The organism is Fonticella tunisiensis, from assembly GCF_004364155.1.
GTDB classification, from domain to species: Bacteria; Bacillota; Clostridia; order Clostridiales; family Caloramatoraceae; genus Fonticella; species Fonticella tunisiensis.
The window spans coordinates 115343-173013 of the sequence record NZ_SOAZ01000004.1 but is presented as its reverse complement, the minus strand read 5'-3'; the positions used below and the strand labels follow the sequence as shown (position 1 = coordinate 173013).

Below are 57671 nucleotides of genomic sequence, written 5' to 3'. Positions count from 1 at the left end.
CCGAAAGGAGGCCCACAAGAAATTCCTTTTCTTTCCTTAGGGCATAGATATGGGCTCTTATAACCTCCCCCATTGAGTTAAAGGACTGTGTAAGCTTGGATAAATCCCCCTCCTTTTTCCCACTTAACTTCAAATTATAGTCTCCCTCTACTATTCTTTTAGCGGCTGAACTGAAATTTCTCATATTATCATAAAAATAACCGTACTGCAGATAGTTTAGTAAAAAAAGAAGTCCTGTTAAAACGATGCCTAGAAACAGTATATTAAATATGCTGTTTCTAAAGCTATCCTTTATATAAGGAAATAGGCTTACCCCAAGGCCTTCACTTAAACCATACTGTCTTAAAATTTCTCTGCCCTTTAACTCTTCCTCCCTGGTTAGTTCCCTTGTCATAAGAGGCACTATCTCTCCCTCAAGCTGAGGGCTCTTTTCAATCACCCTGGCCGTAATGCCCCCCAGAACCCTTATATAATCCCTTCTTAGGTTTTCATTATTAACTTTTATAACTATGTAGTTACATATTAGAAACACTGCCATGATGATGAACAAGACAGCAGAGCTTTTCTTAATTTCCGGATTATTAAAATACCCCTTCATACTGCTACTCCTTTGTAACTTCCCTATTCCATTTATAGCCTAAACCCCTCTGGGTTATTATATATTGAGGTTCCTTTGGGTTGTCTTCTATCTTTTCTCTAATTCTCTTTATATACACGGAAAGGGTGTTTTCATCAAAAAAGGCCTCGGCACCTTCCAAGAGTTCCCTGAGTATCTCATCCCTCTTCATTACAACCTTAGGCTTTGACATAAATATTAAAAGAAGCCTGTATTCCTGTGCAGTAAGAGCTACCTCCCTGCCCTTTTTCTTAACAAGGGCCATAGATGTGTCCACTGTTATATCACCACTGATAAGCCTGTTGCCAGGGGCAGCTGCTTTAGAATTTCTTCTTAAAATCGCCTTAATTCTTGATATGAGTTCCTTTACCCTGAAGGGCTTTGTTATATAGTCGTCTCCCCCTATTTCAAATCCAAGCACCACATTTACCTCTTCATCAAGGGCAGTCAAAAATATTATTGGAACATCACTTTTTGTTCGAATATATTTGCAAAGCTCATATCCGCTCCCATCGGGAAGGTTTACATCCAGTATTACAAGATCAAAGCTTTCGTTTTCAAACATCCTTTTCCCTTCATCGAAAGTGGCGGCTCTTAACACCTGATAGCCTTCATCTATTAAAGTAAATTCTATACCTAAGGCTAGAGCTTCATCGTCCTCAACCAATAATAATCTGCCCATTTTTATCCCTCTCTTTCCTGATTATTTAACCCGTTGTGCCAGTTTTTTATATATAAAATTCACATTTAGCAAGCAATTGGAGGCTCTTATGGAACTTCCATGTGCAAGCGTATTGGTAAATTAAATATATTTTTTATCGCAGCATCTTTTAGTCTTAAGAATAATTATATCTTAATAGATCAAGTATTTCATGGGTTTTATGCAGCCTTCTTCAGCCACTCAGTCATTGCAAAATTTGAGAGAGCTTATAGTTCTCCAAGCTCAAAAATAAAATTATCTTAATTCATAACTTAATGAATTATACAGGTTACTATACTTTACTTTTAATTTTATAATTGGAAACCTATGTATGAACAGATATAATAGATATTGGAATGTAATGTTAGCCTCCGGTAAAATTTAATCGGTACGTAACGATATAATATATCAAAGGAGGTATAAGCAGTGAAAAGAATTATTATGATCATTATATTCTTATTAAGCCCATTATTAATTATAGCCGCTTGTAGTACAGAAAAAATTAAAAAAGAACCTGAAATTAGTTTGAAATTTAATGTGTCTAATTTGACAGACATAGAATTTCAATCTGTAGGGACCGGGCAGCTAGAAAATGCTTCAAAGAATGACTTCAAAAACATGGAATTTACTTTGGATGTAAAGCACTCAAACAAAATATCAAACAGAAAAATTATAATACCTGACATTAAAAAGATTGCTAATTCATACGACAGAGAACGATATTGGTTTGGACAATCATACAGCCAGGACAATTCAGAAGAAAAATTCGCTAAATATAGCAATAAATTTGTATTCTACTCCAAGGGGTTAAATGAACAAGCCATTAGGAATATTTTTAATACAGCAGAGGTAAGAGTTTCTTGGACAACAGATAGTGGTAGCAATGAAGAAAAGATATTTAAATTAGGTGAAGTAATTCAATTTAAATGATAGTTCACGATATTTGTAAGGGGGCATGAATTAAAGTTTAAATTTACTCTATAAAAGGCAATGAAAGAATTTTCTATTCGTAAGCAACTGTAAAACGTCCCAATGTTCCTGCGCCCCCACACAATAAATTTACCCCCTATATTACACTCGTATCGTTGCTTGCAAGTATTTCAAGCAAGTTATCGTTTGGCCTCTCCTCAGTAATAACACTGTTTACATCCTGAAGGTGGGCAAACTTGTAGGTGCCGTCTATATAGAACTTCTTATTTTCCATAACCAGAAACACCTTCCTGCTGGATTGCATAATGGCCTTCTTTGTATTGCCGTCCTCGACATCGAAGGTTGTTATGCTCCCATCATATATATCTATACCGCAGCTCCCTATAAAGGCCTTGCTGACCTTGTATTTAGATATGCTCTCTATGGCTGCAGCCCCTATAAACCCGTCCAGTTCCTTGTTGAATACTCCACCGGTGCATATTACCTTACAGGTATTATTGTTTGAAAATGACTTCACTATATCCAGCATATTTGTGATAACGGTAAGCCTTTTGCTGCTTTTTGCGATTATCTCAGAAAGAAGTATATTTATCGTTGATATATCAAGGAAAATAGTCTCGTTTTCCTCGATGAGCCCAAAGGCCTTCTCTGCAATAATCCTTTTAGCTTCAAGGTCCCTTTCTTTTCTATTTTCTATTTTCTCCTCCCTGGCAGTGCTTCTCAGGAGCACTGCTCCCCCATAGGTCCTTTTGATAAGCTTTTGATTTTCAAGGTTTTTTAAGTCCTTCCTTATGCAGTCTTCAGTTACATTGAAAAGTTGGCTCAGCTCCTTTACAACTACCTTCCCTTCCCTGTTAAGTATTTTAACTATTTCCTCGAGTCTCTCCGATGCAAACACAAAACCACCACCCGTTTAATTTTATTTAATAACAATAATATCAACATTAGTAAGATAATATTATTTTATCTTATTTACTATTATTTAATCAAATAAATTGTTAAATACATTCTAAAAATATATTGAACTCCCTCTAAAAAAGTAATAAAATAATATTAAACAATAATAAATAATAAAAAACAATTTTAAAGATGTTATAGGGGAGAAAATCAATGTTAAAGGATCGTATTGACTTGTTGAAAAAGCAATTATTTGAAAACAAGAGGGAGATATCCCTTGAGAGGGCATTATTGTACACTGAAAGCTACAAGCAGACAGAGGGGGAACCTGTTATTATAAGAAGAGCGAAGGCAACCGCCAATATACTCGATAAGGTCGCTATTTCGATAAGGGAAGGTGAATTAATCGCAGGTAACAGAACGATAAAGCCAAGAAGTGGTATAATCTCTCCTGAGATGGATCCCTACTGGATACTAAAGGAGCTCGATACAATTCACGCAAGGCCCCAGGACCCTTTCTATATATCAGAAGAGGATAAGAAAATCTACAGGGAAGAGCTTTACCCCTATTGGGCCGGCAGATCCCTAAAGGATTCCATTAACGGAAAGCTGAGAGATGAAATAAAGGAAGCGATTTCTCTGAACATCTTCAAGCTTAACCAAACCGACAAGGGACAGGGCCATATCATAATGGACCTCAGCAGTGCATTAAACAATGGCCTTGGATATGTAGTTGAAAGGGTAAAGAGATTGTCAAAATCCCATCCAGAAAACGATTTTTACAGAGCAGCACTAATCGTTCTTGAGGCTTCCCAAAGGCACATACTAAGATATGCAAAACTTGCGGAGCAGTACGCAGCCAGGGAAGAAAATGAAACAAGAAGGAGTGAACTCCTGGAAATAGCCAGAATATCAAGTAAGGTTTCAAGGGAAAAGCCCGATAGCTTCCATGAGGCCTGCCAGCTGTTTTGGTATTTAAACGTAATTGCACAGTACGAGTCAAACGCAAGCTCCATATCAACTGGAAGATTTGACCAGTTCATGTACAGCTTTTACAAGAAGGACATAGAAAAGGGTGTCCCCCTTGAATATATAAAGGAAGTGCTTGAGTGCCTTTGGATAAAGATGAACGATGTTGTTTTAATTAGAAGTGAAGAGAGCGCAAGATACTTTGCAGGCTTCCCAACGGGATATACAGTGGCCCTTGGAGGCCTGACCCCAAGCGGGCGCTCAGCGGTAAATGAACTGTCCTATCTGTGCCTCGAAACCTACCAGGACGTTCTCCTTCCACAGCCAAACCTTGCTGTAAGGTTAAATGAATTTATTGAAAGGCCCTTCCTTAACAAGACCGTTGAAACTATAAGGTTTGGTACCGGTATACCACAGATATTCAACGATGAGGTTATCGTTCCAGGCTTTTTAAACAGAGGGGTTTCCCTTGAAGATGCAAGGGACTACGCGATAGTTGGTTGTGTGGAGCTTTCCATCCCTGGAAAAACCTACGGACTTCATGATATTGCCCTCTTTAACCTTCTAAAGGTAATGGAGCTTACCCTAAAGGAGTTTAAATACTCCAGGGACGTTACCTATGAAAAGATCATAACCAGAATAAAGGAAAAGATAGACCACTATGTAAGCCTTATGGCTGAGGGCTCAAACATCGTAGATATTGGCCATAGGGACTATGCCCCAATCCCCTTCCTTTCATGCTTTGTAGATGACTGCCTATCTAAAGGTATGGACGTTACCTCTGGTGGAGCAAAATACAACTTCTCAGGGGTTCAGGGAATAGGTATAGCAAATCTCAGCGACTCCCTATACGCCCTTAAAAAGATAGTTTTCGAGGAGAAGCGAATATCCTTTGAGGAGCTTATAAACGCCCTGGATTCAAACTTTGAGGGAGAGGAATACGAAAAGCTTAGAATAAGGCTTATAAACAAATACGATAAATACGGAAACGATAACGACGAGGTTGACGATATAGGCTCAGACATACTCCGCCACTACAACCTGCAGGTTGAAAAGTACACCAATCCTCGTGGAGGGATATTTACTCCTGGTTCCTACACCGTTTCAGCCCACGTTCCCCTTGGAGCTGCAGTTGGAGCAACTCCTGACGGAAGAAAGGCCAGGGAACAGCTGGCAGATGGAGGACTTTCTCCTATGGTCGGAAGGGATAGGCTTGGTCCAACGGCAGTATTAAAGTCCGTAAGCAAGCTTGATAACTACCTTACTTCAAATGGAAGCCTCCTGAACGTTAAGTTCTCTCCAAAGACCCTTGAGGGACAGGAGGGAATCAATAAGATGGCAAACTACCTCCTGGCCTTTATGAAGCTTAAGATACAGCATATACAGTTCAATGTAATATCAGCAGATACACTGAGGGATGCTATGCTCCATCCTGAAAACTACAAGGGCCTTGTGGTAAGGGTTGCCGGATACAGCGCCTTCTTCATTGAATTAAGCAGGGAAATTCAGAAGGACATCATTGCGAGAACAGAACACTGTCTATAGGATGTGATTATATGAAGGCATTAATATTCAACATTCAAAGATATTGTATTCATGATGGGGAGGGCATAAGGACAGTTGTCTTCTTCAAGGGCTGTCCTCTCCACTGCCCCTGGTGCAGCAACCCCGAATCACAGAGCTACAAGCCTGAAAAGGTTCGTGTAAACAGCAGATGTATTCACTGCAGCTTCTGTTCCATGGACCCCGATGAGTGCCCCTCAGGCGCCATAGAGATATTCGGAAAGTATTACACTATAGAAGATATAATAAAAGAGGTTATGAAGGACTCCATATTTTACAACACCTCAGGAGGAGGGGTAACCCTCTCCGGTGGAGAGGTTTTATCCCAGGCCCCCTTTGCTGCTGAGCTTCTAAGGGAGTTAAAGAGACTGGGAATAGACACAGCCATTGAAACCAGTGGACAGGGAAGCACCGAGGGACTTAAGGCAATGGCAGAAAACCTTGACACCATACTCTTTGACCTTAAAATAATGGATGCTGATAGGGCCGCTGCAGTCCTTGGTGCGGACGTCAGGCTTATTGAATCCAATTTGAGGATGCTCGTTGAAAGTGGAAAACACGTTATACCAAGAATCCCTTTGATACCCGGATATAATATGGATGAGGAAAACCTTAAGGCAATAGCCCGTCTTGTTAAGGAACTGGGGCTTAAGGAGATTCACCTTCTCCCCTTCCACCAGTATGGAAAGGGCAAATATGAATTTCTAAACAGAAAGTACCAGCTTAAGGATGTTAAGCCCCCTTCAGAAGGTGAAGTAGAAAGGGTTAGGAATCTTATGGAAGGATATGGATTTAAAGCAGTAGTTGGCGGACTGTAGAAGTAAAAAAACAGGTACCAGCAACCTCTGCGCCGGTACCTGCTTTTATATCGCTTACTTCTTGTTGTTTAAGTATGCTATTATTTTGTCGATTATCTGGTCTGCCTTTTTAATAGCGTCGCCAACTCCTACGTTGACTATTGGCTTACCGTTAAATCTTTCCCTTTCCTTTATGCCCATGTCCTTTGTAAGGATAACCGCATCAGCATTTTTAACATCCTCCATAGTTATTCTGTTTTCAATTCCTATGGAGCCCTGGGTTTCGACCTTTATCTCGATTCCCTTTGCCTTTGCAGCTCTCTCGAGTGCTTCTGCCGCCATATAGGTGTGGGCAACTCCTGATGGACATGCTGTAACTGCTAAAAGTTTCATAAGATTCATCCTCCAACTGATGTTTTATGATATATAGTTTACAAATTATATTGCTAACAATGACTAAAACTTACTCGAAGGATATATCTATTTCATCACTTGAAGCAACAGTACTGCTCTCCTTCTTCTCTGAAACTGGCTTCTTTATGAGATTAACCATAACTGCTGTTACTGCAACGCCTACTAAAGTAGCTATAATGTAGCCAAACTTCCCTGAAGCTACTGGAAGTACTATCCAGCCGCCCCATGGTGCTGGGTTTCCTGCTCCGAATATCATTGAAGTAACTGCGCCGGCAGCTGAACCTACAATGATTGAAGGTATAACTCTAATTGGGTCAGCTGCAGCAAAAGGAATAGCTCCCTCTGTAATGCCGATTAATCCCATTAGTATGCCGGCCTTTCCTGCTTCCTTTTCTTCCATGCTGTACTTCTTAGGAGCCAGCAATGTTGCAACTCCCATTCCTATTGGAGGCGTACATATGGCAACCCCGATTGCAGCCATAATTTTAAGAGCTATTGGACTTGCCATTCCAGTTGATGGATCAATTGTTCCAACCATGGCTGCTCCAAATCCGTATGCAACCTTGTTTACCGGACCACCCATGTCAAAGGCTATCATGGCACCAAGTATAATTCCAAGTATTACCAGGTTACCGGTTCCAAGCCCCTCAAGCCATGCCTTCATTGCAGACATAATTCCTGCTATTGGAGATCCAACAACCCAAACCATTAATCCTCCAACTATAACTGTTCCAACCAGTGGAATAACAAATATGGGCATTACGGATCTCATTATTGTTGGAACCTTGATCTTCTTCAAGTAGAATACAACTAAACCTGCAAGCAAACCCGCTACGATTCCACCAAGGAAGCCTGCTCCAATTTTGTTGGCAAGGTAACCACCGATAGCTCCTGGAGCAATACCAGGCCTATCTGCCATTGAAAAAGCTATAAATCCTGCGAGTATTGGAACCATTAGTCCAAGTCCTGCTGCACCGATGTTGAAGAGGTCATTTAGTGCAGTTCCCTCTGGTGGTACCGCTGCCGATCCGTAAAGCAATACCGAAAGTGCCAGGAGTACTCCTCCCGCTACTACAAAGGGTATCATATAGGAAACCCCTGTCATAAGGTGCTGTCTTGTGTTTTTGAAGAGCTCCTTTAAATCATTCATTTTTTCTCCCCCTTTTTATTTATATTTATAATCCCTCTCCACAATTCCTGTAAAATGTTGCTTTTCCCCATTGCAGAGAGGAATTATTATCGTTAATAAAGATTATTGGTTAATTTGCCCTTTCCATATACCCCTTCCCAATCGCTTATAAATCGGTCAACGCTCCAATCTGTAAGTGGGTGGGCAAGAAGCCGATCCATTATCTCGGGGCTTACTGTTATGGACTGTGCTCCACTCAGGAGAACCCTGTGCACCTGCTCCACGTTCTTGAAGGATGCTGCAAGAACCTTGCTGTCTAAGCCATGTACTTCAAAGAGCCTGACTATTTCCTCAACAACCCGAGCCCCGTTGCCGCTGATATTATCTATTCTATTTACATAGGGAGCCGTAAATTCAGCACCTGCATTGACTGCCATAAAGGCCTGCTCAGCTGTGAAAATAGCTGTTGCGGTTGTTTTGATCCCTCTTTTCTTTAACATCTTTATTGCCTTGATTCCTTCAGGAATTACAGGTATCTTTATATATAGGTTTCCACCTATTGACTCATTTAAAAATTCTGCTTCCCTGATGATTTCATCCGCAGTCTTTGAAAGAGCCTGTACATGAAGCATGGTGTCCTTTCCGATTATGCTTCTAATATCCCTTAGAATGCTTAGAAAATCTCTCTTTTCCTTTGTAATTATTGTAGGATTTGTCGTTACCCCGCTCATTGGGTACAGATCAAATGCTCTTTCTATCGCCTTTAAATCTGCCGTGTCTAACATATATAACATAAATTTTCCCCCTTACATTTCAAGAACGCTTGCTATTTCATCTATTCCCTGTGAGTTTTCCAGCCTTTCTCTAAACTCTTCTCTCATTATCTTTCTAGACAGCTGAGCAAGTATCTGAAGGTGTGTGTTTCCTGCTTCCTTCTCCGGAACTGCAAGAAGGAATACATATCTGACCTTCTCATCTGCACTCCACTGCACCGGATTTTTAAGTCTTGCAAAGGCAACTGCTGCATCCCTGACAGCTTCACACTTTCCGTGGGGTATGCTCACACCAAAGCCAACTGAGGTTGGAAATTCCTCCTCCCTCCTATGAACCTGTGCAAGATATTCATCTAAATCTATTAATCTTCCCTGTTTTTCAATTATTCTTGCAAGCTTCTCTATTACCTCGTCCTTTGAGCTTGCCTCCATATCAAGTACTATCATATCCCTGTTTATTAGCTTATCCATTTTGACTGCCTCCATTTTTTAGAATCTCAACAATTTCTCTTGTACATGCTGCGCTTAAGACTCTATTTATTGCTTCAGCGTTATCCAGTACATTATAGAACTTTTTAAAGAAGGTTCTTGTTGCAGCAACATCTTTAAATTTCAAGGCCAGAATGATAATCAGCCTTATTTCATGGTTTCTCCAACTTATAGGATTTTTAAGCAAAATAATGCATACCTTTGGCTTTATTACAAACTCCTCCGTAGAGTGTGGTATGGAAATTCCCCTGCCTATATAAGTTGAAGATTTTATTTCCCTCTCAAGTATATTTCTTGAAAAGCCCTCCTTAACGAAGCCCCTTTTCTCCATAATGCTTCCATAATAATTTATTATCTCGGTAAAATCTTTTCTTTCCTTGTCAATGAAGCAAAGCTCCCCGTCAATTATGTCCTCATAGTCTTCCGAGGTTGTTTCGGTTATTTCAGCTTGTCCATTACTCGATGCCTTAATCCTGGCTATTGCCTTTTTTATATTCAAAATATCCATTTCATCTACCAGAGTACTAATATAAACTGAGTTGATTCCCGGCTTTTGAATAGGAACTGTCGTTATAATCAGATCAGTTTGTCCTATTATCTTTGCATCAAGCTTCTTGGAGGGTAGAATCGCAACTACTTCAAGCTCCTCGACCTTCTTTGAAAGCCTTGCCGCAACCATCTGGGAGGTTCCTACTCCGCTGGAACATATAACTGCTGCCCTGATTTTGCTGCTAACTCTCTCCATTGCAACCGCAAAGTGAAGTGTGATGTACCCTATTTCATCCTCATTTATGGTAACTCCCATATTCTTTTCAAATATGCTGCTGCAGGCCCAAACCGCTCCGAAGATGCTCGTATATTCATTTTTTATCCTCTCAAGCATAGGATTTCTAAGCTTGAGCCCATATTTTAGCTTTACTATTGTGGGCCTTAGATGGAGTGCAAGTGCCAGCTGCAGAAGTTTGTCCTTAGTTAAGTCAACCTTCAGTATATGGCTAACCAGGGCTATCATTTCCTTTGCCATCTCCTGATAAGCATCCTCCTGTGAGTTTAGAAGGGCATCGCAATCCTCAAGATTTACCTGTTCCTGTATCTTCGCCCCCAATATATGAAGGGTAATATAGATTATTTCCTCCCTGGGGATGTTTATCTTAAATTCCTCGCTTAATCTTTTTACTATCCATTCGGCTATTCTATATTCGTTTTCATTATTTTCGATTATATCTTCAAAATTCTTCTCAATGCTTATGCTCCTGTTATTCTTTATTCTTTCAATGGCTATTGCAATATGAACAATAAGATTCACAAAAGCCTGATCTGTAAAGGAATATCTCAGCCTGTCCTCAGCCTGCAGTATTATTTGCTGTATTTTCAATATGTCTATCCTGGGAAACATTTGTCTTATCTTTTTGTAGTTTGTAAGGTCAAGCCTGTCATCCAGGTTTTCGAATTCACTTTCGCATAACCCTTCGCTGTTGGTTTTATCCTTCTTCTCAAAGAACAAATCAGCCATGGCCCTTCTGAAGTCATCTTCGTTTCCTTCCACCCAAAGCCCCTGATTTTGCCTTCGCCTTAAGCAAAGGCCCCTGTCCTCAAGCCATTCTTCAACGTACACCAGATCGTTGATTATGGTGCTTTTGCTGCAGTAGAGCTCTTCGGACAAAAGCTGAATCGTATAGGTACCCCTGTTTTTGAGAAGTATTCCGAGTATATACTCTCTCCTGGCCTCAGGTGAGTATTCCCCTACCATGGGATTCTCATTTTGTATTGACCTTAATAATTCTGCCCTTTTTTCTTCATCAATATCCAGGTAAACACCGACACCGGGCTTTTTAATCAGGGCAATTCCATTTGCCTCAAGCTCTTCACCTATATCCTTCAAATAGTTTCGAACCGTCCTTTCGGATAGATCGAACTCCTCGGCCAGCTTTACAGTTGTAACAGGTTCTTTCGCATCCAACAACGCTGCGATTATCTGTCTATGAATCCCAGTCTTAAAGTTCATTTGTTTTCACATCCAGTAAAGATTTAATATTAAATCTGATTTTATATTAACACGTTTTATTCCATGACTCTATATGCCAATGTTCAGTTTTGTTTCCGCATTATTGCGGTAAATTATGATTGAGGCTTCTTTTGTATGCAGATCAATATAGAAGCGAGAGGGTGATACTTGTTATGGACTTTCCCCCTGAGGAGATACTGGAATTTGTATCAAAATGCGCAGGGATAGACAAGAGGCTTCTGCATGCCAAAAACAGAATGGAGACAACGGAGATGAGGGCCCTTTGCGTACTTTTGATGAGGCATTTGTGCAACTTCACCCATAGGGATATATGCAGGGTATTAGGATATGCAAGGGCATCCAGGATATCAAGGCTTGGGACAATGGGGCCTAGTATGGTCTATGAGAAGAAATGGCTAAAAGAGTTTGCTTTTTTAAAAACAAGAATTAAACGATGAGGCTAAAAACTCTTAAAGCAAGAGCCTTTTTGGTAATGGCAAAACATGGACAAGCAGTGTCTTTTTTTGTTTTTTTGGGTAGGTCGGGTATGAATCGAAGTTTAAATTTACTCCATAAAAGGCCTGGAGGTAAAAAACGAAAGAATTTTCTATTCGTAAGTAATTGTGGGTAATTGTGAACCGTTCCTATGTTCTCAAACTATCTCTACTGGTTTAAATGGCTATAGTTCTTTAAAGAGGATAAGGAAATCACTAAAATCAAGAACTTTTTAGTGCATAGCAATTCTAATTTCGTAAAGGTGAATATAGCCGATTTGAAATCAAAAGCGCCGATACCGGTATAATAAAAATTTGACTTCCACTACTATAATTAAATAAACTGAAATAAGCAAGGCGTTATATATCTAATTATAACAATAGAATTCTAATAAATTTTATAGGAGGTAGTAAAAATGAAATTAATCGTTCTGTCAATCATTTATTCCTTAATTATAGTTGTGTTTCGCTACTTGAAATATAAAAAAAAACTATTACTTATTAACAATACCTATATTCTTATCAGCATTATTCTTTAATACTCCATTGTCTCTCAAATTAAACAAATCAATAGATAATATTTTGGTTGTTATATTAGTTATTCTTACTGGTATTATTTTTTACTTATTTTATAAAGATAATAAGACAAATGATAAATAGGTATGAAGTTAAAGCTGATGAAATTAAAGAGGCAAATTATAGCCCTTTATTCAAATTATATTAAAAAAATTCTCTCCCTAATGTATAAAATCCAAAATCCTGTCAATAATCTAAAATGAAATAGCTTCCCATGGCTAATATCCCGGAAAAGGCACAGAGGGCTTTGCCCTCTGTGCCTTTTCTCATTCTATTGAACTCTAAATCCTGCGTTCTTTACAGCGTCAACAATCTTTATATAGTTATCGGTTCTAAGCCTTATAACTATTTCCTTAACCTCTGTTTTTGTTTTCGGGTCCATAACAACAAGGCTTATTATATCTCCGCCGTATCTGTTTATTATTTCCGTAAGCTTTGCGATCTGACCCGGTATATCATAGGCGATCACCGAAAGCCTCTTTCCCTTATGAATTCCTATAACCTCGGCAAACTCTTTAAATATAACCTTGTGAGTTATGATGCCTTCAAATTCTCCATCGCTATTTATTACAGCAATGAAGGGGACTCCGGATAAATTCAACGTATAGGCTGCCTTTTCTATTTCATCTATGGGTTCAAGCACTGGTATATCACTTCTTAGCAAATCCTTAACCTTTGTATTGTCAAGGTATTCTTCCTTGTCTCCCCCTTTTTCAAAGTATTCTGCATAGATCCTTTCCTTTGAAATGACTCCCACAAACCTCTTACCCTCCGCAACGGGAATTGAAAGAAAGTTTTTCTGGTTTATTCTCTCAAGAGCAGTCCTTATGCTGTCATCTGGCTTAACCGTTACAAGTTCCCCTGCTGGAAGCATCAAAGCCCTTATTAACATTACATCACCCCACTTGGAATATTAGATTTTTTAAAATTATATTATAAATATGGTCTAATATCCAGTATTTTTAAAGCACAACTCCATAATATGCGCAAGCTTACAAATTGTACTTCCACATGATAATTGCATCTTCCCCGGTATCCTGATAATATCCTTTTCTAATGGCAATCTCGGCAAATCCATATTTTTTATAAAGGCCTATGGCATGTGTATTGCTAACCCTAACCTCAAGGGTCATAGCATGGACACCGTTTTCCCTTGCAACGCTTATCATATCCTCCATCAGCATGCTTCCAAGGCCAATACCCCTAAACTCGGGATGGACAGCTATGTTGGTTATATGTGCTTCGTCAAGCATTATCCACATGCCTCCATAGGCTATAACCCTTCCGTCCTTTAATATTATTCTGTATCTTGCGCATTTATTCCTGGTGAGCTCCGATATAAAGGCTTCTTTTGTCCATGGTGTTGTAAAGGATAGCCTTTCTATAAGAACAACATCATCCACGTGGCTTAAATCCATATCCGCCATATAAAAATCATTCAACCCTAACACCCTGCTTTCTTTCATATTCCCTTTCAGCCTGTGACTTCCTTATATATATGGGGCCATATGTAAATATGCTGTCCTCCTCTCCCTTTTTAAGCCTTAAGAGTGCAAGCTCTGCAAGGGATGAAGCCCTTGGCATATTTGTCGAAAGGGGTGCAAAGGCTGCCCTGTCCTTTAAGGCTTCAATAAGCCTGTCCCTGTGAAGTTTTACTCCATCTCCGCAGAACATAACCCTTTCGCTTCTTTCCATAAGCCTGCTTATAAGGTCATCAATGTGAAGGGCATCGTAATCATGTACCTTAAACAGTTCATCATTTTGCCAGCTATATAGGGAGGTATATACATTATCCCTCAGTGCATCCATAATAGGGCATATTATGCCGTCAAATCCAACCTGCTGAAAGGCCATGGCATCAAGGCTTGAAATGCCTATGAACTTCATATTTCCTCCCTGGGCAATCCCCTTGGCAGCGGCAACACCTATTCTAAGACCTGTAAAGGAACCCGGGCCTCCCGATACAGCAACGGCATCTATGTCATTTATATTAAGTTCGAGCATTTTAAGAAGGTCCTCAATCATTGGAAAAAGTATCGTGGAGTGTTGAAGCTTATGATTTAAAAAAACTTCAGCCTCAAGCTTCTCGTCACTTAAAACCGCAGCAGTTGCTGCACTTCCCGATGTGTCTATAGCGAGTATTCTCATGTTTTTTCTCCCTTCAACTCAATGTGTATAATGTTAATCCTCAGCTAAGTTCTATCTCCCGTCGGGTTTTAACTCCCGCCCGAAAGTTAACCTATCTCCACCCTTTATATCTATCCTTCTGGTTACCTCGTCTACCTTGCTTATGTATATGTCAATCACATCATAGGGCAAAAGCTCCCTCACCATATCCCCCCACTCTATAACGCACACGCCATTTCCAAAAAGGTACTCCTCAAAGCCTATTTCATTCATCTCATATATATCCTCTATTCTATAAACGTCAAAATGATAAAGGGGCAGCCTACCCTCGTACTCGTTCACTATTGTAAATGTAGGGCTTGTTATGTAATCGGCTACCCCAAGTCCCTCTGCAATTCCCTTTGTAAGCTGGGTTTTGCCTGCCCCAAGGTCGCCGTTTAAAACTATAATATCCCCCGGCATCAGCTGCTCCCCTAACCTCACTCCAAGGTTATAGGTCTCCTCCGGGCTTTTAGTAATAATCTCCATATCATGCACCAACCTTTTATCATTATATTATATATTCTAACCATATAGAGAGGGATATAAAATACCTTCTAATATTAAAAGGAGGGGATTAACCCTCCTTTTAATATAATATATGTCAAATTACATTGCAATTTATTAAAAACAGAGTGCCAACAGTTGTCTGTCCACATTCTGAAGATTTTATCATAACTCATTTATTTAATCTTTCATGAATAGCCTTAGCAGCCTTTTTACCCGCTCCCATGGCTAAAATTACCGTTGCGGCTCCTGTTACAACATCTCCACCTGCATATACGTTTTCTTTGCTGGTCTCCATTGTTTCTTCCTTTACTATAATACCGCCCCAGCTATGGGTATCTAATCCTTCTGTAGTTTGCCTGATTAGGGGGTTTGGAGTTTGTCCAATTGCAATGATAACCGTTTCAACTGGAAGTATAAACTCGCTTCCAGCCTTTGGTACAGGCCTTCGCCTTCCTGAAGCGTCCGGCTCCCCAAGCTCCATTTCAATGCACTCCATTCCTGTTACCCAACCTTCTTTTCCAAGGATTCTTACTGGATTTGTAAGGAGCTTCATTTGTATTCCTTCTTCCTTTGCATGGTGAATTTCTTCAAGCCTTGCCGGCATCTCTTCTTCAGAACGGCGGTATACAATATAAACGTTTTCAGCTCCAAGCCTTTTTGCTGTACGTGCAGCATCCATGGCAACATTTCCCCCGCCAATAACAGCTACGTTCTTTCCTACTTTAATTGGCGTTGGACTATTTGGAAAATCATAGGCCTTCATTAAATTGCTTCGCGTTAAGAATTCATTAGCTGCATATACACCGTTTAGGTTTTCTCCCTCAATTCCCATAAACTTTGGAAGTCCTGCCCCGCTTCCTATAAACACCGCCTGATATCCTTCTTCAAACAGTTCATCGATCGTTATGGACCTTCCTACTAATACATTTGTTTCAATCTTTACTCCAAGCTTTCTTATATTTTCTATTTCCCTCTCAACCAGTGCCTTTGGCAGACGAAACTCTGGAATGCCATACATAAGCACTCCACCCGGTGTGTGCAGCGCTTCAAAAATAGTAACTTCATAGCCCATCTTTGCAAGTTCCCCTGCACAGGTTAAGCCTGCAGGGCCTGCACCTACCACGGCCACCCTTTTACCATTCTTTTCAACTTCCTTTACATCATTTTTTACATTCTTCATATAATAGTCTGCAGCAAATCGTTCAAGCCTTCCTATTCCTACTGGTTCTCCCTTTATACCTCTTACACAATTTCCCTCACACTGGCTTTCTTGTGGACATACACGGCCGCAGATTGCCGGTAATCTATTCTCCCTTACTATGATTTCATAGGCTTTTTTAAATTCTCCAGCTGCTATTTCTTTAATAAACTCAGGGATTGGTACATTTACAGGACATCCCTTCACACAGGGTTTATGCTTACACTGTAAACACCTTAAAGCTTCTTCAACAGCCTGTTCTTCCGTATATCCAAGGGCTACTTCGCTAAAATTTTTAGTACGTATTTTCGAATCCTGCTCTGGCATTGGCACTTTTTTTAAACTCATGTTTGGCACTTTTTATCCCTCCAATCCTATGAGACATACATGCTCTTCTTCTTTGTACATTCTCTGTCTTCTCATGCACTCTTCAAAATCAACCAGATGTCCATCAAAGTCAGGGCCATCTACACAGGCAAATTTAATCTTTCCACCAACAGTTACGCGGCATCCTCCACACATACCTGTACCATCAATCATAATGGGATTTAATGATACAGATGTAGGGATATGATACTCCCTGGTAATAGCGCAAACAGCCTTCATCATTACAAGGGGACCAATTGCAATTACCTCATCATACTCCTTTCCTTCTTCAATTAACTTTGTTAAAACATCCGTTACAAGTCCCCTATGGCCTCTACTTCCATCGTCCGTTGCTATATAGACGTTTTGGCAAATCTCTCTAAACTTATCTTCTAAAATTACATATTCTTTTGTTCTTCCTCCAAGGATAACATCTACATTTACTCCCATTTCACTTAATTTTTTAATTTGAGGGTATAAAGGCGCTGCTCCAACTCCTCCGCCAATTCCAAGTACGCGTTTATGTTTTTTTAGTTCAGACGGTTTTCCCAGGGGCCCTGCAATATCCTGTATTGTATCTCCAGCTTCTTTTTGCGATAGTTTTTTAGTGGAGTATCCAACAATCTGATAAATAATCGTTACAGTTTTCCTTTCCCTGTCATAATCTGCAATTGTTAAGGGTATTCTTTCACCATTTTCGTCAACTCTTAAAATAACAAACTGCCCCGGCTCACATCGTCTTGCTATATAGGGCGCCTCTATTTCCATTAATTGTACTGTTTCGTTTAATATTTTTTTAGACAGTATCCTATACATTTTTCCCACCCCTTAAATCATAAGTAGATTTTGCAAAATTTTCATATCATTTATATTATATCGAAATATCAATAAAAGTGGCATACACCCGGCCACTTTTATTGATATTATTTTTAGAATGTTCTAGAAAGTCACTGGATTTCCATAGAATGCACATTCTAAAATCTTAATTAAATCCTCTTTCTTAGCTTCCCTTGGATTTGAAGCTGTGCATGGATCCAGCACAGCGTTTTCAGCAACAAAATCAACCGTTTCCCTAAACTGCTCTTCTGTTACCCCATTGTCCTTTAATGTATTTACAATTCCTACCCTTTCCGACAGTTCTACTATAGCCTTGATTAGCTCGTCCACTAATTGTTTATCAGTTGCCCCAGGCAGCCCCAATCTTCTTGCAATATTTGCATATCTATCCATACAAACCTTTGAATTATATTTGATTACATATGGAAGCAATATTGCATTACACCTTCCATGGGGAATATGATATTGTGCACCAATCTTATGTGCAAGGCTGTGTACAATTCCCAAAAGTGCATTTGAGAATGACATTCCGGCAAGGCACTGGGCCATATGCATATTTCCCCTTGCTTTTTCCTCACCATTGTAGGAATCTACAAGATTTTCAAAAACCATAGTGATGGCCTCTAAAGCTAATGGATCTGAAAATGGAGAACGATTTGATGCGACATAGGCTTCCAATGCGTGGGTTAAAGCGTCCATTCCTGTATCGGCTGTTAAACTCTTTGGCATAGTGTTTGGAATGTCGCTGTCTAATATTGCAATATCAGGCGTTATTTCAAAATCAGCAAGTGGATATTTGATCTTAGTTGAGTAGTCTGTGATTACTGAAAAGGCTGTTACTTCCGTTGCTGTACCGCTGGTAGATGGGATTGCTACGAAGATTGCTTTATTTCTAAGCCTTGGTATTGAAAATGGATCTTTAATATCATCAAAGGTTAATTCCGGATGTTCATAAAATACCCACATGGCCTTTGCTGCGTCGATAGGAGAACCTCCACCGATAGCAACGATTACATCAGGCTGAAACTCCTGCATTACCTTTGCACCCTTCATAACTGTTTCCACAGATGGGTCAGGCTCTACTCCCTCAAACAGTTTAACCTCAAGCCCAGTTTCCCTTAAAATATTCTCTAACTTTCCCAAGAATCCAAAACGCTGCATTGAAGAACCGCCTGTAACGATTATTGCTTTCCTATAGCCTTTTAATGCCGTCCTCAGGTCCTCCATTGCCCCTTTTCCAAAATACAAATCTCTAGGTAAAGTAAAACGTGCCATGTTTCCCCCTCCTATATAACATCTCACTACACCTCTAGTTTATTAATTTTTTAACAAAGTGTCAACCTGAATATTTAAAGTTTTTTGGCTATTTAAATTGTAATATTAGATTTATAGAGCTGTATCCTGGTGAAAACCGCATTTTTCTTTAAAGACTTCTTTTTATTTGCTAGTTTCAGCCGATTAATGACATAAAAATTTTTTTGCCCATATAAACATTAAAAAATCGTATAAATAATAAAAATTCCCCCGGTGTAAACCTGGAGAATTTTATTAAAATACTATTAATTTATCGTTAAAATATCTACAGGAGGGCGCTGCGATAAAAAATATATTTCATTCACCAGTACGCTTGGCAAAGAAATTCTAAGGCTTGGGATTTTTGTTTCAAATTGAGTTTAACACCCACCGCTAAAGAGAAGGCGACATAAAGCATCAACTAAATTCTATATATACTGATTTCCTCTTTAAACTGTTCTGTAAGCTTTTTAAATTGAGAAATGCTGTTTGTAAGGTTTTTGATTTCCTCCGTATATCTTGTTACACTTGCTGAAACCTCGCTGGATGATGCTGAGTTCTCCTCGGCAATTGCTGCAAGGGATTCCAGCTTCCCATATACTGACGCTATCGACTGCGTCTCCGACTGAAGCCTTTCAGAGGCTTCTATCATCTTTTCCGCCACCTGTTTTATCTTATCCTTTGCTTCGCTTGTATATGCAATGGCATTGCTTAATCTTACATTTTCATTCTGAAGCACCTCAAACTGGGTTCCAACGTTATTAACCACCTCCTCAATCTCACCTATAAAGCTTGTAAGGCTTCTGTTTATATCGTCAACGGCACTTTGGGACTGCTCTGCAAGCTTTCTAACCTCGTCTGCCACAACCGCAAAGCCCCTTCCAGCCTCTCCTGCCCTCGCAGCTTCAATGGATGCATTTAGCGCCAGAAGGTTTGTTTGTGCCGCTATGTTTGACACAAGGGATACTATGTTTGTTATCCCCCTGGCTCTTTCCTGGAGCTCTATACTGCTGTTTTTAACCATCTCGAAGGTGTTAAGTATATCATTTAGCTTATCGGCAGTATCTCTGACGTTATCAAAGCTTGTATCAATCTTTATTACAGCATTTTCCAGTTTAGCTTTATTGTTCTGCTCGATTTTAGCCACGGCCTTTATAGATTCTATATTTTTATTTAAAAGGGCCACAGAGCCTTCAGTCTCCTCTGCCTGCATCATCGCTGCTGCTGCCACCTGTTCAACAATCCCCGAAATCTCCCCTGATGTACTGTCCATCTTTTCAGCAATGGCGTTCAAGGTGTTGCTGAAGGTGTTCATCTCGTCCGTTAATCCCTTAAAGCCTACAAAGTCACTTCTAACTTCCTTTTTATATTCCTTTAGCATATTGTATATATTTTCGAAGTTGTCCCCCGTTACTATTTCCCCATCCTCGGCATAATTGCGTTCATTTATCTTTTTAAATTCATCTACTATAAACCCCAGAGGCCTGTTTATAACCCTTGAGGATATTAGGGCTGATAAAAACGCAGTTAAAGGGGATATATAGGCCGTGTAATCCTTAAAGAAAAATATGGATGCAAAGTTTAGCACTCCAAATACAATGAATGTCATAAGGGCTATTTTAATATCTACACTCTTTATAAATCCAAAGGACATAAGCTTATTTATTCTATACCTCTTTTTGAAGTAAATATCCTTTTCAAAGGTAAGTTTAAGTTCCATACCGTCGCTGTTCTTTGATATTTCCTCCACTTCAAGCCTTTCGTTATAATATTTGCTGGCACCTTCGAGAAGCCCCCTTAAATAGTCAAACATGCCCCTTTTAGATCTATATGTAAATATCGCTTCCCTCTTTGAAATTGGCCTTAATCCAACAATTGGCGGCTTTGCTCCCGGAATTCTTTTTACAATGGCAACGTGTACATCATACATGGATTTTAAAAAGCCGTAGAGACTGTCATGTTTAAAGAAGGCAGGATAATCCTTTGAGAATGTCATTATATTTCCTACTCCCACCTGATTCCACAGCTTTGATAAAGGAATATTTTTCTCATTGGCTATGAACGATATTATTTTGTCTACTTTGTCGTCATCGATATCTTCAATTGGAGAAAATGTCTTATCCCTTCTAAAACCAACGCTTTCAAGGGCTCTATTCACAACATCATCTCCATGAAGTTCCCTTGATGTTTTGATCCAGGTTGAAACAACGGTTCCCTTCATATAAAGCACCTCCTATAAAAAATAATAATGTACAATATAGTAACACAATTTGTTGGAAAACGATGATTTCCCGGGCAATTACTGTCGTATGCGGCAAAATGCTGTTTAATAAAGTTATCGGTGCTTTATATGCTTTATTTATACATAATAAAAATTATTTAATAATATTTATTTTTTGTTAACTGTTTATCAACATTAAAAAAAAGCACCCGAAGGTGCATTAAAATTATCTATGAAGAATTGGTGAAACTCTCTTATATACCACAAAGGTTACAAGTCCAACTATTACTCCCTTTAAAATATTAAAGGGGAATATGCTGTATGCAACAAGCGTTCCAAGCCCCGTTATGCTGCTGTTGATTTTTGTTCCCATTTGAACGAAGGCCTCTATAGGCGCATGAAATGCCTTTGCGTAAAGAGGAATTAAGAAGGTGTAGTTGGCAATGGATGCTATAACCGCCATTGCAAGCGTTCCTGCCACAAGGCCTATAACAGCCCCTTTTCTGTTCTTTTGATTCTTATAGATGGTTCCTGCTGTGAAAACAAACACTGCTCCAACTATGAAGTTTGCAAGTTCTCCTACTCCCGCTGTCTTAGTTCCACGAATTACAAGGTTTAACAGGTTTTTAACAAGTTCAATAAGTACTCCCGCTACAGGTCCCATTGCAAAGGATCCTAAAAGAGCTGGTAAATCGCTTAAATCGATTTTGAGAAAGTCAGGGAATATTGGTAGTGGAAAATCGAATAACATAAGTATTAGTGCCATTGCAGATAATACTGCGATTTTGATAAGAGCTGATAGATTTTTGTTTTTCATAAAAAAACCCTCCTTAAATTTTACAGGGCAGGAAGGAAAAAATAAAGGGCCGCTGAAAATCTTCAGCGGCCAAAATATTCCGTTCCATCTTCTTTCATCCAGACTTTAACTGTCGGCCCCGGAGTTTCACCGGATCGTGCCTTTCGGCTCGCGGGCTATACCGCCGGTAGGGACTTTCACCCTGCCCTGAAGATTCTAAATATATTCTATTATTTTTTTAACAAAGAATCAATACCTTTTTGTAAATATTTAAATCTACGCAATAAACCTTGCAATGTCAATTATCTTTATAAATCTTCTCTTAGTCTCTATAATTCCATCCCTCTTCATTTCCGACACTATCCTCGAGAGGGTTTCTCTTGTCATGTTAAGGATTGACGCTATTTCTGCAAGGGTTACATCAAGCAGTACCACAATGTCGCCGTTTTCATCGATGCTGCCAAAGTTATACATATGCTCCAGTACAAAGTTGACAAAGGAAGACCTGCAGCCCCCAAGTATTAAATTTCCCTGCCTTGACGAAACGTTTCTCATTATATTTATAAGCATTTCATTAAAGTGATTTTTAAGTTCATAATCCTCATTCAATTTATTCTTAACGCTTTCGGTATCTATGACATGCAAACTGCAGTTCGTCAGTGCTTTATAGTTAAATTCCTCCGGCATATCAATAAGGGAAGAAAAGCCAAAAAACTCCCCTGGGAGAAAATATCCGCTGCTGTATTCCTTTCCGTATACATCCTTTCTTGTGAGTACTACCTTACCCCTGTCAACAAAATATATGCTTGAATCCTTATGTTTTTCTTTAATTATGTACTCGCCTTTAAGGTACAGTATTTTTTTGCACTCTCCAGAAAATAGGGTTTCAACTTTTTTCCTGTAAAAATCAATTTCTGTTTTTTTTGGTTTATTCTTTAAAGTCGCAACTATATCGTCATACAAATTACTGTTATACACCTGAATCCCTGCCTTTTAATAAATTATATACTCACATTAATTATCGTACTAAATTTCAAATATTTTATACTTTTAGGGTCAGGGATTTACAATATAGCTTGTTGTGCTTCTTAGAAAAGCCCATTTCAATAAAAGGGCGGATTCCATTCCGCCCTCTTATTATTTTCTTGAAACTATCTCTCCATCAATTAAAACATACCTTGCATTGGCCTGAACGTCAAGTGGATGCTTATCAAATATTACTATGTCTGCATCCTTGCCCTTCTCAATGGAGCCTACCCTGTCCGCAATTCCAAGTATTTCAGCAGGGTTTATGGTTATTGCCTTAAGGGCTGTTTCCTCATCAAGGCCTGCCTTAACGGCAAGGGCCGCACAAAGAGGAAGGTAGTGAACAGGAATTACAGGATGGTCAGTCATAAGGGCTATCTTAACCCCTGCCTCGGCAAGCTTTTTGGGAGCTTCAAAGGTAAGTTCCTTAAGTTCAATCTTTGACCTTGTTGTAAGGGTTGGACCAACCACTGCAGGATATCCCTCCCTGGCTAGTTCCTCTGCTATAAGGTGTCCTTCTGTACAGTGCTCAAGGGTTAGCTTTACTCCAAACTCCTTTGCAATCCTTATGGCAGTAAATATATCGTCTGCCCTGTGGGCATGGGCCTTAAGGGGCATTTCTCCCTTTAAAACTGGAAAAAGGCTCTCAAGCTTAAGATCAAAGTCCGGCATCTTGTCCGGATCCTTTTCTGCCTTTTCCTTCTTTGCAAGGTAGCTCTTTGCCTTATAAAGGGTTTCCCTGAGAAGTGCTGCAGTTCCCATTCTTGTTGAGGGCATTCTGTTCTTTGAATTGTATACCCTCTTTGGATTTTCCCCAAAGGCTATCTTCATGGCGGCAGGCTCCTTTACCACCATGTCGTCTATTCTTTTCCCTCTGGTTTTAATTATTGTAAAGGTCCCTCCAATTACGTTTGCGCTTCCGGGGCCTGTACATACACAGGTTACCCCGTTTTCATATGCTTCCTTAAAGGAAAAGTCTGCAGGGTTTATGGCATCTATTGCCCTTAGCTGCGGGGTTACAGGGTCAGTTGCCTCGTTTCCGTCTGCCCCCTCAAAACCCATTCCATCTTCCCACATTCCTATATGGCAGTGGGCATCTATTATTCCTGGCATAACGTACCCGCCTTCGGCATCGATTACCTGGCAGTCAAGGGGTGCAACTATTTCCTCCCCAACATCAACTATTTTGCCATTGTCGATTAGAACTTCCCCATTTTCTATGGTTTTCCCTGCCATAGTCAGGATTTTTCCGTTTTTAATTAGTATCACTTTTATCCCTCCTATATACATTTCTCCATTTACAATGACCACTTCGGTTCGAAGTTCTTCCCGGCCATAGTTATAACTTTGCCACTTTTAATTTAAAGCATTTTAATCCCCCCATTCCCATAAGTGCTCCTTTGAAAAGTCCATTGGAATAAAGGTGGATAATATTTACAGGTAGACGCTGCGATAAAAAATATATTTCATTCACCAGTACGCTTAGCAAAAGGGGCGTTAAACCCCCTTTATAGTTAACGAAATCCTTTTTCTGTTCACATCCACATCCAAAACCTTAACGGTTACTATATCCCCTACCTTTACAACCTCAAGGGGATGCTTTATGTATCTGTCTGAAAGCTCGGATATGTGCACAAGCCCATCCTGATGAACCCCGATGTCTACAAAGGCTCCAAAGTCTGCAACATTCCTTACGGTTCCCTGGAGCACCATTCCGGGTTTTAAATGCTCAAGTTCCATAACTCCCGACATGAATATTGGCTTTGGAAGTTCCTCCCTTGGATCCCTTCCTGGCTTTTTAAGCTCTGATATTATATCCCTTAAGGTTGGAATCCCTATATTTGCTTCCTCGGAGAGCTTTTCTATTCCATATTCCTGAACCCTTCCATCTATATCGCCTATTTTTCTATTTTTGACGTCCTCGAGGCTGTAGCCAAGCTTTCCTAAAACCGCTACGGCAGCATCATAGGACTCGGGGTGAACTGCTGTATTATCAAGTACATTTTCGCTTTCAGGTATTCTAAGGAAGCCTGCACACTGTTCAAAGGCCCTTTCACCAAGCCTTTTAACCTTTAAAAGCTCCTTTCTGCTCTTAAACTTGCCGTTGCTTTCCCTGTACTCTACTATATTTTTGGCAATTGCAGCGTTTATTCCCGATATATATGAAAGAAGGGATGGCGATGCGGTATTTAAATCAACTCCAACTGAGTTTACGCAGTCCTCAACAACTCCCTTTAAGGTTTCATCAAGCCTTTTCTGGGATACATCGTGCTGATACTGGCCAACTCCTATGGATTTGGGATCTATCTTAACAAGCTCTGCAAGGGGATCCTGCAGCCTCCTTGCTATCGACACAGCACCCCTCAGGGATACATTTATATCCGGAAACTCCTTTGCAGCAAGCTCCGATGCTGAGTAAACCGACGCACCTGCTTCGGATACCACAACATAGTAGAGCTTCTTTCCCATCTCCTTCTCAACTTCTGCTATAAGCTCTGAAAGGAATATTTCGGATTCCCTTGAGGCCGTACCATTTCCCAGGGATATGATATCTACATCGTGTTTTTTTATAAGTTCCTTAAGCTTCTTCTTGCTTCCCTCAATATCGTTTTGGGGGGCCGTCGAATATACTGTTGCTGTGTCCAGGAGCTTTCCGGTCTCGTCAACTACTGCAACCTTGCAGCCCGTTCTAAAACCAGGGTCAAATCCAAGGACAACCTTTCCCTTTACAGGTGAAGTCATAAGGAGACTCTTAAGGTTTGCTGCAAACACCTTAATAGCCTGCTCCTCAGCCTTTTCCGTAAGCTCATTTCTAATTTCCCTTTCAATGGATGGAGCGATAAGCCTTGTGTAGCTGTCCTTAACGGCAGCTTTTATGTACTCCGTTTCCTCTCCCTGCCTTTTTATGATTTTCTCTTCAAGATAGGAGATTATCATGTCAACAGGGGCTTCAATCTTAACCGACAGGAACTCTTCCCTCTCACCCCTGTTTATTGCAAGTATTCTATGGGGAACGATCCTTTTGACAGCCTCGCTATAGTCATAATACATTTCATAGGGTGATGTTTCATCTTTAGTTCCCTTAGATACTATTAAACCTTCTCTAAAGGTCATCTCCCTTATTCTCTTTCTAAATTCTGCGTTATCCGATATGTCCTCTGCGATTATATCAATTGCACCTGATATTGCATCTTCCTCCGTTTTAACTCCAAGCTCCTCGTTTATGTACCTGGATGCCTCATCCCTAAGGGATGTGGTAAAATCCTGTCCAAGAATAAATAAAGCCAGGGGCTCAAGTCCCTTTTCTTTTGCAATTGTAGCCCTCGTCCTTTTCTTCGGTCTGAAGGGCCTGTATATGTCGTCAACTTCCGTTACAGTGATTGCGCTGTCTATTTTAGCCGCAAGCTCCTCGGTCAACTTTCCCTGCTCACCAATCAGCCTTTTAACCTCTTCTTTTCTGCTCTCTAAATTTCTAAGATATGTAAGCCTTTCAAACAGGTTTCTCAGGGTTGTATCATCAAGCTCTCCTGTAGCCTCTTTTCTATACCTTGCAATAAAGGGTATTGTATTTCCAGCATCTATTAAATCCACAGTGTTTTTTATCTGCCATTCCTTCACGTTAAATTCGCAGGAGAGCATCTTAATTATATCTGCCAAGTTTAATACCTCCTCTTAAATATAATATCTATTGTAAAATAACTGCCAATGACTTAAAAAAATATGCAAAAAAATTGCCCGTGGCTATGCATCGAGCATTTCTTCAATATTTTTCTCCATAACAAAAACCATGATGTACTCGCCGGTTTTGGTGCTTATATCGCAGTGAAGGCTTACAACCTTAACCCCTACAATATCCTCAACCAGCTTCTCCATTTTGGTTCTGAGCACATCTTCAAGCATATATCTAAATTCCTTTATGGTTCTTCTCCCCTCCTGTGTAAGGGCAAGGGTTTTTTCAGCAGGGGTCAGGACCTTTTTAAGCCTTATAATGATCATGTCTTTAAAAATGTGGGCCATCGCTTCCTCTGCTCCACGTCCTACCTCTTCCTTTTCAAATTTAATCATTGCGTTGCTTAGGATCATCTCCATGTTGCCCTTTAAAGACATATGACTACCTCCACCATTAATTATTTTGTATGTTACTTTTAATATTTTAACATTTATGTTTTTTCATGCAAGTTATTTTGTTAAAATGAATTTTACAATGCAACAGGCTTCCCTAATCAGAGGCAGCTGCTCTTTCTGCTTTTCTCGCTTTCTTTTCACTGTACATGTTGGCATCTGCACGGCTTACCAGCCGGTCAAGACTAAAGCCCTTCTCATAGGTATAAATTCCTGCGCTGAAGGATGCATCGGCTCCTTTAACGGGGCAGTCCTTCAACCGCTCCCTCATACATTCTATCCTTTCCTTAATCCTATCTATATCATCTTCATAAACGACCATTATAAACTCGTCACCCGCATACCTTGCAACGATATCGTTTTCTCCTTTACTCTCATCAAGAACCTTTGCAAAGAACTTTAGAACCTCATCCCCTGCCTTATGCCCATAGGTGTCGTTTATGAGTTTAAAGTCATCCATATCTATCATAACCAGAGAGAACTTTCTGCCAGTCGTTTCAGCTGTCTTTATTACTTCTTCCATTATCTCCTCAAAATATCTCCTGTTATATATGCCCGTAAGCTTGTCTATTCTAAGTGCAATCCACAGTTCATTCATGAGAAGAACGTTCTTAATTGCTATTTCAAGATGCCTTGAAATATATTGAATGAGTCTTATGTCATTTTTGCTGAAGGCATTTTCATTTTCTTTATTATCAACGTTTATAATTCCATAGAATTCACCATTTACATAAAGCGGGGCACTCATGGTAGATTTAATATCAAGGGCCTTTGTTGAGATTAGCATATCGAAATTCTCCTCTGTGAGATTTTCACTGTCGAATATGATTGGGTTTTTAATTATATCAGGTGATTTGAGCTTTGTTGTTTTATACAGGAACAGCTCCTCTTTTTTAAGACGCACCTTTTTAAGCTCATTAAAGTCAAACCCTTCGGATGCCTTATACTCCATTATATCCTTAGCAGGGTTATATATTAGTATGCTTCCTGTCTGGGCACCTTCTATAAGGCTTATTGTATCCCTGAGAAGTTCCTTGTAGAGGGCATCTATATCACGGAAATCGTTTAAATCTTCAGACACCTTTATGAGTATGTTGTTGACGTCCTTTACCCTTTCGTATAAAAACTTATAATGGGAATACTCCCTAATTTTATAAAAATGAAACACAGCTAAAACTATTATAAGAACTATATAAAATAATGCCAAGCTAGCATCTCCTTCAAATTTAATAGGGTTCCAATATAATTATATCACTATTCAAATTTTAGTTAAACCAAATAATTTATTCCATTGATAATTGTTGAGCTCCTATGGTGAATAAATAGCTGTATGATTTAGGAGGCTGCCTAAAAAAGACAGCCACCTTCATCAAAACATATTCTTTTTGGCCAGTATATAAGCAACAACTGCGGATATTATACCAGTAATTCCAATAATAATGGGAAATCCATAGGGGTTTTTGCTAAGGGGCATAGCATCTATGTTCATTCCAAAAAAGCTTGCAATCATGGTTGGAATGGACATAACTATCGTTATTGATGCAAGAAACTTCATTACTATGTTTAAGTTGTTCGATATAATGGATGCAAAGGCATCCATTGTGCCGCTCAATATATTGCTGTATATATTAGCCATCTCAATTGCCTGCTTGTTCTCTATTATAACGTCCTCCAGGACATCCCTGTCCTCTTCATACTTCTGCATAAGTTCAAGCTTAAGCATCTTCTCAAGGGTTATCTCGTTTGCCTTAAGGGATGTTGAGAAATATACAAGGCTCTTCTCAAGGGATAGAAGCTGTATAAGCTCCTTGTTTTTCATAGATCTGTGAAGCCTTGCCTCTATAACATGGCTTGTTTTGTCTATCTGCTTAAGGTAGCAAAGATAATATGAAGCAATCTTGTAAAGTATTTGAAGTATAAACCTTGACTTTTTAAAGGTATAGAAGCCTTTAACCTTCTGAGCAGCAAAATCATCTATCACCCTATTATCCTGAAGGCATACGGTTACGATTACGCTGTCATTAAGCACTATACCAAGCGGTATTGTATAGTACTCAACGGATTTATTTTGAACATCCATTACGGGAATGTCCACAATAACGGAAATCTGGTCCTCATCCACTTCAATTCTTGAGCTCTCCTCTTCATCAAGGGGGGCCCTTAAAAACTCAAGAAATAGTCCTGTCCTTTGGGAAACGTATTCAAGCTCTGTCTCTGTTGGATTTTTAAGGTTAATCCAGCAGCCGTGTTCAATGCTGTCGATTTCAGATGTTTTCCCCTCGGGGCTTGTCTTAAATATCTGTATCATGCTGCATCTCCTTTCCGTATCCCGTTTCAGGATACAGAAACGCCCCTGAAACAGGATCTATTTATTTGTCTCACCAGGTCCATCTTCCATAACATAACACCTCATAAAAGATAATTCTCATAATATAAATTTAACTCAAAAATGAACAAATTACAACAAGAAAGGCAGCCTACAGAGTATATATTTTAAAATGTAAACTGCCTATTTTTTTGGTGGGTTTAATACTATAACAGGTTGGGGTGGAACAACTATTGGTTCCCTTCCATTTATTTCTATAGGAGTAACGGTTGGCCTCTCGCATATTCCTGTGACTCCAACGATGAAGGTCCTCTGGCTTATGAGATCCTCATATTCCTTTATCTTCCTGTTTAAAAGTTCAAGGGTTGTTCTTATAACCTTCTCATACTTTCTTATTGTATCCCTTATATGTCTGAAATCTCCCCTTTCATCATGTTTTCCACCATCGAGTCCATTTAAAATCTTTAAAAGATCCGTTAAGCTTCCTATTTTGTTGAAGGAGGTTATATTATAGTTTGCGGCAGGAATTGGAGTTATTAAAATCTCCTGGAGTATGCACTTTATAAGGTACCTTATCTCGCTTTCAATAACTGCAATTTTATACTCAAGCTCAAGCTCTATAATCTTTACAATCCTAAAGAGGCTCTCCTTTATCCTGTCCCTAAGTACAATTATTATATAATATTTAAGCATATTCACAATTTCATGCTCAGTGAGGTTTCTTTTATAGTAGTAGTTAAAATAGCAGTAGTTTATATCAAAAAGTATCTGTATAATAAGTTTTTTGTTTATTCTTCCAAACTCCTGCTCTATGAAGGACATATATCCCCTTGCAAGGAGTAATGACTCAGCCTGCTTTCTCCACTCCGGGTCGTCTATAACGTCTGTTATTTCCTTGATGCTTATTCTAAGCAGAAGATACCTGAATACCTTCTCAACTATTTTATCATCTATCCTGTCTATTACAAGTGCAAGCTTGTAATCCCTTGCATCCTTATCCACATATGGAGGTATGTATTCCCTTCTGCATTCCCTGTTGTACTGTTCCGTTATTATCTGCTTTCTTTTACAGGTATCACATGGAAAATAGGGAGCCTTCTTACCGTCCTTTAGGCCGTAGGAAAGTGAACTTGTTATAAACTCATCAAAGAAATCCTCTATATCATCAAAATCGTTTTTTGATTGGTTTTCTTTTACTTTATCTATTACCTTTCTTAAAAAATCATCTATCTCATTATCAAGTTCCCTGTTTGCTTCATCCGCCATTGAATCACCTGCCTAAAAGCGTTTCATTTTATTATATTCCCTTCCTCATACTTTAATGATATTTTAGTTTTCCAGGGAGCTTATCCACTTTTCCACAAATTTATCCACATTTTATCAACAAAGAAAAGTTATCCAGCCTCAACCCACAGCATTATCAACAAAGTTATCCACCAATTTTATGGATAACTCGTATATATTGTTGTGAAATATTAAAGCTGTACGGCATATAAATTAACGAGGTGATTTTATGAGGCGAAGAAAATTTATTATAATTTTCACATTGATGTTTATTTTTTCCTTCTTCAATTTACATACCTATGCTGGTACCTCCTTTGAGCCAATTAATGTTTATAACATAGTAAATGAACTGTCTTCAAAGGAGTATAAAGGAAGGCTTGTTGGGGAGGATGGAAATTTAAAGGCACAAAAATACATCGAAGAATATTTTAAAAGCATAGGCCTTGATCCTGGAGGAGATAATGGAACATACCTTCAAAGCTTTGAAATAATAACGCCTCTGCTTGATGGAAGCTGCTATTTTAAAATATACGACCTTAAAGGAAAGAAAGTTAAAGAATACGCCTACGGAACTGAATTTAAAGAAATGCCCTATGGGGCCTCCGCACCTGGAACGGTTCTCGGCAGAGCAAAGACAGAGCTTTCTTCTAAAGGAAACATCCTTCTTTCATCAGGCGGCAAAATAAGTGAAATGGCCTCAGATTATGAAAATGACCTTGCGCTTAAAACTAAAGGCATTTCAGCTGTGGTATATTCCTCGAATATGAACTACAGGTTTAGAAGCCCATATAAGCTTCAGTCAGACTATGCCCGGGGAATAGTCAAGGTTATGGTAACGGATAAGGTGTTTAAGGAGCTTTTAGATTTTTCTAACAAGGGATATACCTTTGAAATAAAAAGCTCCCTCGATATTAAAAAGGTAACTGCAAGCAATGTAATTGGAATGATTAAAGGCAAAAAACCTAATTTACCTCCCATAATCCTCTCCGCACACTTTGATCACGTGGGCTTTGACGCAGATGGGGTTATATATCCTGGTGCCTTTGACAACGCATCGGGTACTGCCTTTCTCTTGGAACTTGCAAGGGTTTTAAAAAGCTCCGGCAAAAACGACAGAACCATAATATTTGCTGCCTTCAACGGTGAAGAGGTTGGGCTTGTAGGCTCTGAATATTTTGTAAACCATCCTCCCGTTGATATTAATAATGGAGAATGCATAAATTTCGATATGGTGGGAGCTGTAAAGAATATACCCCTTTCAATACTTACCTATGGGGCCGACGAAAGCTTTTCTAGGGAGATCGAAGATATTGCAAGGAAGCTTCAGATAAACACCAATTTGCTTAATGAAAACAACAGCGACCACGGACCCTTCTGCATTAAGGGAATAAATGCTGTAACCCTCATACATGATGACACAACTAAAATACATACTCCAGAGGACACTATAAAAAACTTCAACATGGAAAAAACTGAGGAGGTATTTGCAGTTGTTTCCTCATACCTTAAAACTAAGGATGTTAAGGTTGCCTTCTCATATAAAGTTCAAAACAGCAGTAATATGAGAAATTTTATTATCCTGTCAATGTGTTTTTTACTCCTCTTTGTTTTGATTTATTATTCAAAGCGGGAAAGCATTGAGAAACGGTGATATCATGGCTCATATAGCGACTGAACTTGATTTTAGAAGAATAATTAAGCATAATCCAGGCAATGTTTTAGATAGAAATTACATTCATAGGGTGTATAAGTCAGGTTATATGATAGTAAGCGACATAAACCTCCTTTCCTTCTGCTATCCTGTGGAATATTTTGACGGCATACTTATAAGATGCTTTTCATCAACCATAGAAGAAACCATCGATATGGTGAGCTTTATAACACCTATGCTTAAAGGGCGTATATTTTTATCCCATATTACCGATGACTTCATAGAGCCCTTCAGACATATTGGATTTAAAAATCACTACAAAGTATCGGGGTTTTATAAAATGGACTATAACCTTTCACTTAAAAGCTATCCATGTGAAATAATAGACTTCAGCATGGAGTACCTTATGCAGCTTGAATATATGGACAGAAGCCTCTTTTCAAACACCTGGAGGCTTTCATTTGACGATATTTCAACCCTTTCAAGGGACAGAAACATAAAAATCAGGTTGTGCCTGAGCAAGGAAAGCCTAATTGGCTTTAGCATTTTAAGGCTTAACAGGGGCTTTGGCTATGGATATATCATAAAAATTGCAGTTGATGGAGCTCTCCACCGCAGGGGAATAGGAACCGTTATTTTAAACGACGCCATACAGATATTTAAAAGCAGCAGCATACTTCCTATTTTTACTGACACCATATCGGAAGGGTCGGCTGAGTTTTTTAAATCCAACGGGTTCAGGGAGTACTCAAAGTCCTGTTTACTCGTGAAGGAGTAGAAAAGGGACAGACACTATTTGGCCTGTCCCTTTAAATATGCATTTATAAACTCATCTATTTCCCCATCCATTACAGCCTGGATGTTTCCTATTTCAACGCCCGTTCTGTGGTCCTTTACCATTGTATAGGGCTGGAATACGTATGACCTTATCTGACTTCCCCAGCCTATTTCCTTAAGGTCCCCCGTAAGGTCCTCTATCTTTTCCTTGTGGGCACGCTCCTTAAGCTCTATGAGTTTAGACTTTAGCATTTTCATAGCCTTATCCCTGTTTGCATGCTGGGATCGCTCGTTCTGGCACTGAACTATTATACCCGTTGGCAGGTGAGTAATTCTAATCGCAGATTCGGTTTTGTTTACGTACTGGCCTCCTGCACCACCCGAACGATAGGTATCAATTTTAAGATCCTCGGGCCTTATCTCTATGTCCTGATCATCCGTAATCTCAGGCAGAACTTCAACGGATGCAAAGGATGTATGCCTCTTTCCTGCCGCGTCGAAGGGGGATATTCTAACTAGCCTGTGGACACCCTTTTCGGCCTTTAAATATCCATAGGCATATTCTCCCTTAATTTCAAGGGTTACGCTTTTAACTCCGGCTTCATCCCCTGGGAGAAAGTCGGTGATTTCAACCCTGTAACCCTTTTCCTCAGCCCATCTTGTATACATCCTAAGAAGCATTGACGCCCAGTCGCAGGCCTCTGTCCCACCTGCACCTGCATGTATTGTCAGTATTGCATCGTTTTTATCGTATTCACCTGATAAAAGGATTTGAATTCTAAACTCGTCTATTTCCTTTTCAATGGCCTTTCTTTCAGATGCAATTTCACTCAGGGAAGATAAATCCTCCTCATCATCAGAAAGCTCGATTAAAACTTCAAGGTCATCAACCCTGCTTAAAAGGCTTTCAAACCTTTCCACCTTATCCTTTAAAGCCTTTGATTTTTGCATAACCTTCTGGGCATTTTCGATATCGTTCCAGAAATCCTGCTCATGCATCTGATTTTCAAGTTTTTGTATTTCAACCTTAAGCCCCTCTATGTCAAAGAGAAGCCCCCATTTCCTTTAAAGTCTCCCTCATGGGTCCTATAGCTGCATAATGTTCCTCGAATGCTATATGCACTACTACCACCATCCTTTCAAATTCACTAATCTATTATATCCTAATATGATATTATTAACAAGGATAAAGGCACAACGTATGTTGTGCCTTGTTATACATTCCTTCCGCAGCAGTTTTTATACTTCTTTCCGCTTCCACATGGACACGGATCATTTCTTCCTATCTTCTTTTCCTTTCTAATGGGCTCCTTTTTTACTGATTCGTCCATGTTGGTTGAAGTAGGTTCTGCAACCCTTTCCCTTTCAACCTTTCTTTCGGGCTGAACCCTGTATATGAACCTTACCGTCTCCTCCTTGATATTATATATCATCTCTTCAAACATGTTCATACCTTCGATCTGGTATTCCTGAACCGGATCCCTCTGCCTGTAGGCACGAAGCCCTATGCCCTGCTTAAGATGATCCATTGCATCAATATGATCCATCCATTTGAGGTCAACGGCACGGAGAAGGATAACCCTCTCTATTTCTCTCATCTGATCTTCTTCAAATTCCTTTTCCTTCTCCTCGTAGAGCCTGTAGGCAATGTCCAGTATATTTTTCTTCATCTCATCCTTTGACATTTCCTGAAGCTCTTCAACCTTTAGCAGTCCCCTAGGTATAAACACGTCCTCAAGGTATGTTACAATACCCTTTATATCCCAATCTTCCCTGTGCCTTTCATCTGAAGTATGGGCATCCACTGCAGCTTCAACGACATCCTTTACCATTTCAAGAATGTTTCCCCTCAGGTTTTCTCCCTCAAGGACCTTTCTTCTCTGCTCGTATATGATTTCCCTTTGCTTGTTCATTACATTATCGAACTGGAGAAGGGACTTTCTTATTTCAAAGTTGTTGCCTTCAACCTTCTTCTGGGCCTGTTCTATGGCATTTGAAACCATCTTGCTTTCAATCGGCTCGTCATCTGGAAGACCAAGCCTTTCAACAACTCCCTTTATTCTATCTGAGCCAAAGAGCCTCATGAGATCGTCTTCAAGGGATATATAAAATCTTGAGGAACCAGGGTCACCCTGACGGCCTGCACGTCCTCTCAGCTGATTATCTATACGCCTTGATTCGTGTCTTTCAGTACCTATTATTTTAAGCCCTCCAAGCTCCTGAACACCATCTTGCAGCTTAATGTCGGTACCACGTCCTGCCATGTTGGTTGCAATTGTAACCATTCCCTTTTCCCCGGCATGGGATATGATTTCTGCTTCCTTTTCATGGTACTTTGCATTAAGAACCTGGTGCGGTATTCCCCTCTTTTTAAGCATGTCTGAGAGCATTTCTGACTTCTCAATGCTTATCGTACCGACAAGCACCGGCTGCCCTTTCCTGTGGGTTTCTACTATCTCCTCAACAATTGCGTTAAACTTGGCCTTTTCGGTTTTGTATACTACATCAGGATGGTCTACCCTTATCATGGGCTTGTTTGTAGGTATTACTACAACGTCAAGGCCGTATATTTCCCTGAACTCGTTCTCCTCTGTCTGGGCGGTACCAGTCATACCTGAAATCTTTCTGTAGAGCTTGAAGTAATTCTGGAAGGTTATTGTAGCAAGGGTTTTTGATTCTCTTTCAACCTTAACCCCTTCCTTTGCCTCAATTGCCTGATGAAGGCCGTCGCTGTACCTTCTTCCGTACATAAGCCTTCCTGTGAATTCGTCAACTATTATTACTTCTCCGTCCTTAACTACGTAGTCTATATCCCTCTTCATGAGGTTATGCGCCTTAAGGGCCTGTATTACATGGTGCTGTATTTCTATATTTTCTGGGTCTGCGTAGTTTTCAAGGTTGAAGTATTTTTCCGCCTTTTCAACTCCGCTTTCTGTAAGGGTTACGGCGTGCTGCTTCTCATCAACCTTAAAGTCCTCATCCTTCTTTAATATCTTTACAAAAGAATCTGCATATTTATATAAATAGGTGGATTTATCTCCTGCACCGGATATTATAAGTGGCGTTCTGGCTTCGTCAATTAATATGGAGTCAACTTCGTCTATAATGGCAAAGTTAAGCTCCCTCTGAACCATTTCTTCCTTATAAATAACCATGTTGTCCCTTAGATAATCAAATCCGAACTCGTTGTTTGTACCATAGGTAATGTCTGCGTTGTACGCTGCCCTTCTTTCTTCTGCGTCAAGGTCATGCACTATAACCCCTACAGTAAGGCCAAGGAATTCGTATATCTTTCCCATCCACTCCCTGTCACGCTTTGCAAGGTAGTCGTTTACGGTAACTATGTGAACTCCCTTTCCCGTTAGAGCGTTAAGATATGCAGGTAAGGTGGCCACAAGGGTTTTGCCTTCACCTGTTTTCATTTCAGCAATTCTTCCCTGATGGAGGACAACTCCACCTATGAGCTGAACCCTAAAGTGCTTCATTCCAAGGGTTCTCCATGATGCTTCACGCACTACCGCAAAGGCTTCAGGAAGGATGTCATCAAGGGTTTCCCCATTTTTAAGCCTTTCCTTAAATTCATCGGTTTTAGCCCTGAGCTCAGCGTCGGTAAGCCTTTGCATCTTCTCATCCAGAGCCTCTATTTTATCAACAATAGGAACTATTCTTTTAATCTCTCTATCACTGTAGGTTCCAAATATTTTTTCCAATAAACCCATCTTTTCACCCTCTTTTATAGTATAAAATGATTATAGCATTTTGAAGATGTATTAGCAATAAAGTAACATGTTGTGCCGGTTTTGACTTTGAAAACGCGTCCTTTAAATTAAAAAAGGATGGCAAAGCCATCCTTGTACACACCTGTTAAAATTCCGGTTCTATTAAGCCGTAGTTTCCGTCTTTTCTCTTATATACTACGTTTACTTCCTCTGAATCCGAGTTCTGGAAAACGAAGAAGTTGTGTCCTAAAAGGTCCATTTGAAGTATTGCCTCTTCAACATCCATAGGCTTTATTGCAAACCTTTTGGTTCTAACTACCTGAGGTTCCTTATCCTCCTCATTATATCTCGGCACATCTGTAAACCTTAGGGTGCCCTCATGAATTCTTTTTTCCAGCTTTGTTTTATGTTTTATAATCTGCCTTTCCAGCTTTTCAACTACGTTATCTATGGATGAATACATATCTCCAGTTGTTTCTTCTCCCCTTAAAATTACTCCATTGAAAGGAATCGTAACTTCTATTGTCTGGTTAGTTTTTTGAACTCCCAAAGTTACATGGACCTCAACCTCGGGGCCGAAGTACTTGTCAAGCTTTCCAAGCTTCCTTTCAACTGTGTCTCTTAAAGCATCAGTTAAGGCTATGTTCTTCCCTGTAATCATAAACTTCATAAAATCTACCCCTTTCATTATGATGTTAAGGGACTCCTTTTATTTATATATATTCTAATATTTTTTTCCAAGAAGTTCAATATATATGTCAAAATATTTTAAATAATTACATATTGTCCTAAAATGTATATTTATTTTACAAATCGAATATTCAATGTATAAAATAATTTGTTTAACGCTGTTGATAACCCTTATGTTCCCATGTGGATAATGTTAAAAGTCCCTGTGGATAATGTTAATAACAATGTGAATAACCTTGTCTACCTATATTTCTGCATCCATATCTTTGTGGATTAATTGTAGATATTTTGACCATACCGAACACATCGCATATGCAAAATTATATTACCACATAAATATTTTATCCAGTTGAATGTTTTTTATGAAAATAACAATTTAACGCGTTGTGTTAGATAAATTTATAGATCGATGCTGCAATAAAAAATATATTTCATTCACCAGTACGCTTAGCAAAGAAGTTCTAAGGCTCGGGATTTGAAAAATCAAGAACTTTCGTTAAACTCGCTTCTCTTAAGTCACGAAAGTTCTAGGATTTTTCTGCATCCCTTCGCCAAGAACTTCTAGTTGCCCGCTTTATGTGAATTTCATATATTTTTTATCTCCGCTAGGTACTGCAAAACGTTAAGGTAAATATAAAAGCTTTCTTAGCTCAAGTTTAGATTATTACTAATGAAACTGTTTTCATAATCTTGTGGTGAGTTTTATTTCATGTATAGCTAGTTTTATTTTAAAAAACGCTGTGATAAAAAATATATTGCTCTCACGACTACGCCTTACAAAGAAGTTTCAGGTGAGAGAATGCAGAAAAAACCTGGCCATTCAGCCAGGTTTTTTGCAGATATAATAAAGATAACGCTAATTAGCTGACCTGGTCTTTGCCCCCACACCCGCCTGCTGGAGGTTTTGCTTAAGGTTTATTCCTCTCACTAATCCCCCTCTCGAGGCCTAATGCCCCGGCAGGACTTACTTCTAAACCGCACCATGCTCACCAAACTTTGTTTGGCTTACGTGGATCGTTTCGCCTGCGGCTGGCATCGATTTTCAACCACAGACCTAATTAGCATATATCTTTATAAACTTTATATGGATTTTGCAAAGGATAGGGCTAAAACATATTTTGCTCCCCTAAGCTTAATCTCCTCTGCGCAATAATGCATTGTAGCTCCAGTTGTAATCACATCATCAACGAGAAGCACTGACTTCCCATGAAGGTCTGAGTTACATGAAAAACTACCCTTAACATTATACCATCTTGCTCCTGCATCATACAATACTTGAGAGGGTGTATCCCGGGTTTTTGAAAGAAGTTTTTTCACAGGAATATTTACAAGATTTGAAAGTTCATTTGCTATAAGCTCTGCCTGGTTATACCCTCTTTTTTTCATCCTTGCATCTGATGCAGGTACCGGCACAATTATATCATATGCCGATACACTCTCACTTAAAACTCTCTCCATCATCGCCGCCATAGAAAGGGCAATTTCCCTATAGCCATTATATTTTAACCTGTGAACCATTTCCCTTGCGATACCCTCATAAAAACATATGGACATCCACCCGTCAAAAGCAGGATCTATTCCTAAGGGGTTTGAGGCTGCACCATTAAAAACATCATCCCTATCCATATCCCCTATAAACTTTAGTTGGGACAGGCAGCTGCTGCAAAGGTAAAGACTGTTATCCTCCTTTAAAACCCTTCTGCATATGCTGCAGCTTGAAATCTCCGGATAGAAAACCTCCAAAAGGCATGAAAATAAATATTCTATCTTTTTATATAACCCTTCTCCCATGCTAACTTGTTTAAACCTCTTATGGTTGATTTTGCCAGGGACATTGCCTCACTTTCATCCGATGAGACAAAAACAACCTCCCCGATATTCCTCTTATCGTGCATCACAGCCATTGCCGCCATGTTTACCAGTGTATCAACCCTGTATGCAGGGTGATTGCTGTACATTACAATAACGTTAACATCCTCCATAATATGAAGGGTATCCTTGAAGTCCGTAGAGATCAATATCTTACATTCCCCCTTCTTAAAGGCCATAAAGGGAGTCTTTTTCCTGTCGGTTGATATATCAACGATATCCCTTTCAATACCCTCCATTGCAGTTAGATAGTAATAAATCCTATGGATCCCTTCCTCATCTGGTACGAATATTATTATGCGGGAGTTCTGATTCATTGCCCATTTAATAACATCCATTACCATGGGAGGGATGAACGGGTCATTTCCCTCCAAAAACCTCGACGTTATCATTCTTGGTTCTGGTATGGGATTTCTAACTGGTGATACAGGTATTTCAATCATCTCGGGTGAGCCTTTAAATATCTTCCTGTTGCTTCTAGTGGGACAGCAGGTTATGTTTACAAATTTCCCCCTTTCCTTTGCAGCCCTTTCGCCTAAAAAATAAATATTGGCCAAGGGCTTCTCGATAAAGGAATATCTCTCATCCAGGATAACAAGGTCAAAGGCCTTGTAAAAGCATGGGTAATCATTGTATGAGCATATTGCCACGTCAAGCTCCCTGAAGTTTTGGAAAAAGCCATCGGTGCTGTCAATTCTTGCCCCCTTAAGCATACTTCTCAAACCTTCTTTAACTTCAAATATTAGTGAATTTGATGTGATATAAAGTACCTTTCTGCCCTTTCTAATTACGTCTCCAATGCCCTCCAAAAGCACATCATATTCGAAGGAGTTTGGGGCAGTCCATATAAATGCTAGATCCTTTCTGGAGTTTACAAAGGCCTTAAACCTTTCCCCGGCATTTTTAACAACATCAGAAAGCTTCCTTTTTTTTATTTCTATCCTCCTGGGTGTATCAAGGTTATAGTTATCAGCTGCATAAAGAAGTATATCGTCATCCTTAAATCCATAGCAGCAGCCTCCACAGCTTTCCCTGCTGCACAGAAAACATACCCTTTTGTTTCTAATCCTTTTAACGGCAGGCACCATCTTTATACGCCTTTCACAATAAAGTGCCTGTATTATATCCGTGATTTCATGATAGCTTATATTCATTTTATCATGAAAATCCAAAAGCCTGTCGAGGGTTATGATTTTCCCAACGATAAACTCCTCAACCCTTGAAATATCCTCAAGAGGTGGAAGGGTAAATCCATCGGATACCCTTATTTCAACCCTCTTTATGTTATGTTTTTTAAATATGTTGTTTATAAAAAGGCTTTCGGATGATACTATCCTTCCTAAAATTGATGACTTGCCATATATCCTTCTCAATAACTCTTCGCCCTTTTCAAAGGGAATAGGATCGGAGATGATGTCCATTCTGTTTATTTTTCTTGTTCTTTTCAATATCTCATAATCCACCCGGGGATTTAATGACATATCGTAAAGGTATCCACCGCTTCCCTTTGCCCTATATATAACAACATCCATGTTTACACTCCCCTTTAAGGCACAATAAAATATGCTTACTTTCAATCACCCATTTCCCTTTGCGAAGCCGATATCAAATTGACATAGCTTGTAATTCTCTCCCTGAGGCCTGAATATCTCTGTATTATTGTATTATTATTTATCATGTTTAGAAGTGCCTGTCGCATACCAACAAGTATCACAAGCTTTTTAGCCCTGGTAACCCCCGTATATATAAGGTTTCTTGCCATAAGCATTGGAGGACCGTAGGTTACAGGAATTACAACAACGGGAAACTCACTTCCCTGGCTTTTATGAATTGTAATTCCATAGGCAAGCTCAAGCTCATCAAGGCTTGTAAAATCATAAACAACCTTTTTATCATCAAATATTACTGTCACTGTCTGATTCTCTTCATCTATCTCATCGATATAACCTATATCTCCATTATAAACTCCTGTTCCCTTTACAACCTCTAAGCCATCCACCGATGTCCACTCAATGTTGTAGTTGTTTTTTATCTGCATAACCTTATCCCCTTCTCTAAAGACATAATCCCTGAAGCTCTTTTCTTTTTTATCTTGAGAAGGAGGATTTAAAATGTTTTGAAGCCTCACATTGAGGTTATATATCCCGGTCTCTCCCTTTCTCATAGGGGAAAGCACCTGAATATCCTTCATTGGATCAAACCTGTTTTTAAAGGCGGGAAGTCGCCTGCTTACAAGCTCCAGTATCTCCTCAACTATAAGCTGCGGATTGTTCTTCTGTATAAAGAAAAAGTCCTTTTCTCTGTCGTTTAGTATAGGCATTTCACCGTTGTTTATTTTGTGTGCGTTTAGAGTTATAAGGCTCTCATCGGACTGCCTGAAAATCCTGTTGAGCCTTACGACGCTTATTGCACGGCTCTCTATTATGTCCCTTAATACGTTTCCGGGGCCCACGGATGGAAGCTGATCAACGTCACCTACTATTATAAGCCTTGTAGATGGTGCCACAGCCTTAAGGAGGCTGTTCATGAGAAGTATGTCAACCATCGATGCCTCATCTATTATGATTACATCGGTTTCAATTGGATCCCCTTCATCCTTTGCAAATACATTTCCATGTTCGTCAGGCATAAACTCCATTTCAAGGAGCCTGTGAATGGTTTTAGCTTCATAGCCGGTTGTCTCCGTTATCCTCTTTGCAGCCCTTCCCGTTGGAGCCGCAAGAACTATGTGCATTCCCCTCTTTTCAAATATCTTTATTATACATTTAATTATTGTCGTCTTTCCCGTTCCAGGACCCCCGGTTATGACACATACGCCATTTTTAACCCCTTCCATTATTGCCAATTTTTGTTCCTCAGCAAAGGTTATGTCGTTTTCATCCTCGTATTCCTTTATTTCCTCCTCTATTGTGTCGAAATTTTCCCTCACCTTTTGAAGCGAAAGCTCTATAAGCCGTTTGGCAACACCGAGTTCAGAATAATAAAAGGAATTAAGGTAAACCACCTGTTCACCATCCACCTGTTCAATTACAACCTGCTTTGATGCAGAAAGGCTGATTAGGGCATCCTCCACGAGGTCCGGAGGGACGTTTAAAAGCCTTGCACATTCATCAAGAAGCATAAGCCTTGGAAGGTAAACGTGGCCGTTAGACGTGCTCAGGTTCAGTACATATTTTATACCTGCCATGACTCTTGAGAGTGAGGATGGATCTACTCCCAGGTTTCGGGCTATCTTGTCTGCCGTCTTAAAACCTATTCCAGATATGTCGTCGCAGAGCCTATATGGGTTTTCCTTAACGGTCTTTATCGTGTTCTGTCCATATTTTTTATATATCTTAATTGCATAGGTTGCTGTTATCCCATAGCTCTGGAGAAAAACCATAACTTGCCTGAGCTCCCTCTGCTCCTGAAAGGCCTCGGCAATTTTTGCCGCCTTCTTCTCACCTATACCCTCAACCTCCGTAAGCCTCTCGGGGTTCATCTCCATAATATCAAGGGCATCTACTCCGAACTTTTCAACTATCTTTCTGGCAGTTACGGGTCCTATTCCGGGAATAAGCCCCGATGCAAGGTACTTTTCAACTCCCTCAACAGTTGCAGGCATTATCTCCTCGCAGCTTTCAACCTTTATCTGCTGCCCGAAGGTCTGATGAAGCGTCCATTCTCCCTGAATTTTAACCCTCTGGCCCTCATTTAAAAATGGCATATAGCCAACTACTGAGATTAAATCCTTGTTGTATTTAATTTTAGCTACTGTATATCCATTTTCTTCGTTTCTGAAGACTATATGCTCAACTGTACCCTCTATTTCAACCATTACAATCTCTCCCATTTTATCATCTAGGAAGAATTATATCACAACAACATCATTCTCTCCATCGTTCTTTTAATTTCTTCAATTTGCCTTAATATTAAAGATATATCCTCCTTTGTGGCAGGGATACTTAAATAATCCAGGGCCATCTCCCTGCATAATGAGCTTTTAAATGCTTCTTCTATAATTCTTGCCATTTTAATCCTTTTTATAATCCTTCTTTTACCTTCGCAAAAAAATATTTCTTTATTGTTTTTAAGAAGAATTGTCTCTTCATTGATATTATTAATTGCATAAAAATTAACGTATCCATAGCCCGTGTCCCTGTGAACCCTTGGCTTTCTAACCTTAACGGGTATGAGAATTTCATCCCTTCCAAGGTAAAGGGGAATTAAATTCCTCTGGCCTAAAAGTTTCGAAGATTTATGCTTTACAGTTCTCATATCGAGGCATTTATCATTAAATAAATCCTTTAATGATGAATTTATTTTCTTCCTTTGTATTTCTTCCCCCTCTGTACCATAGAGGATGCAGCAGTCTCCTGTACCTTCTATATATTCAGGAATTAAACAGTAAATCATTTTTCAACCCCCAACCTGTATTTTATCCTGGACTTTTAGTCGCTAATACCACACCTATAAAAGCTCTGTAAGCCAGGATAATTTAAATACATTATATAACCGAACATATGTTCGTGTCAATTCTTAAGAATAATTAAAAATAAATATATGTATAATATCTAATTCAATAAAAAAGGATGCTTTGAAGCATCCTTTTATTTGGGGCTGTTGTTCATGGAGTTGATTGTCTTTGAAAGTTCAATTATGCTCTCCGAAAGCCTTTCAAGCTTACCTTCAAGTCTTACTAGAAGATAGATTGAGAGGGCTATTGGAAAGCCGATATTTGAAACCTGACCCAACAATTCCTCCACATCCCTCACCTCCTCAGTATATAAATTGGAGGCTTTTAGAGGAATTTACATGGGCGATTCATTATTTATTTTAATTCACTATGCATTAGCCCTTTTTTCTGCCTTCAGACAAATATCCTCCAGCTCTTTTTCACCTACCACCCATTCAACAAGATATCCCATTATTATTATCCCCGGCAAATCTACAAGAAGCCTTGTAAATGTAAATTGAAACCCAAGTGCCGTAAGCTCAAATATAAAGGTGGGTATCTTGGTTACGCACCATGCGCCCATGAATATTATTATGTTGCTGAACTTAACACCCTTCCTTAAAAGCACCTCTGTAAAGGGAAAGGCAGCATACATTGGCCCTGCGGCAAGGGAACCTATTAACATCGCAATGGCAATTCCTAAAATTCCGGAATCCTCTCCCATGTACTTCATCATCGTCTCCCTCGGCACCCAAATATCCATAAGCCCAAGAAGCACCATAACTGGGGGAACAACAGATATCATCTGTTTAAAGCTTGAGCCTGCAATGCTAAAGCTTTTAAGGCCTATTTCTCTGTTGAAAGCAGTAATTATTAAAGTGATAATTAGCATCCATATAAAAAAGGAATATCTCTTTGCAATTTTTTTAATCATAATATACCCATCACCTTCTCAACGACAAAGGCTACAATGAAGGAAAAAAGAAAAGCTATGAAATTTCTATAAAAGGCTGCTCTTTTTCCTATATATTTGGCCTCCAGCGGAAAAGTAGCTAATCCAACAAGAGTCAGAGTTGATATCAAGGCAGCCACCTGTGCATAGCCTGCACCATTTTTTAAAAGCATATCCGCCGTTTGAAAAGCCACAAAGGTTGGCATCAGGGTTATGGAACCTACTGCCGCTGAAACGAAAACCCCAAAGATGCCTGATTTACTTCCTATTATATTGGATATAACCTCAGGCTTTAGAACAGCCAGCATCAGGCCAACTACAAGGATTATTCCAAGGAACTGGGGCATCATGTTCTCCAGGAATTTCCATGCCCCTTTAAGTGCTTGTCGTGTTTTACCCTTATCCTTTATATGTGATATTATAAGCAGCAAAATTGCTGAACCATAGAGAATTAAGGTTGTCACATATCTTCCCCCCAGAACATGATACCCTCCGAAAGAAGGTTAAACCATTAAATATTAATATAATATTAACGATGTGGAAGATATGTGATTGTCTCAAAAAAGCAAAATACCTGCAGATTATCTTAAAGCAAGCTGCAGGTACCCAATTTATCATTTAATTTCAATTTCTTCTATGGATTCAAGCTCAATATCATTGAATTTAAAGCATAGTATATATGGCATTTTATCAACAATACTCCAGAAATCGTCATATCCAAAATCAGGGTTGAAATAGTTTATGATTGCACTTAATGCAGTCCCATGTGTTCCAATGGCCACACTTTTCCCTTGATTATTCCTTATTACATCAAAAAGTGCGGAGATATTTCGCTTCTGAACTTCCCTCAGGGATTCTCCTCCAGAAAGTTTAAAATCAAAATCATCCCACTGTTTTTTAGAGAAGGCTTTAAAATCCTCTACCCACTCCCCTACTCGGCGCTCACGAAAATCGTTTACAGTTATAATTTCCAATCCAGCATTGCAGGCAAAATCCTTTATAGTATCTATAGCCCTCTTAAAGGGACTGGAGTATATCGCTGTAATGTTTTTATCCATTAACGCCCGTGTAACTCTCTTAGAATCCGCAATCCCTTTTTCCGACAGGGGACGAATCAAGTCATCCTTTATTGAAAAGTCTGGCTCAGCATGTCGTACAAAATAAACACATGTTTTCATTTTTTTATTCCCCCCAATGTTCCTTATAATTAAATCTAAATTTGCCTTGAATATCAGCACTTCCCCCACCAAAGGCTAACGGATGGACACGGAGGCTCATCCTGTGTTACTATTGCTGCGCAGCCCATTTTGTGCATAAATATTATAAAAACAGCGCTGCTTTCCTCAATTATATGACTGTATTCCGTATTTTACAATAAATTTATGAAAAAGCGCCAATCCCTCCTAAGGAATTGGCGCTTTTGTTGTTTATGCTGTTTATATTTCATCGTCTTTTAAATGGTATGGATAGGTTGAAACTACAACATTTTCATTTCTTAACAGGGTTTCCCTAATAAAAAAGCTAGTATGATTGTGCAGTAGCTGCCCCCACCACTTATGAGTTATAAATTCCGGTAAAACAACCGTTATCCTGTTGCCTTCCCCTGCTGCATTTGCTATATCATTTATATATTTTAACAGCGGTGTCAATATAGCTCTATATGGAGAATATTTAGCAACAAGGGCTATATCAGTATTTAATTCTGACCATCTAGACTTTAATTTGTCTAAAGCCTGCAGGTCCGTTGAAATATTAATAGCTATCACATTGTCAGTAATGCTTCTAGCATATTGCAGAGCGTTTATTGCAGCTTTATTTAAACTGGCAATGGGAACTATCATTATGTGGTTAACCTTACTATTCAGGTTTATTTTAGCTAAATCTTCCTTACTAATTCTTAACATATCAGCTACAACATCATAATGTTTTTTAATCGATATCATGGAAAGTACAATTACTGGTATAAGCACCGTTACTATCCAGGCACCTTCAGAAAACTTCTCAAATACAATAATTAAAGTTGTTAATATTGTAATGCCTGCACCTATTCCATTTATAGTAACACGCTTTTTCCATCCCTTTTCCCTGCTTTTTCTCCAATTAATAACCATTCCTATTTGAGCCAGGGTAAAGGATAGAAAAACACCTACTGAATATAATGGAATTAACCTATGGGTTGTAGCATTAAATATCACAACTAGCAGACAAGCAACTAAAGCCAGAACCACTATCCCTACTGATAGGCTTAATCTCTTTCCCTTTATGGTAAATTGTCTTGGAGCAAAACCATCTCGAGCAATTACATACATTAACATTGGAAAACCTGTAAAAGCTGTATTGCAAGCCATAATTAATATGATGGCAGTAGTAAATTGAACTACATAGAACATAAAAGTCCTACCAAAAACCCCATAAGCTATTTGAGCAACGACGGTAGGATAGCCCACTGGAATTGCATGGTAGAACCTTGCAAGTAAGGAAGTTCCACCAAAGATAAAAAGGATCAAGGAAGATAACAGTATCATAACGATTTTAGCATTTTTTTGGCTTGGTTCTTTGAAATTAGGAACGGAGTTACTTACTGCCTCTAACCCTGTCAGGGCTGAACATCCTGACGAAAATGCCCTGAGAATTAAAAACAAACTTAACTCTCCAGTTGCCTTAATCTGTTCATTTATCATTGGGGCTGGAGCTCCGTAAATTGTATATTTTATCATTCCATAAATTATCATAATAATCATACTGATTATGAATAAATAAGTTGGTACACTAAAAATCCTTGATGATTCACTTATACCTCTCAAATTTAAAATAGTTAGTATAATAATTAGCCCTACAACTAGTTCTACTTTATATTGGCTTAAATTAGGAAATGCAGATATTATTGCCGCAACTCCTGCACTGGCGCTAACAGCCACAGTGAGTATATAATCAATCAACAGGGAAGCTGCAGCAATTAAACCCGATCTTATCCCAATGTTTTCCTTTGCAACTATATATGCTCCCCCGCCATGAGGATAGGCTTTTATAATCTGTATATAGGATATGGTAAGTATAAATAACAAGCCTATAATAGCCAAGGATATCCATCCAAGCCATGTGTATGACATTAACCCTATTGTTCCTATGAGAACAATAAGAATTTCTTCCGCAGCATAAGCTACTGAAGAAATTGCATCGCTTGCCATAACAGCCAGTCCAAAAGGAATATTATACTTTTCACTGGATGTTTGTTCATTAGGTAATGGTTTGCCAATTAGTATGTCGAAAAGTTTTTTAATCATAGATCTACCCTTTCTATTTCTGTGTTTCCAATTGTTTAACGGATTTAATTATACCTTGCTATTAAGTAAAATCAAAAGAAAACAGAGCCTTAATTTTATTTATTAATAGCAATAAAGTTATACAGGAACGAATTATCTTCTTTCTTCTTTATTTTGCGCAAAATTCGACAATTTGATTCGATTTTACATAATATTTTTTTCATAAAATAAACATGCAGAATGTCGCTATTTTCTATAATACATAAAACAATGATAGGAATAATAAATGAAAGAGGGCAGAATCCCTGCCCTCACATCCATTATCTTACTGCGACCTCCTGAACATCCCTTGATATGATGTTTGCCTCCATCAGCGCTACCAGATCTCCCCCGGTGCTTTCGAATATGTTTTTGGTTATTATAAGCTGCATAAGGTTTTTTATTTCTTCAGAGGTCAAACCATCCCTGACCTCCGGAATGTTTATGGTAACGTTTTTACCAGCCTGATTCTGGAAAACCAATTGGAGCGTCTTTGCCATTCCCATCACCTCCCTTCACCTATTTATAAACTGGTTTAAGCGTTTATGAGTTCTTCAGTGTCCTGCCTCATAATGCTTTCAACCGCCGGGCTTAAAACCCCTGCAATGGCCTGTGCCACGTCAAACACGTCCTGATCAGCTGCCTGAGATTTAACCTTTTTAATGCTTATACTTCTAAAGGTATCATTTCCCAGGGCATCAGTACCGGTCTTAACCTTTATAACCAGTGCTGAAGTAAGTCCCATAGCGCTTACTGCCATCCTGTTCACCCCCTTTCACCTATATAAGTTGAGGGAAGGTGGAAAATTTATATATAAAAAAACAAAAAATTTAAGGCAGCCTTTTTACAGACTGCCCTAATAACTATACAGACGTTGTACTTTTCTCCTGTTCATCAAAATAAAACTTATCGTTTTCCATCTGCTTCATATTAATGATTTTTCCATATTCACTTATTTACTTTCCACCTCCAGCACCCCAACTCCTGAAAATTAAGGGGTGCCGGCCTTGCGGAAAGCAATAATATTAATAGGATGGGGGTGAAATTGCTAGATATTATATTAATTTAACTCGTTGTGCCAGATAAATTTACAGACCGACGCTGCGATAAAAAATATATTTCATTCACCAGTACGCTTAGCAAAGAAGTTCTAAGGCTCGGAATTTGAAAAATGTGAATTTCATATATTTTTTATCTCCGCCCAATTCCTGAACTAGCACAACAAGTTAATTTACCTACAATTTCATTATAAAATATAGAATAAAATTAAGATGTGATTATAATCAAATTTGGTATTTAATTTAATTAGTTGTGCTGGGTAAGTTTACAGATAGGCGCTGCGATAAAAAAAGCCCCAATATGGGGCATTTTTTACATATCAGCTATAAGCTTCTTTATTTCATCAACCTTATCAAGCTTTTCCCATGGAAGGTCAACATCTGTTCTTCCAAAATGACCGTATGCTGCCGTTTGCCTGTATATTGGCCTTCTAAGGTTGAGCTGCTTTATTATGGCTGCTGGTCTAAGGTCAAATACTTTATTTATTATTTCGATTATCTTATCCTCTGATATTTTTCCCGTTCCAAAGGTATCAACTTCTATTGATACGGGCCTTGCAACACCTATAGCGTATGCAACTTCTATTTCAAGCTTATCAGCAACGCCTGCAGCAACAAGGTTCTTGGCAACCCACCTTGCAGCATATGCAGCTGAGCGGTCAACCTTTGTTGGGTCCTTTCCTGAGAAGGCACCGCCACCGTGTCTTCCATATCCGCCGTAGGTATCAACTATTATCTTTCTTCCTGTTAATCCAGAGTCGCCGTGGGGTCCGCCGATTACAAACCTTCCAGTTGGGTTAATGAAATATTTTGTGTTTTCATCAAGAAGGTTATGTGGAACAACCTTTCTTATAACATGCTCAATCATATCCCTTTCGATTTGTTCCCTTGTAACCTCAGGGCTGTGCTGGGTTGATATGACTATTGTATCTATTCTAACGGGCTTGTCGTCCTCATATTCTACAGTAACCTGAGTCTTTCCGTCAGGCCTTAAGTATTCAAGGGTACCGTTCTTTCTAACTTCTGCCAGCCTTCTTGCAAGCCTGTGGGCCATGGCAATAGGAAGAGGCATGAATTCTTCAGTTTCGTTTGTTGCAAAACCAAACATCATTCCCTGGTCTCCTGCACCAATTGCTTCTATTGCTTCCATTTCACCCTTTTTAGCTTCAAGAGCCTTGTCAACTCCCATAGCGATGTCGGCTGACTGCTCATGTATTGATGTAATAACAGCACATGTGTCAGCATCAAAGCCATACTTTGCCCTTGTATATCCGATTTCTTCAACGGTTTTTCTAACAACGCTTGGTATGTCTATGTAGCAGTTTGTTGATATTTCTCCCATAACTAAAACCATTCCAGTTGTAACTGCTGTTTCACAGGCAACTCTTGCATTTGGGTCTTTTTCGAGTATAGCGTCAAGTATTGAGTCGGAAATCTGATCGCATATCTTATCTGGATGTCCTTCTGTAACTGACTCTGAAGTAAAAAGCCTTCTTGCCATTAATATACCTCCTTTTCTAAATACCATCGATTGTAACAAAATAAAACCTCTTCTCGCGAGAAGAGGTAACTTTTCAGAACCTCATCTACCAGAATGTAACCATTCCGCAGGAATTGGCACCTTTATGGCACAGCCATCGGTTGCCGGGCTTCATCGGGCCAGTCCCTCCACCTCTCTTGATAAGGCATAACCTTTTCAATTATATTTTTCAATTTTACCTTGCAATCATAACACACCCGCATGCATTTGTCAATATTTGTTTTATTAACTCATTTAATTACATTATTATCCAAAATCCCATGATTTATTCATATGAATTTTAATTTAATTTGTTGTGCTACTCTACTCTGAAAAGTCCATTGGGATAAAAGCAGAAAATATATACAGGTAGGCGCTGCGATAAAAAATATATTTCATTCACCAGTATGCTTAGCAAAGAAGTTCTATGGCTCGGGATTTGAAAAATGTGAATTTCATATATTTTTTATCGACCCTTAGATACTGCCGAAAATAAAACTAACACAACGCATTGATTTAAAATATCCTTTTTAAAATTAAGTATATAATTAAAGCCCAAACAGCGCCGATTAAGACCACCCCATATACTCCCCTGGACTTAATATCAGAAAACCCTTCTCCCCTTTCAGCCATTTCCCGGCATTCTTCAATTACTTCTTCCGGTATGAGCTTCATGCTTACGGTAATACCAAGGGGAATTAGGAAAAGATCATCTAAATATCCTAAAACAGGTATAAAGTCCGGTATTAAATCCAGAGGGCTAAGGGCATAGGCTACCACTATAAATGTCAGTGCCTTTGCATACCATGGTGTTTTCTTATGTTTATATGCAATATATAATAAATTTATATTTTTTTTTAAACCCCTTGCCCATTCCTTTACTCTTTTTAAATCCATTTTTGCCCCCATTTGCATAAAAATTTTATGTAAATACGAATTCTCTTTTTTATAGTTCACACCCATACTTCCCTATCTTCTCAACATGCCATACGCCCTATTAAAAATCCATGTACATACCACTATAAAAACTATATCGAAGGTATAATTGAAAAGGAAAAGCTGCTTTGCTGTATCGGCTTCCCCATTTCCTATATATGGCATTGGAAACTGTAAAAGCCCTATGATTATAATAAGCCATAGAAGTTCTATTTGAAGGCGGCTTTCCATATCGTCCTTTCTTCTTATATATTCTATAATTGATGTTAAAATCACCAGAGCATAAAAAGCCACAATAAAAGCTAGGCTTCTGGGCATTATGGTGCTTCTAAAGTTCGACCACAATGTGAACCGACTAAGATGAGGTGTATATTCCTTAACTTCACCCTTCTCGAACTTTCCAAGGGAGGTTCCAGTGTCAAAGGCCTTTGAAGCTGTATATTCCATGCCCTTTATAAGCCTCGCTGGCTGGGACAGATAAAACTTCAAAAGCTTAAAGTTGCTTATTCTGTCATTGAACTCTCTTAATGTTAGTTCTGATCTGGGAACATATTTTACATATTGATTCTTTGGAAGATAGGAGTGTTTCCCTGCTTCCAAAGCCATGTCCTCAGGAAGCCCCAACTTTCTAAGATCAGCCCTGGGGTCCTCTGAACCCTTTAATACTCCATAAAATACAGAATTGTATTCAGTATCAATTCCGGTAGTAAAGCTTGTCTGAAGATATATTCCACCCACATAGAAAATCAGCATTAGGCTTGCTGCGAGGAATATCGATTTTATTTCGATAGAGGTCACAAAATCTCTTTGAAGAGAAACTATGCGGAATATAATCAAAAGCATAAAGGGTAGAGCAGGAAATACCTGGGGCTTAGATCCTAAAAATAAAAGGGCAGCCATAAAAAGAAGTAGAATCTTCTTTACATTTATTTCTTCCATATGCTTGGACACATATAGGAAACAGGAAATAAATATAATCAGCCCTGTAAACATCATAGGCTCCCCGTACAGGCTGTTAAACCATACCAGATAGTTTCCATCCATCAATATAAACAAGGATAAAGCTACAAAGAAAATGCCTGTAGCCACCCTTTTAAACCGCAACCATTTAAAGCACATGTAAAGGCTTGATATATACATTACAGTATATACAAGGGCCAAAATTTTAGTGCTAAAATATTCACTTCCTATGATTATGGCAGCCTGGCGTGCAAGGAAAATAGGATAGATCATGCTAGTTGTTGGAATGACGCCAAACAACCTGGTATAGTTCATTGGAAGTATTTTATATTCCGTTGTAACATATTTGTACCAATCAGGGGTAGTGACTTTCCCAAGTCCCGTTACAGCCATTACCCTATAAAAGTCTCCCTGGTCTGCTACACCTGGCATTGGAGGATAGAATAACACAAATAAAGCTATAAGGGCTGCACCTGCTGCTCCCACAAGGCTTAGATATTTATACTGTTTTAAACAATCCTTAGACAGTTCATTTTTTTTTCTTACAGGCATGATACCATCCTTTCATATTAAGACCACGGATATAGTAGATTAATTCGCATCGGATAAGGAAGTTCATGAACTCGCTCTCGCTCAGTTTCAGAACTAGCTATACATGAAATAAATTTCACCACAAGATTATAAAAAACGTTTTCAGTACCTAAGCGGAGATAAAAAATATATGAAATTCACATAAAGCGGGCAATTAGAAGTTCTTGGCGATGGTATGCAGAAAAATCCTAGAACTTTCGTGACTTAAGAGAAGCGAGTTTAACGAAAGTTCTTGATTTTTCAAATCCCGAGCCATAGAACTTCTTTGCCAAGCGTACTGGTGAATGAAATATATTTTTTATCGCAGCGCCGGTCCGTACATGCTTTCTACTTTTATTCAAATGAACTTTTCTGAGTAGCTCTACATGAAACAAAATTCACCACTTTACTTATTATATCATCTCGAACATCCCCAGGCCAATTAGTATTATAGCGCTATCTGCAAATATATGTATTAAAATGAGTCTATAAAATTATCTGATCTGCAGCCAGTTAAATATCAATCCCACAGTTATAAGGCCAAATAAAGTAAGCCCCATAAGCTGCATGCCAAGCCATTTTTAAAGATTCCAATATGGTATAGTTTAAAAAGCAATAATAAAAAAGACGCTTTGATAAGCGTCTTTTTTGGTGGAGGAGGATGGATTCGAACCATCGAAGGCTGCGCCAACGGATTTACAGTCCGCCCCCTTTGGCCACTCGGGAACTCCTCCGTATTAAACTGGAGCCGGCTATAGGACTTGAACCTACAACCTACTGATTACAAGTCAGTTGCTCTGCCAATTGAGCTAAGCCGGCATGTGGTGGGCACAACAGGGCTCGAACCTGTGACCCTCTGCTTGTAAGGCAGATGCTCTCCCAGCTGAGCTATGCGCCCATGCCATTCCTCAAGCAGCAACATAGTCAGTATACATCATTTAATTAACTCTGTCAACAACTATTATAACAATTTATTTTTTATCGTTCAAAGCCTGCTTTATAAGCAGAGCTTTTAGAATATGGTGGAGGAGGATGGATTCGAACCATCGAAGGCTGCGCCAACGGATTTACAGTCCGCCCCCTTTGGCCACTCGGGAACTCCTCCATATTGATCTATCCAAATATATAACTTGAACCTGCAAACTGCCCGTTACAAGTCAGTTGCTCTGCCAGTTGAGATGACAGGCATATGGTGGGCACAACAGGGCTCGAACCTGTGACCCTCTGCTTGTAAGGCAGATGCTCTCCCAGCTGAGCTATGCGCCCATGCCATTCCTCAAGCAGCAACATAGTCAGTATACATAATATAAGGTAATTTATCAATTTAACTAAAGTTGATTTTAAGGGTTTATGTTCATTTTCCTTGTCATACATTCCCCATACTATGCAATGCTTCACTATACTTAAAATTATACCTCCCCCTGATTGAATTTCACAGATTCTACGGTAAAAGTTATAAAAGAATAGTTTTTATGACAGATTAATCTTTCAAAGAAGGCTGAAATAGATAAAATATAGGATAAGGAGGCTGTTCATCCGCCTCCCTATCTATTTTGACCCGTCCCTGCGTTATTCATTGGTATATTCAAATTTCTGTTGAAATCATCGAATATGTATCCTGTTCCCTCCGGCTTTTCATATTCCTTCTGAGATTCATCATCAATTGATAGAGTCTCATATGAAGGGTTGTCACTCCTGAATGTAAAAATGGCAACTAAAGTTATAAATGTTATGATGACAACAAGCCATATATTTAAAGTCCTTTTCATGCTACCCCTCCACACAAAATATTCACCGCCATTTATTTGGCTAATAAATAGTATTTCATTTTTAATAACTTATTATTCATAAATAAATTTTGTAATAAAAGACATACCCTCCTTTGTATATATTAACGAGGGGGTGAAGTGCTTGCGAAATCATCCAGACATACTTGGAATTAGAATAAACTATCTCGATAAGACTGCTGTAAGGGATCTTGGTGAATATATATCGGGTTTTTTCCAGGAAAAAACTTTGATTGTATGTATAGGAACTGATAAATGCATTGGAGATTGCCTTGGTCCTCTGGTTGGTACATTTCTGACGAAAAATAACTTTCCATATCCAGTAGTAGGAACTCTTGATTTTCCAGCCCACGCCATTAATCTCGAAAAGGTAATTAAAAATGTAAAATTGAAGTATCCCGACTATTTTACAATAGCAATAGATGCCTGCCTTGGATATGAGGACTGCATAGGCGATATACAGGTTAAACTTGGACCAGTCCATCCTGGAAAGGGTGTTGGGAAAGTCCTGCCCCAGGTTGGAGATATTTCGATAGTTGGGGTTGTGGATACTATTGACAATTCGGACGTGTTTTCCATAAGAAATACAAGGCTCAGCTTTATAATGGCAATGGCTGAGGTTGTGTCAGAGGCCCTCCTATATGCAGCAAAAAAGGTGAGCACTTAAGCTCACCTTTTTTGCTGCATATAGATAAAATATATTCTATTCACCATTTCATTTAACCACTGCAAACATCAATTCTCCCTCTGCAGCGATTTTGTCTCCAACCCTTGCTGAAACCTTGGCTTTTCCTATCCCTCTTTTTATTGCAACAAGCTCTGCCTCCATAATAAGGGTATCCCCTGGAACTACCTGCTTTCTAAATCTTAGTTTATCAATTCCTGTAAAAACTGCAAGCTTTCCCTTGTACTCTTCCATCGAAAGTATTGCAACTGCACCTACCTGTGCCATAGCCTCTACAATTAAAACTCCTGGCATTATAGGGTTGCCGGGAAAATGCCCCTGAAAAAATGGTTCATTTATTGTAACATTTTTTATTCCTACAGCCCTTTTTCCCTCTTCAATTTCTGTTATCCTGTCAACAAGCAGGAAAGGGTATCTGTGAGGTAAAATATTTTGAATATCTATATTTTCCATAATATGCCTCCATTTCTCTTCTTCTGTTTAAAATCCCTTCTTTCAAATCCAAAGCCTTAGAACTTCTTTGCAAAACGTACTGGTGAATGAAATATATTTTTTATCGCAGCGCCTATCTATGAATTTATTTGACACAACGGGTTAAATTATATTTTCACCATGCTCCGCAGTAAAAAACAGTTATAAATAGCACTTACGATACGCTGGCACAAAGCTTAATACATCACCATGGAATGTCTTATTTATATTATATAATTATTAAGTTTATAGCTCAATTATTTTTTATACCTGGTAATAATTTTTTTGTAACCAGTTTATAAAATTAAAATCCCCCTATCCGGCGGATAGAAGGATTTTAATAATTAGAAGCAGTTAATTCCTCAAGCCTATCAGAAAAGTCCAATGCTTTACCTGTACCTATAGCCACGCAGGAAACTGCATCCTCTGCAACTCTTACAGGAACCTGCATTCTTTCCTCTAAATACTTATCAAGACCCCATAGAAGCGAACCTCCTCCTGTCATAAGTATTCCCTTATCGCAGATGTCTGCGGCAAGTTCAGGAGGAGTTTTTTCAAGAACTGAATGCACACACTCGGCAATAGCTTCTATGGTTTCCTGAAGGGCGCTTCTAATTTCTTCCGAGGTAACTACAATATTCCTTGGAAGACCAAGTACAAGATCTCTTCCTCTAATTTCCATAGAGATATCCTCGTCCCTCTTATAGGCACATCCTATATTAACCTTTAGGTCTTCCGCAGTTCTTTCCCCAATCATCATTTTATGTTCTTTTCTAACATATCGTATTATTGCTTCATCGAACTTGTCTCCTGCAATCTTAATGGAGGATCTTACGACCATTCCCCCGAGAGATATAACAGCAACGTCAGTAGTCCCTCCTCCAATATCCACTACCATGGAACCGCTTGGTCTTGTTATATCAATCCCCGCTCCTATAGCAGCAGCTATAGGCTCCTCTATCAGATAAACAGTTCTTGCTCCTGCATTAAGTGCCGCATCCCTTACTGCCCTTTTCTCAACTTCTGTGGCTTCACATGGGATACACACTACAAGCCTTGGCCTTCCAAAGCCGCCAAAGGCCTTTTTAATAAAATGCTTCAGCATTAGCTGGGTGGTGTCGAAATCCGAAATTACGCCATCCCTCATTGGCCTCATGGCAACAATGTGACCAGGAGTTCGGCCTATCATTCTTCTGGCCTCTTCGCCAACAGCCAGTACCTTATTATTGCTCTTATCAATTGCTACAACTGAAGGCTCCCTGAGTACTATGCCCTTCCCCTTGACATATACAAGCACACTTGCTGTACCTAAATCTATTCCCATATCGCTTTTAGACTTAAATAAATTCATACTTTCACTCCCTACCGCAAATTATACAAAACTAATATATACTTCTATAAAATTCTTCAAATTCCTTCTTATATTAATATTTTTTGTAGGGAGCAGTTGTATTTTATGCTTCTTGCGCACTATATTTCATCTTTGTGGCTTTACCGCCCCTTATATGTCTCTCAGCTTTATTTAACTCCAATATATCCTTGGCTTCCTTTGCAATTTGAGGATTTATTTTAGGAAGTCTTTCTGTAATATCCTTGTGTACTGTGCTTTTACTTACTCCAAATATTTTTGCAGCTTTTCGTATTGTGGACTTCGTATCAATTATATACTTTGCAACTTCTAGAACCCTTTCCTCAATATAGTCCTTCAAGTCAAGTACCTCCTTTTTATATCTCTTTTTAATAGATATGTGCATTTAAAGTTTTTTATAATATTCGATTTCCAAAAAAAGAGT

General features: G+C 39.1%; 52 protein-coding genes, 5 tRNA genes and 2 riboswitches (1 of these 59 cut by a window edge). Of the genes, 7 read left to right on the top strand and 50 right to left on the bottom strand.

Annotation, left to right across the window (positions count from 1 at the left end; translation table 11 throughout):
- Both EDD71_RS03995 and EDD71_RS03990 read right to left on the bottom strand, forming a co-directional pair.
- Positions 1-598, bottom strand: the start of a protein-coding gene (locus tag EDD71_RS03995) for a HAMP domain-containing sensor histidine kinase (RefSeq protein WP_133627447.1). Its footprint begins 644 nt before the window's first position; 598 of the gene's 1242 nt are visible here — the first part of the coding sequence; it begins with the start codon at positions 596-598; its stop codon lies off the left edge, out of view.
- Between the two features lie 4 nt (positions 599-602).
- Positions 603-1298 carry a response regulator transcription factor gene (locus EDD71_RS03990; RefSeq protein WP_133627446.1) on the bottom strand — a complete coding sequence of 232 codons (696 nt, stop codon included), beginning with the start codon at positions 1296-1298 and terminating at the stop codon, positions 603-605.
- 444 nt (positions 1299-1742) lie between these two features.
- Here EDD71_RS03990 and EDD71_RS03985 point away from each other — a divergent pair, with 444 nt between their 5' ends.
- Positions 1743-2246, top strand: a complete 504-nt coding sequence (locus EDD71_RS03985) for a hypothetical protein (protein WP_133627445.1) — start codon at positions 1743-1745, stop codon at positions 2244-2246.
- A 136-nt stretch (positions 2247-2382) separates the two neighbouring features.
- On the opposite strand, the gene EDD71_RS03980 is transcribed toward EDD71_RS03985, so the two are convergent.
- Positions 2383-3144: a DeoR/GlpR family DNA-binding transcription regulator gene (locus tag EDD71_RS03980; RefSeq protein WP_133627444.1), complete on the bottom strand. Its 762-nt coding sequence runs from the start codon at positions 3142-3144 to the stop codon at positions 2383-2385.
- 212 nt (positions 3145-3356) lie between these two features.
- Here EDD71_RS03980 and EDD71_RS03975 point away from each other — a divergent pair, with 212 nt between their 5' ends.
- Together EDD71_RS03975 and EDD71_RS03970 are read left to right on the top strand one after the other, a co-directional pair.
- Entirely contained in the window at positions 3357-5657 is a 2301-nt protein-coding gene (locus EDD71_RS03975) for a formate C-acetyltransferase (protein ID WP_133627443.1), read from the top strand.
- Positions 5658-5668: 11 nt separating this feature from the next.
- A complete protein-coding gene (locus EDD71_RS03970; RefSeq protein ID WP_133627442.1) occupies positions 5669-6493 on the top strand; it encodes a [formate-C-acetyltransferase]-activating enzyme in 825 nt (274 codons plus the stop codon).
- Positions 6494-6547: 54 nt separating this feature from the next.
- Here the strand turns inward: EDD71_RS03970 and EDD71_RS03965 are convergent, their stop codons facing one another.
- From EDD71_RS03965 to EDD71_RS03945, 5 genes are all read right to left on the bottom strand, one after another.
- Positions 6548-6865, bottom strand: coding sequence for a PTS fructose-like transporter subunit IIB (locus EDD71_RS03965; RefSeq protein ID WP_133627441.1), 318 nt, complete (start codon positions 6863-6865; stop codon positions 6548-6550).
- Between the two features lie 70 nt (positions 6866-6935).
- A complete protein-coding gene (locus EDD71_RS03960; RefSeq protein WP_133627440.1) occupies positions 6936-8036 on the bottom strand; it encodes a PTS fructose transporter subunit EIIC in 1101 nt (366 codons plus the stop codon).
- Positions 8037-8128: 92 nt separating this feature from the next.
- Positions 8129-8809 carry a fructose-6-phosphate aldolase gene (locus tag EDD71_RS03955; RefSeq protein ID WP_133627439.1) on the bottom strand — a complete coding sequence of 227 codons (681 nt, stop codon included), beginning with the start codon at positions 8807-8809 and terminating at the stop codon, positions 8129-8131.
- A 12-nt stretch (positions 8810-8821) separates the two neighbouring features.
- On the bottom strand, positions 8822-9259 hold the full coding sequence (locus EDD71_RS03950; RefSeq protein ID WP_133627438.1) for a PTS sugar transporter subunit IIA: 438 nt from the start codon (positions 9257-9259) through the stop codon (positions 8822-8824).
- On the bottom strand, positions 9252-11282 hold the full coding sequence (locus tag EDD71_RS03945; RefSeq protein WP_133627437.1) for a BglG family transcription antiterminator: 2031 nt from the start codon (positions 11280-11282) through the stop codon (positions 9252-9254). The genes EDD71_RS03950 and EDD71_RS03945 overlap by 8 nt, the downstream gene beginning before the upstream one ends.
- Before the next feature lie 131 nt (positions 11283-11413).
- On the opposite strand from EDD71_RS03945, the gene EDD71_RS03940 reads away from it, so the two are divergent.
- Entirely contained in the window at positions 11414-11740 is a 327-nt protein-coding gene (locus EDD71_RS03940; RefSeq protein WP_133627436.1) for a hypothetical protein, read from the top strand.
- Between the two features lie 883 nt (positions 11741-12623).
- Here EDD71_RS03940 and EDD71_RS03935 read toward each other — a convergent pair.
- From EDD71_RS03935 to EDD71_RS03860, 16 genes are all read right to left on the bottom strand, one after another.
- Entirely contained in the window at positions 12624-13244 is a 621-nt protein-coding gene (locus EDD71_RS03935; RefSeq protein WP_133627435.1) for a CBS domain-containing protein, read from the bottom strand.
- 100 nt (positions 13245-13344) lie between these two features.
- On the bottom strand, positions 13345-13803 hold the full coding sequence (gene rimI, locus EDD71_RS03930; protein ID WP_479724190.1) for a ribosomal protein S18-alanine N-acetyltransferase: 459 nt from the start codon (positions 13801-13803) through the stop codon (positions 13345-13347).
- Positions 13787-14500, bottom strand: a complete 714-nt coding sequence (tsaB, locus tag EDD71_RS03925; RefSeq protein ID WP_133627434.1) for a tRNA (adenosine(37)-N6)-threonylcarbamoyltransferase complex dimerization subunit type 1 TsaB — start codon at positions 14498-14500, stop codon at positions 13787-13789. The genes rimI and tsaB overlap by 17 nt, the downstream gene beginning before the upstream one ends.
- 51 nt (positions 14501-14551) lie before the next feature.
- Positions 14552-15007, bottom strand: coding sequence for a tRNA (adenosine(37)-N6)-threonylcarbamoyltransferase complex ATPase subunit type 1 TsaE (gene tsaE, locus EDD71_RS03920; RefSeq protein WP_133627433.1), 456 nt, complete (start codon positions 15005-15007; stop codon positions 14552-14554).
- A gap of 190 nt (positions 15008-15197) precedes the next feature.
- The gene (gltA, locus tag EDD71_RS03915) at positions 15198-16583 is read right to left on the bottom strand and encodes an NADPH-dependent glutamate synthase (RefSeq protein WP_133627432.1); all 1386 of its coding nucleotides are present in this window, start codon (positions 16581-16583) and stop codon (positions 15198-15200) included.
- Positions 16584-16586: 3 nt separating this feature from the next.
- Positions 16587-17408 (bottom strand): sulfide/dihydroorotate dehydrogenase-like FAD/NAD-binding protein, encoded by an 822-nt coding sequence (locus EDD71_RS03910; protein ID WP_133627431.1) that lies wholly within the window; start codon positions 17406-17408, stop codon positions 16587-16589.
- Positions 17409-17531: 123 nt separating this feature from the next.
- Positions 17532-18704, bottom strand: a complete 1173-nt coding sequence (locus EDD71_RS03905; protein WP_133627430.1) for an iron-containing alcohol dehydrogenase — start codon at positions 18702-18704, stop codon at positions 17532-17534.
- A 439-nt stretch (positions 18705-19143) separates the two neighbouring features.
- Complete coding sequence (locus EDD71_RS03900; RefSeq protein ID WP_133627429.1) at positions 19144-20943, bottom strand: heme NO-binding domain-containing protein; 1800 nt, start codon at positions 20941-20943, stop codon at positions 19144-19146.
- Between the two features lie 226 nt (positions 20944-21169).
- Entirely contained in the window at positions 21170-21760 is a 591-nt protein-coding gene (locus EDD71_RS03895) for an ECF transporter S component (RefSeq protein ID WP_133627428.1), read from the bottom strand.
- 82 nt (positions 21761-21842) lie between these two features.
- Positions 21843-21958, bottom strand: a riboswitch (FMN riboswitch).
- 57 nt (positions 21959-22015) lie between these two features.
- Positions 22016-22717 carry a Crp/Fnr family transcriptional regulator gene (locus EDD71_RS03890; protein WP_133627427.1) on the bottom strand — a complete coding sequence of 234 codons (702 nt, stop codon included), beginning with the start codon at positions 22715-22717 and terminating at the stop codon, positions 22016-22018.
- Positions 22718-22876: 159 nt separating this feature from the next.
- A complete protein-coding gene (locus EDD71_RS03885; protein ID WP_133627426.1) occupies positions 22877-24034 on the bottom strand; it encodes an amidohydrolase in 1158 nt (385 codons plus the stop codon).
- A 228-nt stretch (positions 24035-24262) separates the two neighbouring features.
- Positions 24263-26422, bottom strand: a complete 2160-nt coding sequence (locus tag EDD71_RS03880) for a Tex family protein (protein WP_133627425.1) — start codon at positions 26420-26422, stop codon at positions 24263-24265.
- Positions 26423-26506: 84 nt separating this feature from the next.
- Positions 26507-26872: a Na-translocating system protein MpsC family protein gene (locus EDD71_RS03875; protein WP_133627424.1), complete on the bottom strand. Its 366-nt coding sequence runs from the start codon at positions 26870-26872 to the stop codon at positions 26507-26509.
- 112 nt (positions 26873-26984) lie between these two features.
- Positions 26985-28094: a sensor domain-containing diguanylate cyclase gene (locus tag EDD71_RS03870; RefSeq protein WP_133627423.1), complete on the bottom strand. Its 1110-nt coding sequence runs from the start codon at positions 28092-28094 to the stop codon at positions 26985-26987.
- Between the two features lie 162 nt (positions 28095-28256).
- Positions 28257-29195 (bottom strand): magnesium transporter CorA family protein, encoded by a 939-nt coding sequence (locus tag EDD71_RS03865; RefSeq protein ID WP_133627422.1) that lies wholly within the window; start codon positions 29193-29195, stop codon positions 28257-28259.
- A gap of 201 nt (positions 29196-29396) precedes the next feature.
- The gene (locus tag EDD71_RS03860; protein WP_133627421.1) at positions 29397-30479 is read right to left on the bottom strand and encodes a hypothetical protein; all 1083 of its coding nucleotides are present in this window, start codon (positions 30477-30479) and stop codon (positions 29397-29399) included.
- 247 nt (positions 30480-30726) lie between these two features.
- On the opposite strand from EDD71_RS03860, the gene EDD71_RS03855 reads away from it, so the two are divergent.
- Together EDD71_RS03855 and EDD71_RS03850 are read left to right on the top strand one after the other, a co-directional pair.
- Positions 30727-32148, top strand: a complete 1422-nt coding sequence (locus EDD71_RS03855) for a M28 family metallopeptidase (protein ID WP_133627420.1) — start codon at positions 30727-30729, stop codon at positions 32146-32148.
- Positions 32135-32926: a GNAT family N-acetyltransferase gene (locus EDD71_RS03850; protein WP_133627419.1), complete on the top strand. Its 792-nt coding sequence runs from the start codon at positions 32135-32137 to the stop codon at positions 32924-32926. The genes EDD71_RS03855 and EDD71_RS03850 overlap by 14 nt, the downstream gene beginning before the upstream one ends.
- A gap of 14 nt (positions 32927-32940) precedes the next feature.
- Here the strand turns inward: EDD71_RS03850 and prfB are convergent.
- From prfB to EDD71_RS03735, 23 genes are all read right to left on the bottom strand, one after another.
- Positions 32941-34048, bottom strand: a protein-coding gene (gene prfB, locus EDD71_RS03845) for a peptide chain release factor 2 (protein ID WP_423244798.1) whose coding sequence is annotated in 2 segments (ribosomal slippage) — positions 32941-33969 and positions 33971-34048 — 1107 coding nt in all. Because the reading frame shifts where the segments join, the coding sequence is not laid out codon by codon here.
- A gap of 91 nt (positions 34049-34139) precedes the next feature.
- A complete protein-coding gene (secA, locus tag EDD71_RS03840; protein WP_133627418.1) occupies positions 34140-36644 on the bottom strand; it encodes a preprotein translocase subunit SecA in 2505 nt (834 codons plus the stop codon).
- Positions 36645-36789: 145 nt separating this feature from the next.
- Complete coding sequence (gene hpf, locus EDD71_RS03835; protein WP_133627417.1) at positions 36790-37314, bottom strand: ribosome hibernation-promoting factor, HPF/YfiA family; 525 nt, start codon at positions 37312-37314, stop codon at positions 36790-36792.
- A gap of 1100 nt (positions 37315-38414) precedes the next feature.
- Positions 38415-39125 carry a ComF family protein gene (locus EDD71_RS03830; RefSeq protein WP_133627416.1) on the bottom strand — a complete coding sequence of 237 codons (711 nt, stop codon included), beginning with the start codon at positions 39123-39125 and terminating at the stop codon, positions 38415-38417.
- On the bottom strand, positions 39098-40735 hold the full coding sequence (locus EDD71_RS03825; RefSeq protein ID WP_133627415.1) for a hypothetical protein: 1638 nt from the start codon (positions 40733-40735) through the stop codon (positions 39098-39100). Before EDD71_RS03825 ends, EDD71_RS03830 begins: the two co-directional genes overlap by 28 nt.
- A 41-nt stretch (positions 40736-40776) precedes the next feature.
- The gene (gene recD2, locus EDD71_RS03820) at positions 40777-43020 is read right to left on the bottom strand and encodes an SF1B family DNA helicase RecD2 (RefSeq protein WP_133627414.1); all 2244 of its coding nucleotides are present in this window, start codon (positions 43018-43020) and stop codon (positions 40777-40779) included.
- A gap of 38 nt (positions 43021-43058) precedes the next feature.
- Positions 43059-43598: a hypothetical protein gene (locus tag EDD71_RS03815; RefSeq protein ID WP_133627413.1), complete on the bottom strand. Its 540-nt coding sequence runs from the start codon at positions 43596-43598 to the stop codon at positions 43059-43061.
- A gap of 194 nt (positions 43599-43792) precedes the next feature.
- Positions 43793-43948 carry a YvrJ family protein gene (locus EDD71_RS03810; protein WP_133627412.1) on the bottom strand — a complete coding sequence of 52 codons (156 nt, stop codon included), beginning with the start codon at positions 43946-43948 and terminating at the stop codon, positions 43793-43795.
- Between the two features lie 78 nt (positions 43949-44026).
- A complete protein-coding gene (locus EDD71_RS03805) occupies positions 44027-44572 on the bottom strand; it encodes a permease (RefSeq protein WP_133627411.1) in 546 nt (181 codons plus the stop codon).
- Positions 44569-45054, bottom strand: a complete 486-nt coding sequence (locus EDD71_RS03800; RefSeq protein WP_133627410.1) for a permease — start codon at positions 45052-45054, stop codon at positions 44569-44571. The genes EDD71_RS03805 and EDD71_RS03800 overlap by 4 nt, the downstream gene beginning before the upstream one ends.
- A gap of 150 nt (positions 45055-45204) precedes the next feature.
- A complete protein-coding gene (locus tag EDD71_RS03795; protein WP_133627409.1) occupies positions 45205-45768 on the bottom strand; it encodes a histidine phosphatase family protein in 564 nt (187 codons plus the stop codon).
- Between the two features lie 258 nt (positions 45769-46026).
- Positions 46027-47874 carry an APC family permease gene (locus EDD71_RS03790; protein ID WP_133627408.1) on the bottom strand — a complete coding sequence of 616 codons (1848 nt, stop codon included), beginning with the start codon at positions 47872-47874 and terminating at the stop codon, positions 46027-46029.
- A gap of 299 nt (positions 47875-48173) precedes the next feature.
- Positions 48174-48392 (bottom strand): DUF2922 domain-containing protein, encoded by a 219-nt coding sequence (locus EDD71_RS03785; RefSeq protein ID WP_133627407.1) that lies wholly within the window; start codon positions 48390-48392, stop codon positions 48174-48176.
- A gap of 35 nt (positions 48393-48427) precedes the next feature.
- Complete coding sequence (locus tag EDD71_RS03780) at positions 48428-48652, bottom strand: DUF1659 domain-containing protein (RefSeq protein ID WP_133627406.1); 225 nt, start codon at positions 48650-48652, stop codon at positions 48428-48430.
- A gap of 611 nt (positions 48653-49263) precedes the next feature.
- Positions 49264-50451 (bottom strand): methionine adenosyltransferase, encoded by a 1188-nt coding sequence (gene metK, locus EDD71_RS03775; RefSeq protein WP_133627405.1) that lies wholly within the window; start codon positions 50449-50451, stop codon positions 49264-49266.
- Between the two features lie 78 nt (positions 50452-50529).
- A riboswitch (SAM riboswitch) is annotated at positions 50530-50637 on the bottom strand.
- A gap of 348 nt (positions 50638-50985) precedes the next feature.
- Entirely contained in the window at positions 50986-51366 is a 381-nt protein-coding gene (locus EDD71_RS03770; protein ID WP_133627404.1) for a YkvA family protein, read from the bottom strand.
- A gap of 72 nt (positions 51367-51438) precedes the next feature.
- The gene (gene wsfD, locus EDD71_RS03765; protein ID WP_133627403.1) at positions 51439-52917 is read right to left on the bottom strand and encodes a glycan biosynthesis hexose transferase WsfD; all 1479 of its coding nucleotides are present in this window, start codon (positions 52915-52917) and stop codon (positions 51439-51441) included.
- 667 nt (positions 52918-53584) lie between these two features.
- Positions 53585-53669: transfer RNA gene (locus tag EDD71_RS03760), tRNA-Tyr, on the bottom strand.
- Positions 53670-53678: 9 nt separating this feature from the next.
- Positions 53679-53754: transfer RNA gene (locus EDD71_RS03755), tRNA-Thr, on the bottom strand.
- 3 nt (positions 53755-53757) lie between these two features.
- Positions 53758-53833 (bottom strand) — tRNA-Val (locus EDD71_RS03750).
- A gap of 122 nt (positions 53834-53955) precedes the next feature.
- Positions 53956-54040 (bottom strand) — tRNA-Tyr (locus tag EDD71_RS03745).
- Between the two features lie 85 nt (positions 54041-54125).
- Positions 54126-54201: transfer RNA gene (locus tag EDD71_RS03740), tRNA-Val, on the bottom strand.
- A 278-nt stretch (positions 54202-54479) separates the two neighbouring features.
- Complete coding sequence (locus EDD71_RS03735) at positions 54480-54704, bottom strand: hypothetical protein (RefSeq protein WP_133627402.1); 225 nt, start codon at positions 54702-54704, stop codon at positions 54480-54482.
- A gap of 142 nt (positions 54705-54846) precedes the next feature.
- Between EDD71_RS03735 and yyaC the strand changes: the two genes are divergently transcribed.
- Positions 54847-55389 (top strand): spore protease YyaC, encoded by a 543-nt coding sequence (gene yyaC, locus EDD71_RS03730; RefSeq protein WP_243116391.1) that lies wholly within the window; start codon positions 54847-54849, stop codon positions 55387-55389.
- Between the two features lie 48 nt (positions 55390-55437).
- Here yyaC and fabZ read toward each other — a convergent pair whose 3' ends face one another.
- The 3 genes from fabZ to spoIIID all read right to left on the bottom strand — a co-directional run bounded on the left by fabZ (position 55438) and on the right by spoIIID (position 57587).
- The gene (gene fabZ / locus EDD71_RS03725; protein WP_207669276.1) at positions 55438-55863 is read right to left on the bottom strand and encodes a 3-hydroxyacyl-ACP dehydratase FabZ; all 426 of its coding nucleotides are present in this window, start codon (positions 55861-55863) and stop codon (positions 55438-55440) included.
- Positions 55864-56215: 352 nt separating this feature from the next.
- Positions 56216-57229 carry a rod shape-determining protein gene (mreB, locus tag EDD71_RS03720; protein WP_133627400.1) on the bottom strand — a complete coding sequence of 338 codons (1014 nt, stop codon included), beginning with the start codon at positions 57227-57229 and terminating at the stop codon, positions 56216-56218.
- A gap of 103 nt (positions 57230-57332) precedes the next feature.
- Positions 57333-57587 carry a sporulation transcriptional regulator SpoIIID gene (spoIIID, locus tag EDD71_RS03715; RefSeq protein WP_133627399.1) on the bottom strand — a complete coding sequence of 85 codons (255 nt, stop codon included), beginning with the start codon at positions 57585-57587 and terminating at the stop codon, positions 57333-57335.
- Positions 57588-57671 lie beyond the last annotated feature (84 nt).

Bases quoted from the DNA above. Each gene is read 5' to 3' on its own strand.
- EDD71_RS03990 (WP_133627446.1), bottom strand. From the start codon at position 1,298: ATGGGCAGATTATTATTGGTTGAGGACGATGAAGCTCTAGCCTTAGGT.
- EDD71_RS03975 (WP_133627443.1), top strand. From the start codon at position 3,357: ATGTTAAAGGATCGTATTGACTTGTTGAAAAAGCAATTATTTGAAAAC.
- EDD71_RS03970 (WP_133627442.1), top strand. From the start codon at position 5,669: ATGAAGGCATTAATATTCAACATTCAAAGATATTGTATTCATGATGGG.
- EDD71_RS03965 (WP_133627441.1), bottom strand. From the start codon at position 6,865: ATGAAACTTTTAGCAGTTACAGCATGTCCATCAGGAGTTGCCCACACC.
- EDD71_RS03960 (WP_133627440.1), bottom strand. From the start codon at position 8,036: ATGAATGATTTAAAGGAGCTCTTCAAAAACACAAGACAGCACCTTATG.
- EDD71_RS03955 (WP_133627439.1), bottom strand. From the start codon at position 8,809: ATGTTATATATGTTAGACACGGCAGATTTAAAGGCGATAGAAAGAGCA.
- EDD71_RS03950 (WP_133627438.1), bottom strand. From the start codon at position 9,259: ATGGATAAGCTAATAAACAGGGATATGATAGTACTTGATATGGAGGCA.
- EDD71_RS03945 (WP_133627437.1), bottom strand. From the start codon at position 11,282: ATGAACTTTAAGACTGGGATTCATAGACAGATAATCGCAGCGTTGTTG.
- EDD71_RS03935 (WP_133627435.1), bottom strand. From the start codon at position 13,244: ATGTTAATAAGGGCTTTGATGCTTCCAGCAGGGGAACTTGTAACGGTT.
- tsaB (WP_133627434.1), bottom strand. From the start codon at position 14,500: ATGAGAATACTCGCTATAGACACATCGGGAAGTGCAGCAACTGCTGCG.
- tsaE (WP_133627433.1), bottom strand. From the start codon at position 15,007: ATGGAGATTATTACTAAAAGCCCGGAGGAGACCTATAACCTTGGAGTG.
- EDD71_RS03910 (WP_133627431.1), bottom strand. From the start codon at position 17,408: ATGTATAGGATACTGTCTAAAAAAATATTAAACGAAACAGTACAATTA.
- EDD71_RS03905 (WP_133627430.1), bottom strand. From the start codon at position 18,704: ATGGCACGTTTTACTTTACCTAGAGATTTGTATTTTGGAAAAGGGGCA.
- EDD71_RS03900 (WP_133627429.1), bottom strand. From the start codon at position 20,943: ATGAAGGGAACCGTTGTTTCAACCTGGATCAAAACATCAAGGGAACTT.
- EDD71_RS03895 (WP_133627428.1), bottom strand. From the start codon at position 21,760: ATGAAAAACAAAAATCTATCAGCTCTTATCAAAATCGCAGTATTATCT.
- EDD71_RS03875 (WP_133627424.1), bottom strand. From the start codon at position 26,872: ATGTCTTTAAAGGGCAACATGGAGATGATCCTAAGCAACGCAATGATT.
- EDD71_RS03865 (WP_133627422.1), bottom strand. From the start codon at position 29,195: ATGATACAGATATTTAAGACAAGCCCCGAGGGGAAAACATCTGAAATC.
- EDD71_RS03860 (WP_133627421.1), bottom strand. From the start codon at position 30,479: ATGGCGGATGAAGCAAACAGGGAACTTGATAATGAGATAGATGATTTT.
- EDD71_RS03855 (WP_133627420.1), top strand. From the start codon at position 30,727: ATGAGGCGAAGAAAATTTATTATAATTTTCACATTGATGTTTATTTTT.
- secA (WP_133627418.1), bottom strand. From the start codon at position 36,644: ATGGGTTTATTGGAAAAAATATTTGGAACCTACAGTGATAGAGAGATT.
- hpf (WP_133627417.1), bottom strand. From the start codon at position 37,314: ATGAAGTTTATGATTACAGGGAAGAACATAGCCTTAACTGATGCTTTA.
- EDD71_RS03830 (WP_133627416.1), bottom strand. From the start codon at position 39,125: ATGGGAGAAGGGTTATATAAAAAGATAGAATATTTATTTTCATGCCTT.
- EDD71_RS03825 (WP_133627415.1), bottom strand. From the start codon at position 40,735: ATGGATGTTGTTATATATAGGGCAAAGGGAAGCGGTGGATACCTTTAC.
- recD2 (WP_133627414.1), bottom strand. From the start codon at position 43,020: ATGGTTGAAATAGAGGGTACAGTTGAGCATATAGTCTTCAGAAACGAA.
- EDD71_RS03815 (WP_133627413.1), bottom strand. From the start codon at position 43,598: ATGATTTACTGTTTAATTCCTGAATATATAGAAGGTACAGGAGACTGC.
- EDD71_RS03805 (WP_133627411.1), bottom strand. From the start codon at position 44,572: ATGATTAAAAAAATTGCAAAGAGATATTCCTTTTTTATATGGATGCTA.
- EDD71_RS03795 (WP_133627409.1), bottom strand. From the start codon at position 45,768: ATGAAAACATGTGTTTATTTTGTACGACATGCTGAGCCAGACTTTTCA.
- EDD71_RS03790 (WP_133627408.1), bottom strand. From the start codon at position 47,874: ATGATTAAAAAACTTTTCGACATACTAATTGGCAAACCATTACCTAAT.
- EDD71_RS03785 (WP_133627407.1), bottom strand. From the start codon at position 48,392: ATGGCAAAGACGCTCCAATTGGTTTTCCAGAATCAGGCTGGTAAAAAC.
- EDD71_RS03780 (WP_133627406.1), bottom strand. From the start codon at position 48,652: ATGGCAGTAAGCGCTATGGGACTTACTTCAGCACTGGTTATAAAGGTT.
- metK (WP_133627405.1), bottom strand. From the start codon at position 50,451: ATGGCAAGAAGGCTTTTTACTTCAGAGTCAGTTACAGAAGGACATCCA.
- EDD71_RS03770 (WP_133627404.1), bottom strand. From the start codon at position 51,366: ATGGATTTAAAAAGAGTAAAGGAATGGGCAAGGGGTTTAAAAAAAAAT.
- wsfD (WP_133627403.1), bottom strand. From the start codon at position 52,917: ATGCCTGTAAGAAAAAAAAATGAACTGTCTAAGGATTGTTTAAAACAG.
- EDD71_RS03735 (WP_133627402.1), bottom strand. From the start codon at position 54,704: ATGAAAAGGACTTTAAATATATGGCTTGTTGTCATCATAACATTTATA.
- mreB (WP_133627400.1), bottom strand. From the start codon at position 57,229: ATGAATTTATTTAAGTCTAAAAGCGATATGGGAATAGATTTAGGTACA.